The sequence below is a fragment of the Rickettsia akari str. Hartford genome, from assembly GCF_000018205.1.
Classification (GTDB): Bacteria; Pseudomonadota; Alphaproteobacteria; order Rickettsiales; family Rickettsiaceae; genus Rickettsia; species Rickettsia akari.
Genome location: NC_009881.1, coordinates 519,043 through 576,713 on the forward strand (window position 1 = coordinate 519,043; position 57,671 = coordinate 576,713).

Below are 57,671 nucleotides of genomic sequence, written 5' to 3' on the forward strand. Positions count from 1 at the left end.
CTTTAATTATTCATGTTAATTTATCGGTGTTGATTTGGTTATTGTCTATTACGGCTAGTGTTTGGTCTTTGTCATTACAACAATCCTCTATGTCATTTCTGCAGCCCCTTATGTCATTCCCGCGAAAGCGTGAATCTATTCTTTTTTTTCTAGATTCCAGCTTGCGCTGGAATGATATACTATGCAGGCTTGCCTTCTTAGCTACTTTTCTAATCGCTATTTCCTCAATAGCGGGGCATAATCCGGTGATGAATAATTATATACCGATGCTTGAAAATATTGTATTTATTTTAGGGTTAAGCATATTTGGCGTTACGCTGCTATTATATGCGATAAATATTTTATACTTCTTCGATTGGGCAAATTTAAATAGTCTAGTTAATTTTACAATATTATCGACTATTATAATGTTTATTTTAAGTTTCGTTTGCTTTGGATGGTCTTATAATGGTTTGCAAAACATTATCCAAATTATTCCTATCGAGATAGAATTTTATTATGAATTACTTTTTTGGAGCGGAGGTCATTTATTACAATTTATATATACTCAAATATTAATATTTATTTGGGTTATCTTATTTCAGAAGCTAATAGACAGAGAATTAAAATTCCAAAAATTTCACCTATTTTTACTTTATTTAAATTTTATTTCCAGCATTCTTGTACTTTTCGGTCATATATCTTATGACATTATCGACGGAGCATTTAAAGAATTCTATACAAATCATATGAAATATCTAGGCGGTATTGCTCCTGTTTTATGTTTGGTCGGTATGGGGGTTGAGTTCTTGTCATTCCGTGGTTTGACTGCGGAATCCAGTAAAAAAATAGATCCCGCGGTCAAGCCGCGGGACGACACGGTTATAATAAATAACAGAGTCATCAAAACCATCTTACTTTGCTCCATTACTTTATTTTTATTGGGCGGGCTTATTGCAATGAATATCACTGGTATAAATGTAGTAATCCCGTCTCATTACCACGGTTCTATAGTAGGGATTAGTATTGCTTGTATGGGGTATAGTTATTTTGGTATCAATGTTATTCCCAACCCTTATGTCATTCCCGCGAAAGCAGGAATGCAGACAAAAGTATTTGAAAGAATGGATTCCTGCTTTCGCGGGAATGACATAAGGGGTTATGGGATGACATGTGCCATCTACCTCCTAACATTCGGGCAGATTCTGCACATACTAGGTCTAGCACTCGCCGGCGGTTATGGAGTTATGCGGAAAGATCCAAATAATAGCGTAATGTTGATGTCAACTAAGCTATTAATGGGAATGATGGGCGGAGGAGGGCTTATTGCTATAGTAGGCGGCTTGATGTTTGTGTATATCTGTGTTAGAGTAATGTTTTTTAAAAGTATAAAACTAGAACATGAGTAAACCAACTAGAGAAGAAGCTACAGAGGCAGTAAGAACGTTACTAAAATTCATTGGTGAAGATCCAACTAGGGAAGGGCTACTTAAAACACCTGATAGAGTAATTAACAGCTATACGGAAATATTTTCCGGTTATGGAAAGGATGTAGAGGAAATATTAAATACAAAATTTTACGATACTTGTAATTTTCAGGACTTTATCTCACTAGAAGGCATAAAATTTACCTCTTTTTGCGAACATCATATGTTACCTTTTAACGGTACGGTACACATAGCTTATATTCCTGATAACTGTATTGTCGGCATAAGCAAGTTAGCACGAATAGTAAATATTTTTGCTAAAAGGCTGCAAATTCAAGAAAAAATGACGGTACAAATAGCAGAAAGCGTACAGGAGAATTTAAAGCCGCTTGGCGTTGCCGTTAAGATTGCTGCCTTGCATAGTTGTATGTCTATGCGTGGAGTGATGCAGGATCATAGCATAATGAATACCATGCATTATACGGGTATATTTGCCGAGCAGCAGAAATATCGCCATGAGTTTTTGAATCTTACCACGAAAAGATAAGTGTATTTCTATGTTATTATCACAATATTTTTTACCTGTTTTAAAAGAAGAACCAAGTGAAGCTCAAGTAACTTCGCATAAATTAATGCTTAGAAGCGGAATGATTAGGCAGCAGGCAGCAGGTATTTATACATGGCTTCCGCTTGGATTAAAGGTACTTAAGAATATCGAGAACATAGTAAGTTTAAATATGAATAAAGCAGGCGCTTTAGAAGTTCTCATGCCTTGCATTCAACCGGCACATTTATGGATGGAATCGGGACGTTTTAATAATTACGGTAAAGAAATGCTGAAATTCCAAGATCGTCACGATAATACTTTACTATTCGGTCCGACTAATGAAGATATGATTACGGATATTTTTCGTCATAATATTAAGTCATATAAGGATTTGCCTAAAAATCTTTATCATATCCAGTGGAAATTTCGTGATGAGATTAGACCACGTTTTGGCGTTATGAGAGGACGAGAGTTCCTTATGAAAGATGCTTATTCTTTTGATATCAACGAAGAAAATGCCGTTAAGACCTATAATCAAATGTATAAGGCTTATATTAATACTTTCAGGGATTTAGGCGTGTTTGCTATCCCTGTTATTGCCGATAACGGTCCAATCGGCGGCAAGTTAAGCCATGAATTTCATATAATTGCTGAGACCGGTGAAAGCACTATTTATTATGATAAAAGATTTAAGACATTAAAAGATAATCCTGACATCGATGTAGACGAAATTAAAAGCTGGTACGCAGCAGCTGAAGAAAAGCATGACATAAATAAATTACCTATATCTGAACAAGAAATAACCAGTAGTAAAGGGATAGAAGTTGGGCATATTTTTTATATTGGATCAAAATATTCAGTTAATATGAAAGCTCTTATTAATGACGAACATGGTAAACTAGCTCCTGTAGAAATGAGTTCATACGGCATAGGTATTTCAAGGCTAGTTGCAGCTATCATAGAAGCAAATTGCGATGAGAAAGGTATCATATGGCCTTTTAGCGTTGCTCCTTTTAAAGTTTCTCTAATTAATTTGAATATTCATGATAGTAAATGTGTAGAGCTTGCGGCAAAAGCTTATAAAGATCTATCAGATAAAAATATAGAAGTGTTATATGACGATACTGAAGCACGTCCAGGCAGTAAATTCGCAACGCATGACCTTATCGGCTCACCTCATCAAATTATAATTGGTCCTAAAAAAGCTGCAAATAATATCGTTGAATTAAAAGACCGTAAAAGCGGAAATATAGAGGATATTGAGGTAGAAAATCTTATCAATTATATCAAATAATATACCTATGATATTATCATAGGTATATTAAATATAATACGTAAAATATATGAATATATCTGCAACTGAGTTAAATAAAAATCCTGGAAAAATCATTGATCAAGCATTAAGAGAGCCGATAGTTATTAATAAGCAAGGTAGACCTACTGTTGTTTTAGTAGACTATGAATATTTTACTACGCTTGAAGATGATTATTGGGGGAAGGCAGTAACAAATATTACAAAACAGCCGGAATGGTTATCAGCAAAAGAATCAGCAAAATTTCTTAAAAGCTAATGAAAGAAATAATTTTAGAAAAAAGGGTAATAAAAATATTAGACCGTTATCCTGAAAGGCATCAGCGTAAAATTAAAAACACAATTCTCGCTTTAATGCTTTAATAAATAATAATCCAGTACCCAATGATAGTAAATTATTAGTATGCTACTATGATTTCTATAGATGCGACATTGGAGAATATAGAATAATTTATAGTTTTAATGAAACTACAATTTATGTGATATTAGTTGGAAAACGTAACGATTCTGAAATGTATAAGGTATTAAAAAACATTTTCTAACAACATATACTGTAATAGAAATGAGTGTATGACACAGTTGATTCACAGGAAATTAACATGAAAAATTTTATCAAATATTTGTTTTTTACCATTTTATATATAGTAGTAACAATAATAGTCGCTTATATAGTTTTGGCTCAAACTATTCCTAATGATGGGCAGTGTCATATGATGGATAGACCGCTTGTTATTCATTACATCTTAGCAGCAATTATTACCGCTTTACCGGCACTAATTTTAATATATAGTAGAAGTAAGAAAAAGAAGAAATAAATTATATGATCGGTAAATTAAGTGGTAAGATTGATGCCCAAGGTGATGATTACATTATAATTGACGTAAATGGGGTAGGATACTTAGTCTATGCTTCGGGTAAAACTTTAGGTAAACTTTCAGAAGGGGAATTTTATAAACTATTTATCGAAACCCATGTTAGAGAGGAACATATTCATCTTTACGGTTTTCTAACTATAGAAGAGAAGAATTTTTTTAATTTGCTGCAATCCGTGAACGGTATTGGTACGAGAATGGCTCTATCTATTTTATCAAATCTAACTCCTACGGATATTCAAATTGCTATAAATAATGAAGATAAAGATATATTTAAAGCAATATCTGGCGTCGGTGCTAAACTTGCTGAGCGTATAGTTCTAGAGCTGAAAGGTAAAGTAGCGAAAATATCAACTGGTGCGGCTATTATCAACGATAGCTTAAATATCAAAAATATTACATCGGTCGCAAGCAATGAAGTAATAAAAGCTCTAGTAAATCTAGGCTTTTCTAGATTTGAAGCTCAAAACTCCGTTCAAGGCATTGTTATCCAAAACCCTGAAATCTCTATTGATGAATTAATCAAAACAGCCCTGAAAAATCGCAATGCTGGCCTTTAAATCAAATGTTAATTTATTAATACTTGATTCAAAAGAAATATCATTAAAATTAATAGGTAGAATTATGTCAAAATTAAAAATATTTTTAGCAAGTATTAATAAATTAATTTGGAAGCTTTAATAGAAACTTTAAAATGAGATGATACTGTAAAAACGCTAAAGATTGAAAGTTCTGTATGAAATTCAGTATCATTACTATACACAACGGTATAACAGAAGAAAGTAAAGTAGAGTGATTGCAAGCGATACCAGAAATGAATCTAAACGCTTTAGGTTTAACAGGTCTTACTCTGAACAATAGCGATATGGATATTTTTTGTGCAGCAATCAAACATAGCAAAATTAAAAGTAACTGATGCAGATTGTATTCTAGAAAACGCAGATAAACATATCAATGAGCATTTTTTTAAGATGGTTGGAATTGCAAAAGAGGTATATGTTTGTGATTTATTTTTGTCTACTGATATAACCAGTTATATTACATCTTTTATTGGGGATTTATATAATATAAATCAGTTAAATTATATAGAATCTTAAAATAATTTATAGCATAAAACTATTTTTTAGCTATTATTAGTCATCATATTCGATTTAAAATAATGACTAATATATTATCACCTGAAAAAAGTGACAATGATCAAGAATTGCCTATAAGACCGTCATATTTACAGGAATTTGTCGGTCAACAGCAGATTAAAGAAAATCTTTCGGTATTTATTAAAGCTGCAAAATCTCGGAATCAGCATCTTGATCATACTTTATTTTACGGTCCACCAGGTCTTGGTAAGACTACGCTTGCCAAAATTATTTCCAACGAAATTGGAGGTAATTTCAAATCCACCTCCGGTCCTGCTATACTTAAGGCAGCTGATCTTGCTGCTATTCTTACCAATCTTGAAAAGAACGACGTATTATTTATTGATGAAATCCACCGCTTAAATACTGCGGTTGAAGAGATTTTATATCCTGCTATGGAAGATTTTGAGCTTGATATAATTATCGGTGAAGGACCTGCCGCAAGGTCAGTGAAAATAACCTTGCCGAAATTTACATTAATCGGGGCTACTACACGCCTTGGGCTGCTTAGTAATCCTTTGCGTGATAGGTTCGGTATTCCTATGCGGCTTAATTTTTATAATACTGAAGAATTGAAAAAAGTTCTAAATAGAGCGAGTAAGTTATTTGATATTGATTTGACTGATTCAGGTTCGGAAGAGATAGCAAAAAGAAGTAGAGGAACGCCAAGAATTGCATTAAGATTGCTGCGTCGTATAAGAGATTTTGCAGCAGTTGACGGTAAATCAAGAGTAGATAAAGAAATCTCTGATTTTGGGTTAAAGCGTTTGGAGGTTGATCTAATAGGACTTGATAGTAATGATTATCGTTATTTGAAATTCATAGCGGATCATTATAACGGTGGTCCTGTTGGAATTGAAACGATCGCAGCAGCCCTTTCTGAAGAGCGTGACGCACTTGAAGAAACCATAGAGCCTTATCTAATACAGATAGGTTTACTACAAAGAACTCCTAGAGGTAGGGTAATCACGATTGCCGCTTTTGAGCATTTGAAAATGCCGATACCTAATCAATCACATCATCAATTTAATATTTTTAATGAGAATGAATAATAATAATTTAAATGATACTTATACAGCTGCATATGTTATAAAAAGGCTGATAAAAGATCATATTAAACCTTATGCAAATAAAATATATTTTTCTATATTTTGTATGGTTATTGCAGCACTATGTACGGCAGTGATCGTACATGCGGTTAGACCTATTATTGATAAGATTTTTTTAACGCATGATAAGAAAATGCTTATAGTAATGCCTATAGTACTTACTATAACTTTTTTTATAAAAGGAATTTCAGAGTATTATCAGAATTATCTAATAAAATTTGTTGGGCAGAGGGTACTAAACGATTTGCAGATAAAAATGTATGAGCATTTGTTACTTGCTGATATTGCTTTTATTCAAAACCAATCTTCAGGACGTTTAATATCTCGTTTTACTAATGATATTTCTTTGATGCGTGGGGCTGTTTCTAATTTACTTGTTGGATGCGCTAAACATTTTCTAACTGTAGTATGTTTAATAATAACGATGTTTCATTTGGAACCACTATTATCTTGCGTAGTTTTTCTTGTTTTCCCTTTGGCTGTTTATCCGGTGCAAAGGATGAGCAGAAAGATAAGAAAAATATTTTCACAATCACAAGAGGAGCTGGGACATTATACTGCTAGGCTTGATGAAACATTTCAGTCAATTAAGATTATTAAATCTTTTGTAGGCGAAAAAATAGAAAGTAATAGAGCATCGTTGATTATTAATAATATTTTAGAGTGTTACAAAAAAACATCTAAGCTAGATGCGATGGTTTCACCGATTATGGAGGGTTTAAGCGGTCTTGCAGTCGGAGGGATGGTTTGGTACGGAGGTAATCTAGTTCTTGATGGTAAAACAACACCAGGTGCATTATTTGCTTTTTTAGCTGCTTTTGCTGCAGCTTATCGACCATTTAAAAGTTTGGTATCATTAAATATTAATTTGCAAGAAGGAATAGCAGCAGCTAAGATGGTATTTAATATTTTGGATACCGAACCTCTTATCAAAGATCATGAAGATGCTAAAGAAGTAGATTTATATAATCCACAAATTACTTTTGAAAAACTATCTTTAAGTTTTGAAAGTAAAATAGCTATAAAATATATAGATTTAAAGTTAGAACCTCATAAAATAATTGCATTTGTCGGGCGTTCTGGTAGCGGTAAGACGTCCCTTAGTAATTTATTAGTGCGTTTTTATGATCCACATGAAGGAAGAATTTTAGTTAATAATTATGATATTAAAGATATTAAGCTTACTTCACTTAGAGATCAGATTTCCTTAGTTACTCAAGATACTCATTTATTTGATACAAGCGTTGCCGAAAATATAGCATACGGTCAGGACAACGCTACAAGGGAAGAAATAATTGAAGCGGCAAAATATGCAGATGCTCATGAGTTTATTATGCATCTGCCGAACGGTTATGACACGCAGATAGGAATCCAGGGGACAACGCTTTCAGGCGGTCAGCGTCAGCGTTTATCTATTGCTAGAGCGTTCTTAAAAGACGCACCGATTTTAATTTGGGATGAAGCAACAAGTAGCTTAGATCAAGCTTCCGAACAGAAAATTCTAGAATCTTTAAAGAAATTACGCCAAGGAAAAACCACTTTAATCATTACGCATCGTTTAAGCAGTATTACCGACCTTGATAACATTATTGTCATGAAAAACGGTGAGATTTGTGAGCAAGGTACTCACACTCAATTACTTAAGAATAAGGATGAATATTATCGGTTGTATAATAAGGAGTTAAGGAAGAACAGTTGATTTATAAAAATAAATAGCTTATATTCCTTAATTCTTATTAGCTATTATTGTATGGTTTAAATCGTCATTGCAAGAAGAGTTACGTAGTAATTCGACGAAGCAATCCAGTAAAAAATTCTATAAATCAGCATTTTTTTAATTATTTTTCTGGATTGCCGCGTCGCTTCGCTCCGTGCAATGACGGTTCGGATATCCATGTAACAAGGTTGCGGCTAAAGGAGTGTGGCAATCTCAAGACTTTGGCACGAGAGTGCTTCGTCAAAATTTTCAATTTGTTTCTTGCAATGACGACTTAAATACCCACTCAACAATTCCAATGCAGGAATGACATAAACACAAGGAACACCATAATGATCATTACCAAGATTTTTAAAGACTATCGATTATTTGAAATATTTATCTTAGGAATAGTTAGCGGTATGCCGCTGGTTATAATTTTTTCTACTATTTCGGTATGGTTAAAAGAATCCGGAATAGATATCGCTGTTATTACTACTTTTGCGGTTGCAAGATTATCATATTCATTAAAAGTATTTTGGTCGCCGTTAGTCGATAATTTTAAAATACCTTTTTTAAGTAGGTTGGGGCATCGAAAAAGTTGGCTTATATTATGTAGCTCTTTAATTGCTTTAGTACTAATTGCTATTAGTAAGGAAAATCCTGAAGTTTCTTTAACTTCTTTATATTTTTTGACTATAGTATTAGGATTTTTATCCAGCACGTTCGATATTGCCGTTGATGCGTTGCGTATCGATAAGTTTGATCAGGAAACACAAAGCATCGCTAGTGCAACTGCTGTATTCGGTTATCGAATCGGTATGCTTATTACAGGAGCAGGTGCTTTGTATATTGCAGAAATAACCGGAAATAATTGGCAACTAACTTTCTTTGTTATAGCTATAATATTTGTCGTTGCAACGATATTTATAATAACCGTAAACGAAAAAGAACTAGTAAGAGAAACAATTAATATTACTTCTATTACTTCATGGATTTCTACAGTAATTAATCCTTTCAAGGATTTTTTCAAAAGAGAATTTGCAGTAACTATTTTACTTGCGGTAATATTTTTTAAATTAGGTGATGCCATGCTTGGAGCGGTTGCTTCACCGTTTTATATAGAGCTTGGTTATACAAAAGGCGAAATAGCAATAATAGCTAAACTTTACGGATTAATTGCGACATTAGTCGGCGGTTTTGCCGGTGGTATTGTAATGTATAGAGTGGGGAATTTTAAAGGTTTGATTATTACCGGTATTGCCCAAAGCTTAACGCATTGTGCATTTATTTGGCTTAATCATCAGCCTCCTTCTTTTGAAGCTTTATTAATTGCTATTACTATAGAGAATTTTGCTGCTGCTATGGGGGCTACCGCTTTAGTCGGATATATAGGTAATTTATGTAATAAAAAATATTCCGCAACACAATATGCTTTACTTAGTAGTGCAAGTAGTGTATGCAACAACACTGTCACTATTTATGCCGGAAAACTTGTAAATATGATGGGGTGGGACGGTTTTTTCATCTTTACTATAATTTTAGCCTTGCCTGCTTTGTTTATATTAATGTATCTTAATAAAAAGGTTAATGTGTAGTAAGTTTTATTTTTAACATCATTGCGAAGCAAGTTGCAATAGCAATATTGACGCAGCAATCTCAGGAGTTTGTTATTATTTCATGAGATTGCCACGTCGCTTCGCTCCTCGCGATGACGAAATCTATACTTATTGAGCAATGGTGAAAAATCCCAGTTGATTTAATTTGAATAATATTTTATTGACTTAAAATGTTTAGTAGATTTTTATTACCTTATATTTTTATTGTAACATTTTTTTTTGCTCCCATAAGCGAAGCGAAGAAAGCTGTAAAAAATACCCCTAAACCTCCTGTTCAAACGAGTTTGGTAATTGATGCAAAAAGCGGTAAAGTGCTGCAGGCTCATAATTCACAAATTCGGGTTTATCCTGCTTCTTTAACTAAGCTAATGACTCTGTACTTAATGTTTGAAGCAATTGAAGACGGTAAGTTATCTTTAGATCAAAAATTACTTGTCTCACAGAAAGCTTCAAAAATGCCGCCCTGTAAGCTTGGGTTAAAGGCAGGAGAGACTATAACCGTTAGAGAGGCAATTAACGGATTAATCATAAAATCTGCTAATGATGCTGCCGTAACTGTTGCTGAGGGGATGAAAGGTTCTGAGAAAGCTTTTGCTCATTTAATGAATATTAAAGCTAAACAGCTCGGTATGAAAAATACCTATTTTAAAAATGCTTCAGGCTGGCATGACCCATTGCAGCTGACTACCGCAAGAGATATGGCTAAACTTACTATGGCTTTGAAAAAAGATTATCCTAAATATTATCCACTCTTTTCTAAAACCAGTTTTGTATTTCGTGGCAACATAGTAAATGGACATAATAGGGTTACTAAAAATTATCAAGGTGCAGAAGGTATGAAAACAGGTTTTCATACACCAGCAGGTTATAATTTAGTAACTACTGCTTCTAGGAACGGTAAATCATTGATTGCCGTTGTTACAGGAGGCAAAAGTGCCGCATCTCGTGATCAAAAAATGATGTGGCTACTAGATCAGCATTTTAATATTAAGCCTATAGTCCATAAACCTTTAATCAAACTTGCATCTAATAATAAATCTACTACAAAAGCTAAATCAAAAATAATAAAGAAAAAGAATATACGTAGTTGATATGTATCATAATTGCCTGCGTGGATCAATTTCACCTCTGTCATCATGTGGCTTGACCACGGGATCCAGTTAAAATACTAAAATTACTGGTATTTGTTTATTATTTTTATGAACCCCCGTGGTTCAAGCGAACTAGATGACATAGTGGGTTCTACCGGTCCACGCAACAGTGCATTGCGAGACCACAAAGTAGTAGTGGCAACCTAATTATGTAATACAAAAATGCCTAGGATTACTTCGTCGAAACTTAAGTTTTACATCTCTCAATGACGTGAAAAAATCGAGTCATGAAACAACTACTAGACTCTCACAATGCCGATAATATTCACTCATCTGGATTTATGGCCAGCTTATATTTTAGATTTACAAGTTTTATATGACAATTAACACTACATTTAGCGTTTTTTGTAACTTTAGTAGATGAAGATTTTTTAGAGTGTTTAGCTAAAGTTTTACTTTGTGGTTTTTTTAGATTAATATTTTTTAGAAATTTCTCAGTTTCATTAGGTAAATATTCTACTTTTACTTTAGTTATACCTTGATTTTTAAATGCTAAAATTTCAGCCGCTTTTTGAGAAACATCTATTATACGATTTTTCTTAAAAGGACCTCTATCATTAACCATTAAAATTACTGATTTATTATTGGCTTTGTTGGTAACTTTAACTAAGCAAGGAAGCGGAAGAGTTTTATGTGCTGCAGTTAATAGATTTCTATTAAATCTATCACCGTTAGCCGTTTTTTTACCGTGAAAACCATCTTTACGTCCACCGTACCATGAAGCATAACCTATTTCGGTAAAAGATTTAGGACTGTGAGGTTTGTAAGTTTTTCCATTTATTTTATAATTTGTGCCAACTTTATAATGCCCTTTATAAGTTAGATTATGAGGATCATCCTTTGATAATTCTTTGTAAGAATATTTGCGGGAATAAGGTAATCTTTTTGATGTGTTACAACCGCTTAGACTAAAAGTCAATAAAAAAATTAATACAATAAGTTTATGGGTTCGTATCATCATCATGTTTATTAAAATAATCAATTATTTTAGCGTAACACACAACTTTTTCAACCCCTTTTATTTTTGATGCAATAGAAGCAAGCTTTTCTAGCTCTTCTTCTGATCTTGCAACTCCAAATAAATAAACAATATTATCTATAGTTAGAATAGTATAATTAGCAAATTTAATGTCTTTTCTGACCAAGTTTTTAGCTTTAATTTGTGCGGTTATCATACTATCTTTAGTATATTGGGCTAAGTCAAAATGATTACTATTTTTATTTACTTTCAACTCATTAATAACTTCTTGTACTCCTTTTTGATTCCAAGCAATTTCTACGGCTTTTAACGCATCATATTCGTTTTGAATATGTCCTGTTAATAATACTCTTCTTTGTGATACTTCGACCTTTATTTTAGCACCTAAATCTCTAAAATTATTTCTTACTAAATCAGCTTTAATACCGGCAGAAATCCTTGAATCATTTAATGTTTCAGACATTGGTTGATCTTTTGAGGCAACAATGCCGGTAGTGGTTGCTGCAGTAAAGATAGCAGGTAAACAAGCAGATAAACTAAAAGAAAGAGTTACAAAAATTAGAACTCGTAACACCATAATAATAGTACCATACGATTTTTAAAAAGATTGTATTTGTTTAAGCATTAACTGTTTGTTTATGTCATTCCATATAGTACCAGACCTTGTTGTATGGATACCGAGTTGTCATTGTAAGAGACTGAAAGGAGTGTGGCAATCCAGAAAACAAGTATAAAAATGCTAATTTGTAGCATTTTTATACTTGCGTGCTTCGTCAATTACTCCGTAATTTTCCAGTCTTGTTGCATTGACCGCAAGATTCACTCGATGTCATTCCAGTGTAGGCGGGAATCCAGTATTTTAAAGCCTTTTAAGCTTTATGTGCAGAAAATCTTAATCTTAAATATTTTTGTAAAGCTCGACTTATTGTGCTTTACACTAGATTCACGCATACGCGGGAATGCCATAAAGTAAAAATAGTAAGATATTATATCTTACTATCCGGTAATTTATTCTTTAATAAAAGAGGTAATTGCAGTACAATAAATATAAAAGTAATAGGTATTATACCGAATACTTTGAATTTTACCCATGTTTCATCTGAGAAATTACGCCAAACTATTTCATTAACTACAGCCATAAAAAAGAAAAAAGCCGCTGTTCTATAGCTTAGAGTTATCCAGCTTTCTTCTTTAAGACGTACTATACTTTCTAAAGCATATTTGATAAAAGGAGTTTTTCTTATACCACTCATGAGAAATATTATTCCAAAAATAACATATAATATAGTAGGTTTGATTTTTATATACATTGAATCGCCGCTAATTAAAGTAATGCTGCCCGAAACTAATAAAACAGTCGTAGAAATAATAGAAAGCTTGGATACTTTCTTATCGATAATATAACAAAGGGTAATACAAATAACAGACGTAATAAGCATATAAAGAGTAGCGTTTTGTATACCGCCTCCATAAAAAAAGCCTGCAAAAAACGCTATTACCGGACCAATTTCTGATAAAAGTTTTAACATATTTAATTTAATTGTTCTCTTTGATAAAATTAATTTGATTCATTTTTTTGTACTGATATTAAGTTATTTTTTGAATATCTTAATTTTATTTGTATAAAAATATTTATCAGTAATATAGTAGTAAAATAGGCAAGTACTTGTAGCCCGTTAGGTCTTGCAATATAACCGGTAACAATATGTACGATTTTACCTATCATACTTCTATCTGCTACTAACCATGAACTATCCCAAAGTTGATCGGATAAAAACATAACTAGACCGGAAGAGGTTAAAATACCTGCAGCACTTGCTGCAAATCCACCTGCTATTAGCATCAACAACACAGTAGAGATTTTAAAAATATATTTTTGATTAGCAATCTTAATTAAACCGAAATATATTACTAAACCAAGTAAGAAGCCACTTGTAGCACCTATTATCACTCCTTGCAAGTAAATACTGCTTGATATTGTTTCAACTGAAGATATGCTATATACTAAAATAATAATTTCTGCACCTTCTCGTAAGATAGTAGTAGCAACTAAAAAAACTAACATGAAATAACTGGCTTTACCTTCATGAATTTTTACTGATAAGTCATTTATATATTGCTTTACTTTTATACCGTAACCTTGCATCCATATTATTGTCCAGCTAATCAAAATTGTTATTAGTATCATAATGCCGGAATCAAATAGTTCGTCACCTATTCCGCCAAAAGATAAAGATAATTTACGGGCAAAAAATGCAAAAATTGAAGCAAATACTACCCCAAGCATTACTCCGGCAATAATATAAAGACGAGATTTTGCTATTTGTTTTGTTACGGCGAGTATTAAACCAAGTAATAAGGATATTTCTAAACATTCACGAAACACTACTAAAGCAATTTTAAACATATTTTTTATCTAATCATTAACAATTATAATACCCTGAGCCGTATCTTGATGAAAATCCCCAAAAATCTCATATTTTCCGGGTTTAAGCGGTGCAAGTATAATATTTATTGACTCATGCGGCATAACTATTTTTTCACGATGTAAATCATGACTTTCAAACTCTTCTACTGTATCATCTGCATTATGAACAATTAACCTTATCTTAGTATATTTTGGTACTTCAACTATATGCGGAACAAATTTATGATCTTTTATAGTTATCTTTACTTCTAATATATTATCATTTGTTTTATTATTAGAACTCTTATTTGTAGAGATATAAATAATTACTGCAAAAAATATCAAACCTACTAGTATAATAATATTTTTGTTTTTTTTAATAATTTCCATACTAATAAATTTTTACTTCATTAATTCCTAGCGCAATTAAAGTTTAAAGTAAGATTCTTATATACTAATTTAATTTGAGTTTTAAATTTGTAATAATTACAAAATTTATCATGCAATTTTTATTAATGCTACAAGATATACAATTATTATCATTATTACAAGGAGAGATAATAAAATATAATTTTTTTGTTTTTTATTATCCGATATTTTAGTTTGTTTCATATTTATTTAATTTTGTTTAAAATCATTAAGTTCAAGTAAAAGATATTCATTTATCGGTAATAATTCATGAGAAATAATTTTATTTATATTAGAACCTAAGGCTTTAAAAGTTTTTCCTTCTGCAATAACACTGCGTGTGCCAACCGTTACTTTACCTTGCAAGGCGTAAGAAAAAATTAAAGGATATGTAATATCGCCAATTTTCATCTCTATTTGTTGTCCTTTTGCTTTAGAATCATATAGTATTTTACCGTTTGATAAGCGAGTAATTTTAGCATTAAAGCGTACTTTTTCACCACATAATAAAGGAACACGATAAGCTATCTCATCATCATAAATTTTTACTTCATTATTTTTAACAAAATTTTTCGGTAATATGGATTTTAAAATTACATTAACTTTATAATTATAAGCATCATCGAAGATAATATTATTACTATTATTAACGGCATATTTGGCCGGAATAATAGCTTCTCGTGCTTCTCCTACCATCATACCAATTATTACATTATCTAAGCCAAGCATTACAGGAGCAGAGCCTAAAGTAAAAGTTTTAGTATCTTCAGATATTAAAGTATTGTTCATATCTGATATTTGATAAAATACGGTAACTACATGTCCGCAAGAAGCGGGACCGATATTACCGCTACCGAGCGTATTAATTTTGAATAGTGTTTTGACTAAATCCTTACGTACTTCAATAGTGTAATCATTAGGATTAATAGGTCCATTTAACGGTTGTAAAATATTTTCAAAAAATGCTTTCCCTTCTTCGGTTTTAAGAGCATTTATCACTATTTTTGAAACCGTACGTTCAAATAAATTACCGTTTAATGAAACAGGTGGTTCCTTATTGATACTAGCTTGGTTTTCATCGGTAGATGAATTATTTGAAGCCGTTTGCTCTATAGTTGTAGGATTATTGTTGTCGGGAGATATTTTTAACTTTACTATATTGTAAAGTATTAGGATGACAATGATTAAAGATAAAAATTTCTGCATATATACTCATTTAATTTGAAAAATTGGCTGTAGCTATTTCAGAAATCTCAATACAAGCGAATTTTACATGACTCGCCTTTGCTCACGTATCATATATACGCTCTGCTCCGAGGACTTTATACTCCTTGCTCTTTTCTAAATTAAACTTCGTCTCTCCACTATGTCATTGATCAGGAGTATATGTTTTAGTACAACAAAGTGTACTATAACAATCAATTACTTAATAATCAAATGAGAATAAAAATAATTTGATTAATCAAAATAATTGATTTAGATTTAGATGCAGAATTTTATAAATATAGTGGTGAAAAGTGAAAAAATTTATAGTTTGTTTGTTATGTTTATGGACATTAAACATATTTGCTGCTTCTAAAACTTACCCTAATAAGCTTAATCGTTGCAAAATTACTAGAAATATATTTAATGATTATGAACCGAAAGTTTTTGAGACTACTAATAATTTGTTACGTAAAACAGGAAGATTATCAAAATTTGACGGTGAAAGGATATTAATTAAAGGAAAAATATTAGATCAAAATTGTGTGCCTGTTGCAGATGCTAAAGTTTATTTATGGCAAGTAGGAAGTGGAGGTAAGTACCCTTATGAACCTTTAAAAACTAGAGTTGATAAAAGAAGATTTACAAGTAAAAGCAATTCAAGCTTTACCGGTTCCGGTATTGCTACTACTAATAATAAAGGAGAATATTATTTCATTAGTATGTTGCCTTATAAATCTTCTCGTGATTTGAGAAGTGCAAACATAAGAATAGAGCATCCCAGTCTTACTACTCTTGAAACACGCTTAGACTTATCTGATAAAAATATGTGTGATAATGAGTGCGGTGAAGTAAATCCGATATTGATTGAACCACAAGAAAATATGCCGTCTTATTGTTTTGATTTAGTATTACAAGGTACGACGCTTAAGAGGTATTAGAAAAGTAGTATGTAATTTCCTCGCTCTTGTGTAATTCATGTTCTCGCAGGAATTACACATAGGTTTTTGGGAATGACATCATGCGGTGCTTCTAAAGGCTTTTTTATACCACAACTACATAATGTCAGTGCTAATACGAATAAATAAAATGTCTTCATTACTATAAATTATTATATGACCTCAAGAAATTGTAATAAATATCTTATATATATTATAGTGTTTTTATTATCTATAATCATTTTTATTCCTAAAATTCATGCTAAGCTCTATGAGAAGCCTAAGGATAAATTAGAATTTTTAAAAGGTTCAAGCGTTCCTGATAATATAATTTTTTTTGATGAAGAAAAAAATCAATATTCTCTTGATCAGTTTGAAGGAAAGACTATATTGTTAGTGTTTTGGGCGACTTGGAGTGCTCATTGTGTCAAAGAAATGCCTGACCTTGATACGTTACAAAAAGATTTTAGGAAATTACCTTTTTCAGTAGTTCCGATTTCAGAAGATTATCAAGACATAAAAGTTATTAAAGAATATTTTAAAAGTTATCAAATAAGATATTTGCCGATTTATCATGATTATAGAAATGAATTATTTAAAGCCTTAGGTGTTGTTAGTTTACCGACTAGTATATTAATAGACCCAAACGGCAAAATCATAACGAGCTTTGTCGGCAATACAAATTGGTATGACGAAAAAGTTAGAGATACTATTTTATCTGCCATTCCCGGAAATTATCCTGAACCTAAAAATAGTTATAATGAGCAATCTCTGAATAAATCGGCTAAGCCTTTGCCGCCAATAAAAAAGGATATAATTAAAAACGAGCAGAATAATGAATGAAGTAAATAAATCAACTATGGCGAATGCAGAATTTGATAAGATAATAACCAAACGGCAGATAAGTAAATTAGATCAATTATTTGCTTCGGTTTTTGGTGATTCTAAAGAAGTGATTGCCGTGTTACGCCTTAGCGGTGTTATCGGTAAAGTAAGTACTATGCAATCTGGACTTACTTTAGAATCATTAAATGAACTAATAGAAAAAGCTTTTAAAATAAAGAAATTAAAAGCATTATGTTTAATTATTAATTCTCCTGGGGGTTCTCCGGTACAATCTGAACTTATTGCGAAACGTATTCGTGACCTTGCTAAAGAAAATAAAATAAAAATTTATAGTTTTATTGAAGATATGGCGGCTTCAGGCGGATATTTGCTTGCTTGCAGCGGTGACTGGATATATGCTTCTTATAGTTCGGTGATAGGTAGTATTGGAGTAGTGTCAAGCGGATTCGGTTTCCATGAAGCGATTAATAAACTTGGAATAGAGCGTAGAGTTTATACGGAAGGAAAAAATAAAGCAATTTTAGATCCTTTTAAACCTATTAATAAAGAGGATCTTAAAATTATCAAAGATTTGCAAAAGCATGTTTACGAGCATTTTGTAGAATATGTAAAAACAAGAAGAGTAGGGAAGTTAACACAGCAAGACGAGATTTTATTTAACGGTGAATTTTGGGCAGGACAAACTGCTCTTGATTACGGTTTAATTGACGGCATAGGTGATATGTATAGCATAATGAAAGAAAAATTCGGCGATAATATTAAGTTTCAATATCTGTGTGCTAAACAGCATTGGCTTAAAAAGAAACTTGGTATGTGCAGTAAGATATTAAGCGATAATCTTGCTAATTCTTTAATTGATGCGATAGAAAATAAAATTATTAACGATAAATTTGATATAAAATAAATATACTAAGATAGAACTTGAAAAATTGGCGACAATATCTTTGTAAGTCCTCGGATGCTCGCGTACTTTTGTACGCTCCGCTCCTCGGCGTGCAAACTCATTGCTCTTTTCCAAGTTGATCTTCGTATATCAACTCTTCACGTATGAGAAAGATTATGAATATAACGCAAGTTAAAATTAAGAAATTAGAAAATTTTTCAGGTAGTTTGCCGGAATATGCTACAGAGCATAGTGCTGGGATGGATTTAATAGCCGCAAATGAGCAACCTATAACAATAAAAGCAGGTGAAATACAGCTAATTCCAACCGGTATCGCTATAGCATTACCTTACTCATTTGAAGCACAGATAAGACCTCGTTCGGGTCTTGCAGTTAAACACGGTATTACGGTTGCTAATTCACCTGGTACTATTGATGCAGATTATAGAGGCGAAATAAAGGTGATTCTTATTAATCTTGGTACACAAGATTTCGTTATAGAAAAAGGGATGCGAATTGCTCAGATCATAATATCCAAGTACGAACGTATATTATGGGAAGAAAGTAGTATCCTTACGGAAACGATGCGTGGTAGCGGTGGTTTTGGTTCTACTGGTGTTTAAGGATTCTAAAAACGTTATTGCAAGTGGGTATTGCCCTAATCGTCATTGCGAGCGACCGTAGGGAGCGTGGCAATCTAGAGCAAGATTTAAAAAATTCTATAAATTAGAATTTTTAACTGGATTGCTTCGTCGAATTACTACGTAATTCTTCTCGCAATGGCTACTCCAGTATCCATGCAACAAATCACACAACTTATGAAAATCACAATAAAATTATTAACTTCTATATTTTTGTTAGCTTTGAACTGGATCCCGTGGTCAAGCTACGGGATGACAACTGGGGTAAATTCTGATTATGTAGATAATGTTAAGCAAGTTTTTACACATATCGATCAAAAAAATTGGTCACAAGCTGAAGATTTAGCTCTAGAGGTAAATAATAAAGTTTTAACAAAAATTGTACTTTCTCAGAAATATTTAGATAATAAATATTCAGATAATAGTTTTGAACATGTAATAAGATTTTTACGCAATAACCCGGATTGGCCTCAAAACAAGCGGCTTGAAGAAAGAGCGGAAGAATATCTAAATAATAATACAAATAAAAAAGTCATTTTTGATTGGTTTAGTAAACATCCTCCTGTTACAGGCAAAGGTTATAAATTTTATGCGGCAGCTGCAAGTAGTTTAATCAAAGATCAGAAGATATTGCTACCTATTATTAAAGAGGCTTGGGTGTATGCCAATTTCACTCCTGAAGAAGAAAGTGTATATTACAATAAGTGGCATAAATATTTAACTGCAAATGATCATTTAGAGCGGATAGAAGAGCATTTATGGCAACATGATATTAGGTCTGCCGAGCAATCCCTAAAATATGTAGATCAAGGTTATCGTGATTCTTTTAAAGCACAAATTGCGATTATAGGTAAATTACCAAATGCTGAAAAGCTTTTTAAAAATGTTCCTGAAAAATACTATACTTCCGGTTTGTTATATCGTTATTTAGATTCTAGAAAGACGCAAAAACCGACAAGTGGAGATATTTCTTTATTTAAGAAAGCTAAAAATAACCGTAAACATTTTGCAAAATGGTGTCGCATTCAGTCCTATTATGCTCGTGAATTCATCGATTACAAAGATTTTTCAAATAGTTATAGAATTGCAACGATGCCCTTTGCGACTTGTCCTGAAACTATAAGAGAGCAGGAATGGCTTGCGGGTTGGCTTTCTTTAAGCTTTTTAAAAAAGCCTGATCAAGCATTAGTACATTTTAATAAGTTTATTAAAGTTGTTAAAACCCCGATTAGTTTAGCACGTGGATTTTATTGGCTCGGTCGTACTTATGAAGCAAAAGGCTATAAGCAAACGGCTAGAAAATTTTACGAGCAGGCAGCCAAATATTCTTTTACCTTTTACGGACAGGTAGCACATGTTGAATTAAATAGAACAAAATTAGTTTTACCTCCTATTCCTGTAATAACTTCTGAAGCAAGGAAAAATATCGAGAATAAAGAGATTATCAAAGCAATAAGGTTACTGGTTAAATATAATAAGCATAATTTAGCCATGATATATTCCAAAGCAGCTATTAAAAACACTAAAAATCCTGCAGAAATTCAAATAATTGCGAATATTATTAAAGCAAATAATAATACTAACCATATGGTTGAGGTGGCAAAAATTGCTGCCCAAAATCATGCTTTTATTCCAGATTGTGCTTTTCCAACGCCTTATAATCTAGGAGGTTTGCCTATCCCACCTCATTTAACTTATGGAATAATTAGACAAGAATCGGTCTTTGACCATAGGGCCGTGAGTTATGCAAATGCCATGGGGCTGATGCAGCTTATTAAGGGGGCTGCTTGTGATACCGCAAAATCTATAAATATGAAATGTAATATAGCAGATTTAACTAGGAATCCTGTATATAATATCAAGCTTGGTTCGCATTATTTCAAAAAATTATTAGATGATCATAAAGGTTCGTATATTCTGTCTATCGCCTCTTATAATGCAGGGAGTCATAATGTAGTAAAATGGATCGATAGATTCGGTGATCCAAGGGATATTAAAGATATAAGAAAGGTTGTTGACTGGATAGAACTTATACCTTATCGAGAAACAAGAGATTACGTTCAAAGAGTACTTGAAAATATTCAGATTTATAGGGTAATCTTAAATAAGAATAATAACTTGTACTTTAAGCGTGACTTGCATGCTTGCGATATAACAAAAATTAATTTTTATTAGTGTTTTGTTTTGAAATAATATATTATAGATACAAATATGATCTGGAAACTAATTAACAGTATGCATTAAGGAGGAGAATATGAAAAAGTTCGAGCAACACTTTAAGAAACAGCGTAATGATAACGATATTCAAGTAAAGAAATATAAAAAAGATCTTGATGTAATAGGCATTAGATATGACCATAAATTTGCGCATGTTGAAGTTCCAAATTATGCCAACGGCGGTTTTGAATGTTTTAAATGGGATTGGATGACAAGCACTACTGGTAGTCATCAAGAAATAGTACAAATATTTAAGAAAATAGTAAGAATTTTAAAAGAAGCTAAAAATAACACAGCCCAGTATGAAAACTTAGTATCTAACTTGGATGCTAGTACCAAAAATGCACTTGATGTTAATATTAAGAAGCATAATATTACTGTACCGACACCAGACACTGATAAGGTAATATCCGAAATATTATCAGGAATGCAAGCATGGCTAGATACAAAAAGTCATATTCCTCTAGAACTTAAGCAAAAATTCTTAGCGTTAGGTTCTAATAATTTAGAAGAGTTTATAGAAAGTGCTTTTAATAAATTTAACAATAAATGGATAGTTAAAGAATTTATTGATAATGCTTTTGTACCACCTAGAGAGGAAAGTAACAAATATCTAGCTGGTAGTGGTTGTGATTCAGTTGAGCAGCTATGGGTTAAAATTGGACATCTTAGAATAAGCGATGATTCGAATAAAGCTACAACCTCTCAGGCTTCATTAGATAGAATAAGCGATGATTCGAATAAAGCTACAACCTCTCAGGCTTCATCAGATAGAATAAGCGATGATTCGAATAAGGCTACAACCTCTCAGGCTTCATCAGAGAGTATAAATTCTATTGAGTTTAAAGGTAATACGCCAGATGAAGATTCAGATGATGATATAGAGGTTATATCACCGTTACTAGCATCTAAAGTAACGCTTAATAATGGTAAAAAAATTGATGTTAAGAAAATTATAGACGCAATATATAACCCACTAGATTTAGATTTTTATTTAAGGCAGTTAACTTCTGAAATCAATCAGTTTGTGAAAAAAGCAGTAGCATTAAAGTTAGCTTACGATTTTTATTATGATTATAAAGAGTTAAATGAAGTACGCTCTATATCGGAAGCATTAGGTATTAAGGAGGAGTTTAATACTTACAGCAATTTTAGCCTTGAGGAGCTAAAAGATGAAGAACTTAATATTACTGGTGGCGATTATTCGTATTTAGAATAATTTCTTTCCTATGTCATGTCGTTTATCCACGGCATGACATAGTAGGTTTACCTGTGCATATAACAATATCTATCAATGATATTCATGATTCTTAAAAATTTATCTTTACTAATAATATTATTCTTTTCAATATCAGCTTTTTCTGCTGCGACTAACCTAAAAAATATCCATATTACTGTTGTTGCTCCGGCAACAGGTGCTGATAATAAGACTTTATCGGATTTAAAAAATATTAATGGATTAAATTTACAAATTCATTCTAAGTGTTTTTCTAAAGGTAAGCTACCCTTTCTTGCAAGTAGCGATGAAGTAAGATTTAATTGCCTGCGGGATGCCTTATTTGATGAGTCTGATAATATAGTATGGAGTTTACGAGGTGGTTATGGCTCTGCTAGAATAATTCCAGGTTTACTAAAGCTACCAAAACCAAATAGAGAGAAATTCTTTATAGGATATAGTGATATAACGGCTTTACATCTTTTTCTATCACAAGAATGGGGATGGAAAACTATTCATGGTAGTAATATAGCTGACTTATTAAAAACTGATAAAGATCATAGTAATTTTATCAAGCTTGCTGAAATATTAAAAGGTCATGTAAAGCAGGTTAATATAGAGAACTTAGTACCTCTTAACAATATAGCAAAATCAAGTGATCTTGTTAACGGTAAACTAACAGGCGGTAACTTAACTATGGTACAAACTAGTATAGGAACGAGTTGGCAAATAAAGACCAAAGGCAAAATTCTTTTCTTAGAAGATGTGAATGTAGCTCCTTTTAGATTAGATCGTGAGCTTTTACACTTAAAGCAAGCAGGGTTACTTGAGGATGTTAAAGCTATAATATTTGGTTCATTTGGTAAAGATCTTGACGCCACAATGTTAGTGCTTCGTAATTTTGCGGATCATTTAAATATTCCGGTATTTAAAACAAATAGATTCGGTCATGAAAAAATTAATGATCCGATTATTTATAATACGGATAGTAAGATTGTCATGGGGAAGAATAAAGGATTTAAGTTAGTTATGGGATTGTAAGACTCATTGTGAGCAGTACCTAATCCGTCATTGCGAGTGACCGTAGGGAGCGTGGCAATCTGAGGACTTTGGTACGAGATTGCAATGACGGCTGTTATAATTAACTCTGCCTAATCAAATGTAAATAATCATTATATTTTGATAAATTCAAATCATAAGAAAAAGACTTATTTGTAACGTAATATTCAAGTAGTCTTATTAATCCTGCTTTATGTTTATTTAAAGTCTCGATGCTTAAAGCTATTTCCATTGTTTGCACATAAGGTTCGGTACTTGTTATTTTCACGTAGGCGATACTGATTTCTGGATTCCCATTGTTGGGTCTTGTTGCATTGCTCACTTCCACCTCCATCATTTCACGACTCGATCTCGGGATCCAGTCTTTTTTAATTTTTTTGTGTACCCCGTGGTCAAGCCACGGGGTGACATCGAAGGTGATAAATCCGTTTTCTAGTAACATCAAACTTTCGATAATAAGTTGCGGAGATAGTCCAAGCTCTATTGATTTCTTAGTCGGAATAGTACCAGTTTTATAATCCATTATAGTTATATTGTTGGATTTACTTATTTCAATGCGGTCAGCTATACCGATTATTTTTATATCTTGACCTGCAATATTTAGTCGTAATTCCCCGTTAGTTTCAAAATAGATTTCTTTGCAGTTTTTTCGGCGTTCTATATCAAATAAAATAAAAGCTTTACTGAAAGCCGTGAGTTTTATTTGCCAAGTTTTTTTTGTGTAAGTTGGTAAGATAGTGCCGTATAAAATATGATTACCGATATTTATTAAAGCAGCTTGTTTATCAAGCAAATTTAAATTAACATATTGTTTATCGTAATTTTTAGAATATTCCTCTAAAACTTTATGAATAAAATTACCGAAATCCGATATTTTAGGTTCTTCCCATATATTATCTTTTGGACGTAGTCCAAGGATTTTCTTAGCATAAAAACCGTATGGGTTTCTTATTAATGTTTCTATGTCGGTTACTGATAAGACGCTTGGGAAAGAAGTGCTTTGTGCTGTGGGTCTATTGTCATACCGTGGCTTGATCACTGTATCTATTATTTTGTGGCTCCCGCGATCAAGTCGCGGGATGACATAATAGGGTATAGGGATAACATTCTGTAACATCAAAAATAAATTACTAGGCACTGACAACTTCCCATCATATTTTTTAGCGTTTAGTATAATTACTTGTTTATTTTGTAGAAACAAATTGAAATAATCTGAATATAGAGTAGGGGTGATTTCATTGTAATCTATATTTAGTATCTGCAAGGCTTTATTACTAAGCCATGGGTGAGCTTTAGCGGTAGGTGTCCAGTTTTCATTATTAAAATGCGGTAATATAATGAAGTCAAATGCACATAATGCTAAATCTTCAGGCGCTCCTATGGTAATACTAGTAGAGTCAGTATTTTTATAATATTTGATATTAGAGAGTAAAAAAGAAAAAATTTTAGGAAAATCCTTTTTATCCGTTGAATTTATATATTTGCTATATGCAGTTAAATTTGTTAAAAACTCAGCTAATTCTGCTCCTCCTTCTTTTTCCCAAATAGTAGGCAAAAGTTTTTCAGCTATTTCTTTAGTTAAGGTCAGAATATCTAGTATATTATGTGGGTTATCGCTAAATAAAATATCTATTAAGTTACGACAATATTCTTTTGTATCCTCATTATCAAATTGTAATTGCAATAAATATTGAGGTGAGGATATAAAACGGTTTTTATTAGATAGCATTAACTCTAACTTCTGCACAGCGTCATTCACAAAGCTTGATATTGTACGCTCCGCAGACTTACTCTTAAATTCATTTTGTCTGAAATTTTCTGAATTTAGCTGTGTAGGATTACTGATTAAAGGATTTTTAAGTAATAAAAATAGGAGTTTTAAATCAAAATTATTACATAATATTTTAATAATGGAAGTTAGTAATTCACCTATATTAGTAAGCCTTAAGTCATTACCTAGTAGATCTTCGTATCTGTCTAAAAAATTGCAATATACTCTTTTAAGTTTATTGTTATTTGTAATGATTGCTATTCGTTTATCTTTATTACGGCTACATATATAGGCTATTTGTTGAGCCTCTTCATAAATGTCATTAGGTTCATAATAAGATATACAATCGCTAATCCGCTTGGAGGCTGGATTATAGTGAATTATGTAATTCTTTAATTCTTCTTCAAATTTTTTAAAAAAAACATTAGGCTTGAACGTTCCGGCTAGTATTATTTGCTTATTCCTATTCTTTATCCTTATTATTTCTGCGTGTAATAGCTTCAATTTATAAGATGCTTTAGTTTGTTTTTGAGTAAACGATATTTCTTCTTGCCATCTTAAAAAGCAATATTCTAGAAATTTATAAATCTTTTGCCAATAGTTAGAATTGTTATAGATTTCAATTAATTTTATATCGATATTATTAATTATAAGATCATTAAACAATTTTCTTAGAATTTTTGCAGCTTTTAATGATTCATGTTTATTACATTGTAAGTCTTTATATTCTGTAATTATTTTTGATATAATAAGAAGTTCTTCTATTTTAGATACATAATCCGAATCGGTTTGTTTTGACATAAGAGAATTAAAAGGAATAATGCTAGGTAATTTGATGTTATATTGATCGGCCAAAATTTTTGTTAACTCTAGGCATGAGCAATTATTAGGCAATATTATTTGAACTTCTGTACCTTTCGCTAATTTATCAATGATATACTCAGCAAAACTTTTCAAAAAAGAATAATCAGCAGTCATAAATAATGTTTTTTACGATAATATAGCAGATCCAAGGTCCGAAACAAATCTTATTTAAAACGATAATATAGTACAATAAACAATATTTGATTATTAGTTTCTTATTGAGTATCTTAAAATACATTAATTTCAATTTTATAAATAAGGTATCATATGCAAATTTTTATTATACTATTATAGTCTCTATAACATCACGAGCTTATGCTAATAATTTAAACTCACATATAGCTTATTGTGATCACATACAAGTAGGACAACAAGAAGATTTGGTAATACAAAAATTGGTTAAACTATTTGCAGCTGAAATGAATTGTATTATTAGCAGCTATTTACAACAATGGATGTGCAAGATGAGTAAAATATTCAATTGCTTGACAAGAACAATGTGGACATGTATTTATTGTCAGTATCAACTGGGAGATAATGGTAGAGGTTCTACTTTCGTATTTGAATGCTCTAAAAATTCCGTATGTTGTTGGCCACTTTGATATGAATATAATAAAGTGTTTGTAATATGTTCATCTAATTATGTTGAAAACTAATATTTACTTACTAGCTTTTACGAATTCTTTAAATAATTCTAAATCTACTCCATTATCGTTAAGATATTCAGGATGCCATTGAACGCCGATAACAAATTTATGTTTCGTTGATTCAATGGCTTCAATTATACTGTCTTCTGCTTTTGCAGATACGATAAGATCATTACCAAGTTGTTTAGCAGCCTGGTGATGAGTCGAATTAACCATAGTTTGTAGGTTATTATTAGCTATTTTAGCAAGTTTAGTATTTGCTTCTATACTAATTGCATGTGAAACTATATTTTTAGGTGAAGGTTGTGTATGGTTAATTATAGTGTCAATATAATCAGGAATATGTTTAATAAGCGTACCATTAAAAATAACGTTTAATAACTGCATACCTCGGCATATGCCCAAAACCGGAATATCTCTAGCTAATGCTTTCTTTAAAACTAATATCTCAAAATTATCACGTTCTTCATTAGAAATTACTGCATCTTCGGTGTATTCCGGCTCATAAAATTTAGGATGTATGTCTTCATCACCGCCTGGCATTACAACACCGTCAACAAATTCCATAAGCTGATTTATTGTATCAGTTTGATAAGGTAATAATAGCGGTACACCACCGGCTGCAATAATTGCATCGGTATAGTTTCTTCGCAATGCATACCATGGAAAAGCAGCGTAAGTATATTTTTCACAATTTTGTACTAAATCAGGTGTAACACCTATTATCGGTTTCTTTTTCATTTTGGTATCGTTTTATTATTTTTCTTTCATCTATGTAATTAAATTGTAATTGCGAGAAGTCGTAGACTTCGTGGCAATCTCGTGAAATAATAACAAACTCTTGAGATCGCCGCTTCTTGTTGCTAACGCAATTTCTCACAATGACGATTTGGCATCCACTAAAGCCACTATTACCCCTCAATATGCGGTGGTGTTTCAAAAGTATGGAACGGCGGTGGTGAGGTAAGCGTCCACTCAAGCGTATTAGCACCGTCACCCCACGGATTGGCCGGACAATTTTTGCCATATTTTAGCGTATAGAAAACGATAAATACAAAATAAAGAGCCGCCACCATAGAGATACCTGCTCCTATCGATGAAACCATATTCCAGCCGCCGAAAGCTTCAGGGTAATCCGGTATTCTTCTTGGCATGCCCGCAAGACCTAAGAAATGCTGCGGGAAGAAAGTTAAATTAACCCCAATAAATGTAATCCAAAAATGGATTTTGCCTAAAATTTCTGGATATTGTTTACCGGATATTTTTCCAAACCAATAATAAAAGCCTGCAAATGCCGTAAATAAAGCACCGAGTGACATCGTATAATGGAAATGTGCAACAACATAATATGTATCGTGCAGAACTCGATCAAGTGCCGAATTTGATAGGATTATACCAGTTACGCCGCCAATCGTGAATAATATAATAAATCCTATCGAAAATAACATAGGAGTTGGGAATGTAATAGAACCGCCCCACATAGTCGCTATCCAGCTAAATATTTTAACGCCTGTCGGAACTGCTATAATCATCGTTCCGGCAGTGAAATATATAAGTGTATTATAAGAAAGCCCAACAGTAAACATATGGTGAGCCCATACGATAAATCCGACGAAACCGATTATTACCATAGCTCCGACCATACCTTGATAACCAAATATAGGTTTGCGTGAAAAAGTTGAAATAACATGACTTACTATACCAAAGCCTGGAAGTATTACGATATATACTTCAGGATGACCGAAAAACCAAAATAGATGCTGAAATAATACAGGATCACCGCCGCCATCAGGCTTAAAGAAAGTGGTACCAAAGTTACGATCAGTAAGGAGCATAGTGACAGCCCCGCCAAGCACCGGCATAGCTAAGATTATCAGAAATGCAGTTACTAAGATAGACCAAACAAATAAAGGCATCTTGAAAAGACCCATCCCTGGAGCTCTCATATTAAAGATAGTAACAATTAAGTTAATTGATCCGAGGATTGACGATAGACCTGTTAAATGTAAGCTGAAAATAGCCATATCAACTGCTGCCCCCGGGTGACCGCTCAAATTACTTAAAGGAGGGTAGAGCGTCCAGCCCGTTCCCGGTCCGCCGTCAACAAAAGCCGAACCAATAAGTAAGAAAAAAGCAGGAATTAGTAGCCAAAAACTGATATTGTTAAGGCGTGGAAATGCCATATCGGGAGCCCCTATTAATAGAGGTACGAAATAGTTACCAAAACCACCAAACAACGCCGGCATAATCATAAAGAATACCATAATAACCGCATGTGCTGTGATAAGCACGTTATATAGCTGGAAATCATGATTTAAGAAAGTGCCGCCGGGCATTGCAAGCTCTAACCTAAATAGAAGAGAAAATAACCCTCCGACAATTCCGGCAAAAACGGCAAATATGATATACATAATGCTGATATCTTTGTGATTGGTAGAAAAAAGCCATCGCCTCCAACCGTTCGGGATGTGCTGGTCATCGTGATAAATTTCGGTAGTAGTTATATCCATAATTATTATTTTGCCTGTTTTCATTTTTCACTTTGTTTGTTCTGGTATGCAATTATGTCATTGTTTTTTGGTTCTAAAAAAGTGCTATATGTCATTCATGCAAAAGTAGGAATCCAGGCCTTTCTGTGTCATGCCAAACAAGCTTGCCGTATCTCTCTCTTAATCAGTAGATACTAAAATAAATTCAAGATGACTATAAATTGTTCTGGATTCCAGTTTTCACGGGAATAAAAAATATTGTATTATTTTCCTTAAAAATTAGGAATGTGATACTTAATCTTTTTCCTTTTAAGGTTATTTAAGTGTAATTTTAGTATTTTCTCGAGTTTAATTTGATCTTTTGGTTTATTTTTAGTTATTACATAATTTACAAATGTTGATACTATTAAATGAACATAAGAATATTTTTTAAAAATGTAATTGCGTTCATACGTAATTTCGGTATTACAATTGCTATATCCTGCAAAAGTGATTCAGCATATAGATATTCACATTTTGTTCCCATTCCCATAGAATAACTTACATATTTTTTGATAAAATGTCACACGTTCTTAAACTCTATTTTTCTGAACCTAAAGATTATATAGGTAAGTCCTGTAAAAGCTGCTATATTTATTTCCTCATTTTCATTTTTTCTAAGAAAATATAAACAAACTTCTAAAGCTTCCTGATAATTTAAGGAGTTTTGACAGAAGCTTAAAATAAACGTTTTTTTCTTCTTCATTTATTTAAAGAAGAGATTAAACCTTTATCAGTAAACTTTTTTAATTTTTTACCAGTAAAAAAATCAACTCCATTTTCAACATATGCTAAATAAATTTTTCTTGTTAGTATTGGTACAACTCTCAATATCACAGAATAAATCAAGAGTTGCTACATAAATGCGTTTATTACTACTTTTCAAGTTTTCAAATAATAATGGTAATATTAAATCCTCTTGAATATTATAAAATCTACGTACTAATTTAGCAAGACAATCTATTGCATCATCATGATCTTCATAACGCCCTACATACTATAAGATAAAAAAAGTTTTTCCCACTCAGGCTAATCAGCTATATCATGATGATTTATTCTTTTTCACTTATTATCATATAATTAGTTAGCCGCCAATTTTGGCTTCTCGCTATTCATGCTCTTCTTGTTCTTGCTTGCAATCCAACTGTCGAAATCCTCTTTACTTACTACTTCTATAGCAATCGGCATGAAGCCGTGATTGATGCCGCATAGTTCAGAGCATTGTCCGTAATATACGCCTTTTTTCGCTACTCGTGTCCAGGTTTCATTTATTCTGCCTGGGACTGCGTCTATTTTAAAACCAAGTGACGGAACAGCAAAACTATGTATTACATCACCTGCGGTAATGAGAAATCTTACGGTAGCATTTTCAGGGATAATAATTCGATTATCAACATCCAATAATCGTTTCTGGTCAGGTTTTAGATTCTCATCAGAGATCATTACGCTATCAAATTCTAAATTATCATGATCAGGATATATATAATGCCAATACCATTGATAACCTACTACTTTAATAGTTAAATCTGTCTCGGGTATTTTTTCAGCATGACGCAATATTCTAAAAGACGGTACTGCAATAATAACTAAAATTATAATAGGTATTACAGTCCAAATTATTTCTATTAAAATATTATGTGAAAATTTTGCCGGTACAGGGTTATTTTTTGCATTAAATCTGATACATACAAAGCCAAGTAATCCAGCAACAAATAAAACAATAGCTGTTGAGATATAAAGCAGAAAATTATGAAAATGATGTAATTCCTCCATAATCGGACTTGCTGGAGGCTGGAACGTTACTTGCCAAGGTAACGGCTCGGAGGCAAAGCAATTACTACTAACAATCACAAAACAAATTAAAACAATCGAGATCTTCCCAAAATTCGTTTCTAGAGGTAATTTAGACGTCAAGTCTAGACTCGTATCCTTACATATGTCTATGGTGGCAAGCACTTCCGGGCCTCCTTTAAATGCCTCTATATAAGCTGGTTTGGAAAGATGTCTAGTAATATTTTTCATAGCACATATATAAGTTATTCCTATATATAATATATATGTATATACAGTTTTATTAAAGTAAAAATCGATAAATTTTTGTAAAAGCTACACATTTTTAATAATCTTTGAGCTAGAAAGTGTACCTATATTAGGATGTTGCAGTAAGTCAATAACTTCTATTACTTTCGTATTTATTCATTTTCCTTGAATTTGTTTATTTATTAATTGAAGGATCGTGCTTTGTTACAGCGATTACAGAAGGACAAATATTTTGTACTAATCAGGCATAATCATTAAAGTCTTTTAGTTTATGTAATATAAGTACTTTATCAACAAATGTGAAAGAACTTAAAAATTTTGCTCGTTGTAATTGATTATGTATAGGTTGACGTTTTTTATATTTAATAATTGTTTCGTCAGGCTCTAAAGCAACTATTAAGTATTTAGCTTGTTTCTTAGCTTTGCGTAGAAATTATATATGACCGTAATGTAATAAATCAAAACAACCGCCTACTAGAACTATTCCACTATTTATATTGCAGTTTTTATTTAAAGAAATATTCTCATAACATCCTATTTTGGCGGTTTGACAGTATTATGGTTAGATGAACAGGATATAAGATTTATAAAAATTAATAAAAATAAGAAAAGTTTAGGCATAATCTTTCTAATATAATTTAATAAAGATTAACTTATATAAAAAATTTAATTTTAACAATGCAAAACTAACAAAGCAGAGATAAAACAAAATTTTACAATTATCTATTGTAATTTGTTTGTATATAATTCATATTATTAGTAATGAAAAATTGATTCAAATAATCTTCAGAGCAATTTTAATGAATGATACCGCACAATCTTATGATTTTAATGGCGTATTGCCATCATCTTTTATTAGTGCACATCTTAGGAAAGTTCTCATCTCTTCGTCCTTATTATTATTTATAGGATTAGTTTTTTTCGTCTCTTTTGCCGTTAATAATTATGTTAACAACACTTTATCCATCACTTTAGTACAACCTGATAGTGATGAAGAAGAAACAATTTCATTTAAAGAAGTAGTAGTAAAAAAAGGCGATACTATAAAGTCAATTTTAATAGAACAACATATCCCTAAAAATGAAATAGAAAAAATTGTCAGTTTAATAAAAGAGAGAAAATTATCCTCTGCTCTTAAAATAGGTCAGCAAATTACTTTTGAGTATGAAACAAAAATTACTGAAAACGAGCATGAAGATCTAACATCAGAGGTAAAATTCTTAAATAAAATCATTATAATTGTGGATAAGCTCAAGACTATTCAATTAATAAGAGAAAACGATAATTTCAAAGTTGAAGAAATTATAGTACCTTTAACTAAAAAAATTGCTAAATCATCGGTAAATATTGAATCAAATTTTATGTCAGCTCTTAAAAAACTGGGTTTATCAAATAATAGCATAATAGAGCTGATTAATGCTTATGCTTATCAAATCGATTTTCAACGTCAAATAAAAAGTGGTGATACCGCAACCGTAATAATGGAACAATACGTAACGGAAGACGGTAAATTTTCTCACCACGGTAAAATCCTGTATGTTTCATTAAATCTTTCAGGAAAAGAATATAATATATATCGTTATTCCCATGATAATAATGCAAATAATCATGCATTTTTTTCAGAAGATGGTAAAAGCGTAAAAAGAAGCTTACTTAAAACTCCGTTAAAAATTATAAAAGTTTCTTCACATTACGGTAATAGAAAACATCCGATACTCGGTTATACTAAAATGCATAAGGGAGTTGACTTTGCAGCTCCAACCGGTACGCCTATATATTCCGCAGGAAACGGAGTTATAACGGAGATGGGTTGGAAGTCGGGTTATGGAAAATTTATTCAGGTAAAACATAGCGGTACGTTATCTACTGCTTATGCTCATGCTTCAAATTTTGCAAAAAATTTAAAAGTGGGAAGCGTAGTAAAACAGGGGCAGGTTATAGCATATGTTGGGAGTACCGGTAGAGCTAGCGGATCACATTTGCATTATGAAGTTAAAATTGACGGCAAACATGTTAATCCTATGTCGGTTAAAACAACACCTGGTGTAGAGTTAAACGGAAGAAATTTAGAGAAATTCAAACAATTTAAGAAAGAAATAAAAGCTTTAAATGTTAAGCTTGATAAGGAGTTGTAAACTGATAAAGCAGCATAGGTTTCATTATAGGATAGCCGTCATTGCAAGCGACTGAAGGTGTTGTTGTGTGGATAGTCTTATGTTATTTCGGCGTGGAATTGTTGCGTGGATCGGTTTTTTGTTGTCATCCCCGCGACTTGATAGCGGGATCCAGTTAAAAATACTAAAATTATTAGTATTTTTATTGTTTTTTTGGATACAGTGGCCAAGCAACGGTATGACACCGAATGGATTTTTTGGTCCACGTAACAATGCCTACTCGCAATGACGATTTGCGTAACCAGTCCCATGCATTTAATTTTTCATAAACATCTATGTGCCTACTCATAAAAAAACTATATCTAACATTTGCTCGTAGTACTAGTATAATAATCACCTTAGTAATTATTGATCAGTTAAGTAAATGGTGGTTTATTGATAATTTGAGATGGACACCAGGCTTAATGCTCAAGGTTACTTCTTTCTTAAATATGGTTTATACTTGGAATTACGGTATTAGTTTTGGTCTAATGCGTGAATATTATCAGTATAGTAATGCTATTTTTTTAATAACGAACACGCTTATTGTCTGTTATTTATATTATTTGATGATACGTTCAAACACAATAGGGAGTTTTGCCGGTTATAGTTTTGTCATTGGTGGGGCTGTTGGTAATCTAATTGATAGGTGTTTTAGAGGGGCAGTCTTTGACTTCATTCATTTCCATTATCATAATTATAGCTTCCCCGTATTTAATTTAGCTGATTGCTTTATTACAATAGGAGTAATTATCTTAATAGAAGATTATGATAATACTAAAAAAGTTATTGAAGAAAAGATTAAAGGGAATTATGATAATGCTCAAATTGAAGCTATGGCTGAAAAAATTCGTAACACCGATCAGGGCGGTAACGATAAAGTATAATTTAAATTAAAGGTGTTTAAGTGAAAAAGATTTTTTTATTATTGACTGTTTTATTAATTACTTCTGCTTGTAGTAAAAAGTTAAAAGAAACCTTAGGTATATCAACAGCTGGACCTAATGAGTATCAAGTACAGCGTGCTAAAACACTGGAAGTGCCTCCTCATTATTATTTACCAGACCCTGGGAATAGTAAAACAACTTATGGTAATGTAAAAGGACAAGGGGAATTTAATGAAGGTGAAAAGGCTTTAATGCAGGATATGGATTAAGAATTGTATTATCCCGTAGCCCCATCCACGGGATGACAATTTTGCGCTCACCATATCAATTACAAATTTATGCATTCTAATACAAAACAAAAAATAGGTGTTTTTGGGCTTGGTAAAACCGGTATGTCGGTTTATGAAGAGCTGCATGGTAAATGTGACATAATTATTTATGACGATTTAAAAGCAAATAGAGATATATTTGAAAAATTATATAGTAAAAGTGCTATTGTTGCTTTATCTGATTTAAGATGGCAAAATTTAGATAAAATTATCTTAAGCCCTGGAGTTCCTTTAACACATAAGATAGTAGGTATTGCAAAAAATTTTAATATTCCAGTCATTTCTGATATAGATTTATTATTTGAAAAATCAAAAAATTTAAACTTTATCGCCATAACTGGTACAAACGGTAAAAGTACTACTACTGCTTTAATAAGCCATATCTTAAATAGTAGCGGTTTAGACTATCAGGTTGCCGGTAATATTGGAGTTCCTGCTTTGCAAGCTAAAGCAAGTAAGGACGGATATGTACTTGAATTATCTTCTTTTCAGCTAGATCTAGTAAAAATCTTTACAGCTAAAATAGCAGTGCTTCTTAACATAACTCCAGATCATTTAGACAGACATCAGCATATGAACGGCTATATTGCAGCAAAATCCAAGATTTTTGATCGAATGGATAAAGATAGTTATGCAGTAATTAATATTGATAATGATTATTGTCGTGAAATTTTTATCACATTACAGCAGGAGCAACGTATAAAACTAGTTCCTTTTTCGGTTACTAAAATTCTTGAAAACTGCATTTCGGTAGTTGATAATAAAATTAACGATAATTTTTTTGATGATATAAGGTTTGAATGTCAGTATAATTCAGAAAGCTTCAGACAAAATGAATTTCAAGGCGAGCCTGCGGAGCGTATAAAAGTATGTGAGCACAGGCTGGACCTACAAAATTCGCTTGTATCAAATTTTCTGAATGATGCTGTACCTTTTAATAACAATTTGCAAGGAACTCATAATGATGAGAATATCGCTGCAAGTTATGCAGTAGCTAAAATAATAGGAGTAGAACCTAAAAAAATACTTGAGTCTATAAGTGGTTTTCAGAGTTTACCGCATAGAATGCAATATATCTGTAGTATAAATAATATAAATTTTTACAATGATAGTAAAGCGACAAATGCTATATCTGCCGTACAATCAATTAAAGCACTTGATAATATTTACTGGCTTGCTGGAGGAATCCCTAAAGATGGCGGTATTGAATGCATAAAGCCTTATTTCAGTAAAATTAAGAAAGCTTATTTTTATGGTCAAGCTAAAGAAATATTTGCAAATACTACTAAGAATATAGTAGATTTTGTAATATGTGATAATCTTGAGCAGGCTTTTGATCTTGCTTATAAGGATGCAGTAGGTGATAATGCGGAGTTGAAAAATATCTTGTTAGCACCTAGTTGTAGCTCATATGATCAGTTTAAAAATTTTGCAGAGCGTGGCGAGTTGTTTATAAAGTTGTGTAGTATACTATCACCCGTGGCTTGACTGATAGTACCGGACGGTTGTTAAAAAATTTTCGATGTCATAGCCGCGAAAGCTGGGAGCCAGACTAAAAAATCTTTAATTTTAAAGACTTTTTATTAGATAGTTTTTGCAAATAAAGCTTCTTGAAGCTTTATTTAACTGGATTCCCGCCTCCATGGGAATGACATAAAACGAAAAAGGTCCGGTACTATAGGCGTGATCATGGTATGACCTCGAGCATATTTTCCGATCCATGCAATAACATAAATATAGTCATGAATAACGAAATATCCAATAATTTTATAAAATTATGGTGGCGGAGTACCGATAGGCAAATAATAATTTCTTTAATTATCTTATTTGCTTTTAGTCTAATGCTTGTTACTACCTCAGGTTCGGCAGTAGCAAGTAGAATAGGGCTTGAAGAAAGTTATTTTGCATCTAGACAAATATTTTATTTAGCTGCTGCTTCAGGTCTTATATTATTATTTTCATGTCTTAATAAAAAATGGTTAAGGCGTTTTGCAATAATTGGGTTTATTGCTAGTATAGTTTTATTAATAGCAGTTAAATTTTTTGGCTATGAAGTAAAAGGAGCAGTGCGATGGATTAATATTTTAGGTCTATCTATTCAACCTTCGGAATTTATCAAACCGTTTTTTGCAGTTGTGACGGGCTGGATATTGTCGCTGAAATTTAATGATGATTTTCCAAGTTTTACAATTTGTATAATATTTTATTCTATTGTTGCTATTCTCTTAATTATTCAGCCGGATTTTGGAATGCTTGTAATGATTACGGCGGTTTTCGGTATTCAGCTATTTATTGCGGGTATGCCGATATTTTGGATTGTGCTAGCCGGTTTTTTAGGCATGATAGGAGTCACTATTGCTTATTTTTGGTTACCTCATGTAACGCAAAGAATTAATTCATTTTTAGATCCTGATAGTAGTGAGAATTATCAAGTTAGTAAATCTCTTAAGGCTTTTGAGCATGGCGGTTTATATGGACGCGGTCCAGGAGAGGGAGCAGTAAAGCAGGTACTACCTGACTCACATACAGATTTTATTTTTGCTGTAGCAGGTGAGGAGTTTGGAGCTATTATTTGCCTGGTTGTTATAGGTATATTTGCTTTTATAGTATTAAGAAGTCTTATTAAATTATTAAACGAAACAGATAAATTTGTACAATTCGCTGCTAGCGGTATAATTGCACAATTAGGGCTTCAGGCGATAATTAATATGGGCGTAACTTTACATTTATTACCTACTAAAGGTATGACATTGCCGTTTATTAGTTACGGTGGTTCTTCAACGCTTGCAATAGCTATCGCTACCGGTATGCTTCTTGGCTTTACAAGACACCGTACTCCTTTAAATTCGTACAAAATTCGTAATGTTGAAATATGAAAAAAATAATTTTAGCAGCAGGTGGTACGGGCGGGCATTTTTTCCCGGCTGTTGCTCTTGGAGAAGAATTAGTGAAACGTGGATATGAAGTTCATTTTATTACTGATTTAAGATGCCAAAAATATATAAATCAGAATCTGGGGTTAATTTTTCATATCTTAGATTTAAAACGCTCAAGTAATATTTTTTTATTTTTACCAAACTTATCAATTGCGATCTTAAAAGCTATTAAATTATTATACAATATCAGGTCTTCAGCTATTATAGGATTTGGCAGTTATCCTGTTATATCTTCGATGTTTGCGGCAGTTTTTTTAAGAGTACCGATTATAATTCATGAACAAAATTCTTACCTCGGGAAAGTTAATAAATTTTTTGCAAGCTTTGCTAAAAGGATAGCTATTTCTTATGAAGAGGTAAAAAATTTACCGGAATTTGCAAAAAGTAAAATAGTAGTTACCGGTGGGATAGTTAGGGAGAATATTAGGGAGTTGGATTCTATAGTGTACTCAGCGTCACACCGTGGCTTGATCACGGGGTCCAAAAAAATAAAAAAAAGACTGGATTCCGTGGTAACGCCACAGAATGACAAGCTTTTTACTATATTCATCTTTGGCGGTAGTCAAGGAGCTACGTTATTTTCAGAGCTGATACCTGCAAGTATCCAAATTTTGATGCAAAAACAACCAAATCTTAAATTAAATATAATCCAGCAAGCCGCATTAGATGATCAAGTAAAAATAAAAGATATATACTCGAAATTAAACATTAATTATGAATGTGCCGAATTTTTTGATAATATGGCATTGCAATATAAAGAAGCCGATGTAGTGATTTCAAGAGCAGGAGCATCTACTATAGAAGAATTGACATATATAGGGTTGCCGGCAATCTTTATTCCACTGCCTAGTGCTGCGGATAATCATCAATATTACAATGCAAAATTATTGGAAGATAAAAAAGCAGGATGGTGTTTAGAGCAGAGTGATATTTCTGCAGGAAAATTAGCAGATAAAATACTCGATTTGATAAGTAATCCTAAGATATTAGAAGAGGCTTCAAAAAATTTATTAAAAAGAAGAAAAGAAGGGCATGTGTTGTTAAGTGATTTAATAGAAGGAGTGATTTATCACCCCGTGGCTTGACACCTGGGTCCAGAAACAAATAAAAAATGCTGGATCCTGTGGTTAAGCAACGGGATAACAGTAAGGTACGCAACAATACCAAAAATACCTCAGAATAACAATAATTTAATTAAGTGCACAGCAGTTTGGTTCTTTGTCCTTGCAAAATTGGCTATTATGTGGCATTAATCATAATAAAAGTTTTGGAATAATATAAATATATGTTAAAGAAAATTATAATATTATTTTTAGGAATGTTTTTACTTTCAGCTTGTACGGATAATTTTAGAAGCTATTTTCAAAGATCCGCAAATAATAGATTGGTTGATAGTAAAGGTGCTAGAGGCGGCAAAAGAAAACCAGTATATAATAATAAATATATTACTTTAGCTAAAAAGAATATTATAGAAGATAATCTTGATTATGATAACGACGATGATGATGACTATGATAGCGATAGTCCTTTAAGAGGAGAGAGAATCGATCCTGTAAAGAGAAATCGTGAAATGTATCTTAAGATGATTAAAAGGGATATAGCAAGGCAGAAAGCAGAATCCGGCTTCACTGAATCCGATGATGATATGACTTTAAGTAGAGCAAATAAAAAGGTTAGAAAAGACGATAGCGATAAAGAAAAAAAGATACAAGAGGAATTAAATCAGATAAAAGCAATGCTGAGAGAAACTAAGCGTGATATATCAAAATATACTTGTCCAAATGCTACAGTAAACCAAAATTATGCACCGCCCGTTACAAATTATGAACCTATAAATTATCCACCAGTAAAAAATAGTAAGCCGTATAATAACAATTCTAAGGTAAAGCATAAATTTATCCGTGAAGATGATGAGGACGCTAGTAATGCTTGTTCGATATAATATATGTCATATATTTATCACTATCAATAGGTTTATTATTTTTTAATAAAAATTAATATTTTAACATAGAAATATGTTAAATTTATTAATAGGTATATTATAAAAAGTAAACTCTCAGTAAGTACTTCTAGTCTTACCTTTATAAAAGGTCTTCAAAATCCTATTGTTGCTGAAATAAAAGAATCAACAAAAATTACTTTTTTAAAGATCAATAGCTTAAAAAAGCTTACGTGATGGCTTCAGATGATGTTCTATTCAAGCAACAATGGAATAGATATTATATGCTTTAAAATCTGTAGAATCTGCAAAGCAACATTTGACGGACAAGATACAAGAATGTTTTAATAAATTAAATGACTACGGCATTTGTGTTGCTTGCTCATTTGTTCAGTATAAAAGAAGCGGTAATGACATATTAGAATTTGTATCACCTTATTTATTAAAAAACGTATCTGATATGGAATATATTAAGACATATATTACTGAAGCATATATAAAAGAGAGTAGTAAAAATGATGCTATGGAATGAACAATCTTGATAATGCTGTCACCCCATGGCTTGTCCATGGGATCTAGTTAAAATACTAATATTATTAGTATTTTTAGTTATTTTTCTAGATATCTTGGTCAAGCCACGGTATGATACCGAACGAGTTGCTCGAGCTAACAACATTAGACTTATGGCATAACTTGTTTCTAAAGGTAATTTGTACGTCAATACTATCCATTCATCCTTATGTACTATAGTGTACGCTGCAGTTCTGTGCTTCGTGTTTCCTTCAAATTCCTCTTTATTAACTACGTTATACAAGAAGTCTAATGTTAATCTTTCCAATTTAATTCCGGATAGGTTCTAATTTCAGCTTTATAATTGCTGTTTTTTAGCCATTTCTTAGCTGCTTCCAAATACAAGAAGATTTATCGGCTTAATATAAAGAGTAGTAGTTGTGATGTGAGTAACCCACCGACTACGGCAAAGTCCTAGAGAGCTTCTCTCAGCACCAGTAGCTCCGACTCCAAGGGAGCTCCAATTAATGCGGCTATGGTAGTCATCATAATCGGTCTGAATCTTATTATACATGCTTCATCAATCGCTTCATGCAAAGATTTATTGCCGGTACGTTCAAGGTCCAAAGCAAAATCGATAATCATGATAGTGTTTTTCTTAACGATACCGATTAGCATTATAAGCCTGACAAATCCGTCAATATCAAGTTCGCTATTAAATATTAGTAGAGTGAGTAATGCTCCAAATATAGCGGTAGATAGCTCTGAAAGTATGGTTATAGGATTCACAAAACTCTTATATAACATGCCGGATAATATAAATAACTATAACGGCAAGTCCACAAGCAATAGCCCAGATCGGAAAAAGACGATTGAAATGCCTGAGCAGTTCCTTGAAAGCTTCCGGTAATCGTATCCGGAATTTGTAAGTCTCTTATTGCCTGATTAACTTTTGGAACGGCATTACTAATTGAATACCCGTCTTGTAGTTTAAATGATACTGTAACCGAAGGCAATTGCCCGAAATGTGAAATACTAAGCAGATCAACAATATTAACAATTTTAGTAATGGTAGTTAGCGGTACTAAATTGCCGTTTGTAGAGTTAATATTGACTAAAGATAACATCTGCACTAAAGTTTGTGGCTGTGCTATTTGTAAGTCCGAAGTTACGTCAATAAAACTTGGCATCCGTACAAGCTTGTCTTCTAATTTCGGTGTAAAGTTAAATAGCTCATCTTGATCGAGTCCTTGCATAGTATATTAATGTTGGCTTTTTGTTTCTTGTCCGCCAATTGTAATAGTTGAATATATACTCTTAAACCTACTAGATGATATAGTGTTGAGCGTAACTGGTCTATAACTGCATCAGCTCCTATTCTTTGATTTCTTGGTTTTAAGCTAATAAAAATCGTACCTTGCTTAACGGCAGAGTTTATACCCGAAACACCTGCGGCCGAAAAGAATGAATCTATGTTATGGTTTTTAAGTAATACATTGCTTACTTGATGCTGTTATTTTACCATCGCATAAAAGGAAATAGTTTGGGAGGCTTCAGTAAAAACTAAGATTTGTCTTGTATCGGAATCAGGCATAAAGCCTGTACGGATTTTCCCGAATAAATAAGCCATTGCGATGATGACTAAGAGAAATATCATCATAGTAGTGTTTGAATGCTCTACTACCGTTTTTATACTGCTACCATATTTTTGTTTGACATATTCAAAGGCACGTTCGGTTAGTGATAGACCGTCATTACTCTTCTCATTGTCATACCGCGGCTTGACCGCGGTATCCATATTAAAAGTTTTTTATATTTTCTTGGATCCAGCGATCAAGTCGCAGGATGACAGACGTAGTCTTTTCCTCGCAATGACGATCATTCAAAAACACATTACATCACATTGGAGTTACGGTTATCGCAATAACTCCCGAAAGTAAAATAGCGGTAGTAATAACAACCGCAAGTTCGTGTAGTAATTTCCCTAAAATTCCGCTCATAAATAATATCGGTATGAATACCGCCATTAGTGATAGAGTCATTGAGACGATAGTAAATCCTATTTCTTTAGTACTATTAATACATGCTGCTATTTTATTCTCACATTTTTCCATCTTTTATAGAGTCAACTATTTCAATAGTGTTAGTATCGTGCTGTTTCTGAATAGCAAGTATTACTACAGGTTTATCTCTCCAAGCGGATATTTGATTGTGAGCTACGTTATCGATGGTTTTACCGATCTTTTTAAGAAAAAGCGGATTACCGTTTTTATAAGTTAATATTAAATCATTATATTCTTTAGCATTTTGTAGTTGCCCGTGGCTCTAATGCTCGAGTAGATATCTTTACCGTATAAAGCTCCAGTCGGTAAATTAACGTCAGCAGAGCTGATAATATTCGATACTTGGTTAAGCCATAGATTATTTGCTTCCATCTTAACCGGATCAATTTGTACACGCACTGCAGATTGTTGTGAGCCGTACACTTGTACATGTGCAACACACGGTAACATTGATAAATGTTCAGGTATAATTGTTTCAGCGTAATAGTCCACAGTATATAAAGGGAGAGTATCAGAGGTTAAAGATAAATAAAATATGGGTATATCAGCATGATTTACTTTACGATATGAGGGTGGAGTAGGTAAGTTGTGCGGTAGCTGCTTGTACGTCTTGTGCCGCTGCATCTATATCACGCTCTAAATTAAACTGCAAAGTAATTTGAGTAGTGCAGTTACTGTTAACCGAACTCATCGAATCAATATCGGATATCCTAGAGAACTACTTTTCAAACGGTAATGCAACTGAAAATACCATAGTGGTTTGATCAGATCCAGACAAGCTTACCGAAACCTGAATAGTCGGAAAATCGATGTAAGGTAAAACGCTTACCGGTAATAGCCTATAGTTGAATGCTCAAAACAGCAAAATAGTCGCCATGAATAAGGCAGCAAGAACCGGACGCTTAATAAATATTTCTGAAATACTCAATTATTCCTCACACCTGTCATTCTGTGGTTTGTCGACTGAATCCAGTAATTACAAATTGTATACATATTAAGTTTTTAAAATTAAAATTTCTCTTTATCTTGGATTCCCACCTACACTGGAATGACATAGGAAGTAAGAATAAACTACTCCTCCCTAACACTCACCTCTGGTCCGTTAGATAATCATAGCTGCCCGTTGGTGATTAGCGTTGCACCATCATCTATATCGCTTTTAATAACAATAAAATCATCATTAGAAAAAACTATATCTATATTCTTGACCACGGCCTTATTGTCTTTATTGACCACAAATACATAAGGTCATTGATCATTAGTTTGCATCGCCTTAGACGGAACTATTAGAGCATCTTTTTCTGTGTAGATGCAATGATACACGTACGAATTGCCAAGGCCACAATATTAGGTATAATTTCTTTGACTTTTATAGTGCTGCTATTTGGATGAATTGCATTGTCTACCAAGACTATCCAACCATCTTTAATTTCTTGATCGTTTACGGTTCTAACCGTCAAAGCCAAGTCATAAGATTTTTGAGATTTATTAATATGGTCTAGATATTCTTAAGGTACGAAGAAACTGACATAAATAGGTGAGATGATATTTATAGTGACAAGACTTTATGGTGACACTAAATCACCTATATCAACATTACTCTCACTAAGTTTACCGTCAAAAGGAGCTACTATTTTTGAATACTTGATTTGTAAATTCGTATCTGCAATAATTGCCTGATCACGTTCAACAGCAGCCCCAAGCATATCCATATTAGTTAGCATCTGTAAATATTGCTCTTCCGAAACGGCTTTTTCTTCAGATAAAGCACGATATCTTGCTTCTTCTTTTATAGCATTTTTTAGGTTATAAGTATCACTTAGTAAATTTGCTTGTGCTTGATGTAATTGATTTTGCAACGGACGAGAATCGATTTTATATAATAAATCACCCTCTTTTACTTCTTGTCCATCATCAAAATTTACACTTAATATTTGTCATGTAACTTGAGGTCTAATATCGGCACTTTGGTAAGTTTCAGCCGCTCCTGCAAGCTCTATCACATAAGGTACATCTTTTCTGATAACTTTTGTTATTTCAACCGGAGTTGCTATAGTGATTTGTTTACTACTTTTATGATGATTTTTTATTACCCAAACCACTAATATTACTATTAGCACTAATAATGTTATCAATATCAAATTCCGCATTATTGTTTTAAGGTGTTTGTGTTCTTTTTGCTCATTTATGCAACAAGGCTTGCAGTCGCTCGCAATGACGTGGATCGTACTACCACTCTCCTACACGAGCATGGAAAATATTAACCATAGAACTTAGCTGTGAAAGCTTTATAGCCACCTAGTCAATTTCGTTTTGTTTAGCGGTAAGCACTGTTCAGTAATCTTATATTACTTCGTTTATAACGCTGATCAGCACGCTTAAATATAGATGTTAAAGATGCTTCATTTTGTGGCCCAAAAATTATTACTTGATGTTTGTTCAAACGATAAAGCATCCATAACTTACACCCAGTCTCAGATAAGTGAGTAAATAGAGTATTAAGTTTATTGCTACCGAGTCCTAATAAACCTGTTAAAGAAATTTGCATAAAATAAGTAGCTTTTATTGCTTTTAAGTTTGCATCTGCTGCTAGTAAATTCTGCTCTGCTGCTTTAATATCCAGTCTTTGCCCTAAAAGTTCTGACGGTAATATTTTAGGTAATACCGGTAGAGCAGGGAAATAATCTAGGTTTATCACGATAAATTAAGCCGTTTACTATATTGTCAGGAGTTCTACCTACTTAAAATTTTTAAAGCTGTTTCCTGCTCGTGCATTTGTTGTTTTAAAGGTTGCAATGACAAATTAGTAAGTGCAAGCTCGGAAGCAGCTTCACTAACCGATATTAGATCAACTACGCTAAGATTATATAATTTCTGATTTAATTTATAAATTTCTGTTTGAGTCTCAATTAGTTTTTCAGTTAGATATATTTATTTGTCTAATGCTAAAAGATTAAAGTAATTTATAGTGACGTTACTTATAACTGATAAACGTATTGCTGCTTTGCTATATGATAACACAACATATATAATAAGTTATTTTTGGATACCGAGTACTTTTTTTGATCCACGCAGGAATGAGAAAAAAACTCTTGAGCAGGTTCATTAAAATAAATTAATATTACTTATGCATCTTTAAGCTATGATGTCAATATAGACTATTATTGTTTCAACTAACTATTGTTGTAACTGCGTAATAATGTTGCTAACTTTTTAGAAACAACTTTAATGTCATAATTTTGTTTAAGAGTAAGGTAGGCATTTTTAGAAAATTCTTTTGCTTTTAATGGGTTATCTATTAGATAGACAATTTTTTCTGCTAAATCTTCAGCAGATCCGGCTTTACAAATAAGACCGTCTTGCATATGCTTTAAGAGTTCTGCAGGCCCTTCAGTATCTGTACTAACGAGAGGCACGCTTGCCTCTATTGCTTCAAGCACTATAATTCCAAACGGTTCATGAAGAGACGGTAAACAAAAAATATCTATTTGTTTAAAAAATTTATCTTTATCGTTAACCCATCCCGTAAATGATATTTTACCTTGTAAATTAAGTTTACGTGCTAAAGCAATTAAATTATCTTTTTCCTCACCGTTTCCACCTATAACAGCTTGAATATCATATTTTTTTTCTTTTAAAATTTTTATAGCATTAATAAAAACATCAACACCTTTTTTAGCTACAAATCTTGCTAGTACACCAATTACGATAGGTTTTCTATATGTTTTATTTGGAGTAAAGTCTTTATAAATATTTATCATATTCGGTAGGATGCATATCCTAGATTTGGCAAAGTTATTTTTTAGTAAAAATTCTTCCATATGATGTGTCAATGCAATAACAAAATCACATTTACGTAGTCCTTTTAAACTATAATTATGAGCGATACCGATTAATTTTATATTTTGTGATTTAATAAATTTACTAAAATTTATTGCTCTATTGCCATGTGCTATAATTATATCGGGCTTAATTTTGTAGATTATATATTTAAGAATAAGTACCGATAACGGATCAATAGGTACTAAGTTAGGTAGTTTAAAACTTGTCTTACGTAGAAAAGAATTTATTTTTGCTTTGTAAGAAGTGATATTTGTAATCTCAATTTTTTGCATTTCAAGAGCTGCATTATAATCTAAAAATGCTTGTTGAATTCCGCCAAGATCACGGCTTAGCATAATATTGAGTACTTTCATTGCTACTTTAATTTTTCGATTTCTTCTGCTGTTAAATCGGTAAATTACATAATTTCATCTAAAGGTCTATTTTTTGCTAACATTTTTTAACCATAGTAACTTTTTCCCTAGCGTTCCCTTTAGCTAGAGTATCCTTATAATTTTTTATTCTTCTACGGTTAAATTATCCATTTCGGTTTTTACCATTTTTTCATAGGTATTTAACTCTTCTTCAGACCAGCTAGCTTGATCTAGATCATAAAAAGCTTTTTTAATTATTGGGGCTTCACCTATCAAATGCTCCATTTCTTCTAGAGAGCTTTCATGTGCATACTGAAAGAAATACGCCCATTTTGCTTGAAGATTCTCTAATTGATCGCATTCTTTATTAAATTTTTCTAGTTCTAAAAAGATAAAATAAAAATCTTGTAGGTCATTTTCATAAGTTTTATTATCAAGTAATCCATGATTTGATTTCCAATCTTTTTTATCAGGAAATAAAATAAAATCGGCAATAGCTAAGAATATTACCCCTCGAAGTTTTGCATATACTGCCATTTTCTTATGATTTTCATCCTCTTTGAGTATTTGCCTTGAGTAAGCTTTTGCTGCATAAAGCTGAGCTCTTTTTTAAAGCCCGGATGTTTACTTATTTGCATCTCTACAATGAATTGAGTACCGTGTGTATCTTTGCACAATACATCTACTATAGATTGTCTATAAGCAGTGATGTCTAGGTCCTAGGTAGTTTTTAAAAACGTAACTGCGGTAATTACTTCCGCTCCCGTATAACCTAAAATGTCATTTAGGAAATGAATAAGTATATCATTGTTTTTTTCACGTACCGAAAATTTTGTAAAATGCATAGTTATTTTTAGGGTCTAAGAAACGTGAAATTAGCATAATAGTCTATATTTTTATGTATAATAACTTCATTATAGCAAATTTGCTATAATTTGCTATAATAGAATTTCCTAATATGTAAAACATTATGATTAGTAAAATTAATTTTGTAAAAATGCACGGTCTTGGTAATGATTTTGTTATTGTTAACAAACGAGATTTATTAAGTTCATATGATTTATCGCAGCTAGCCAAAAATATGGCTGATCGTCATACAGGTATCGGTTGCGATCAGTTTATTATTTATGAAGAGCATAATGATTTTTATGAGATGATTATCTATAACATAGATGGCTCTAGTGCTAAATTATGCGGTAATGCTACAAGATGTTTAGCTAAGTTAATTTATCTTGATACTGGAAAAAAAGACATTACCGTAATGGTATGCAATAAAAAATTGCTATGTAATGTGGAGGATGAAAATAATATTAGCGTTAATGTAGGAAGTGTTAGTTTTAATGAAGCTTGGATGCCAAGCCGTGATAAAATTTGGGAACTCGCAGAGCGTTATATGATTGATTTAAAGGAAACTATTTGTGTTGATATAGGTAATCCGCATTTGGTTATTTTTAGTAAGTTAGAGCCTCAAGATCAAAAAATTGTCGGTGAAAAATTGCAGGCTAAGGAATTATTCGCGGATGGGGTAAACGTTAATTTTGCTGAAGTAAAAGATAATAAAATATACTTATCCGTTTGGGAGCGCGGTGTAGGGTTCACACTTGCTTGCGGAAGCGGAGCTTGCGGTAGTTTTGCTGCTGGTTTAAAGCTCGGTTTTATCCATGCACCAAGTATGGTGGTATTTAAGCATGGCATCCTTACTATGAAAGAAGAAAACGGTAATATAATAATGCAAGGGTCTGCTAAATTAGTTGCTCAAGGGGAGTATTATTATGAGCAATAATTTAAGGCAAGAAGTAATAACATTTGGCTGTAGACTTAATATTTACGAAAGTGAGATAATACGAAAAAACTTGGCATTATCTGGTATCGATAATGTGGCAATATTCAATACTTGTGCAGTAACTAAAGCAGCTGAGAAACAAGCAAGACAAGCTATCCGCAAGGCTAAAAAGAATAATCCCAATTTAAAAATTATCGTTACAGGTTGTAGTGCTCAAACAAGTCCGCAAATGTACGGTAATATGCCGGAAGTTGACAAAGTTATAGGTAATGAAGAGAAGTTATTACATAATTACTACCAAATTACCGATGAAAAAATAGCAGTTAACGATATAATGTCGGTGAAAGAGACGGTAGGTCATTTAGTAAGTAGCTTTGACGGTAAATCTCGTGCTTTTATTCAGGTACAAAACGGTTGTGATCATTTTTGTACTTTCTGTATTATCCCTTACGGTAGAGGTAAAAGTAGATCAGTACCAATAGGCGCTATAGCAGAGCAGGTAAAGTATTTAGTACTAAACGGTTTTAAAGAAGTAGTTTTTACCGGTGTTGACGTTACCGCTTACGGTTCAGATTTACCCGGAAGCCCAACATTTGCACAAATGATTAAACGAGTTTTAAATTTAGTGCCTGAACTAAAAAGGCTTCGTTTATCTTCAATAGATGTTGCAGAAATAGATGATGAACTTTTTGAGCTTATAGCTTATAGTGAGAGGATAATGCCGCATTTTCATATTAGCTTGCAAGCAGGCGATGAGATGATATTAAAACGTATGAAAAGACGGCATACTAGGGCAAAGGTAATAGAGTTTTGCCGGAAGCTGCGGGCAATAAGACCGGAAGTATCTTTTGGTGCGGATATTATAGCTGGTTTCCCGACTGAAACTCCTGAAATGTTTGACAATACAAGAAAATTAATTTCAGAAGCGGCATTACAATATTTACATGTTTTTCCTTATTCGGAAAGAGAAGGAACGCCTGCAGCACGTATGCCGCAAGTACCGAAAACTATAAGGAAAGAAAGAGCTGAAATTCTAAGACAAGAGGGGCAGAATCAGCTATCTGAGTTCTTTAAGAAGCATATAGGTCAGAAAGTAGAGTTATTGGTAGAGAATAATAATATCGCCCATACCGAAAATTTTATTCCGGTAAAGCTAGACACACCTTTAGAAATAGGGCAGATATTTAAAGCGAAGTTGATAGGTATAGAAGAGGGATATATGAAGTGTGTGTTGGTTTAATATGTCACCACGTGGTTTTGACCACGATATCCAGACAATTTTCAAAAAAACTGGACCCCGTGGTCAAGCCATTGGGTGACAAAACAAAATAAAAAAAATCATGGAAAATATAGAAACAATATTAAGGCTTGCTGAAGAAAAAATCTTATTAGTACAAAACTTAAAAGCACTACAAGAATATAAAGTAGAATTTTTAGGTAAAAACGGTATAGTGACCGGTGAGCTTAAAAAACTAGGTAGTTTAAATGAACAGGAACGTAAAGAATTTGGTTTAAAAATCAATAAATTAAAAGATAAAATACAGAATATAATAAGAGCAACAGAAGAAATTTTAGAGGAGCAGGAACTAAAGTTAAAACTTGCTGCAGATAAAATTGATTTAACAATCCCTGCAAGGAGATATAAACAAGGTTCTATTCATCCAATAACACAATGTAGTGAGGAGTTAATACAAGTATTTTCGCAGTTTGGTTTTACTATAGAAAACGGACCAAATATCGAGAATGATTTCCATAATTTTACTGCTCTCAATTTTGAAGATGACCATCCCGCAAGGCAAATGCATGATACTTTTTATTTGAAAGGTCAAGAAAATAATAAACCGCTGTTATTACGTACTCATACCTCAACAGTGCAGATTAGAGCGATGAAAAGCGGCAAACCGCCTTTTAGGTTTATAGCACCTGGTAGGACTTATAGATCAGATTCGGATATGACGCATACGCCGATGTTTCACCAAATAGAAGGACTTGTTATTGATAAAAATATCAATATGGGGCATTTGAAATATGTTATCACAGAATTTATAAAAAACTTTTTTGAAAATTCTAATATTGAATTACGTTTTAGACCTAGCTTCTTCCCATTTACCGAACCTTCTGCCGAAGTTGATATTCGGATGAATAAACACGATAAATGGCTTGAGGTCCTCGGTTGCGGGATGGTTCATCCAAACGTGCTTAAAAATGTCGGTATCGATAGCAGCGAGTATCAAGGTGTTGCTTTTGGGCTGGGGGTAGAGCGTTTTGCAATGCTAAAATATAATATCAAAGATTTAAGACAATTTTTTGAAGGAGATATGCGTTGGCTTAAACATTATAATTTTGGGAGCTTTGATATACCGAGTTTAGCAGGAGGGCTGACGAAATGAAATTTACGTTATCATGGTTAAAGCAATTGTTAGAGACATCGGCTTCAGTTACTGAAATTGCCGAAGCCCTAACAGCTATTGGTCTTGAAGTAGAAGAGGTGATAGATAAAGCGGCAGAGCTACAAAAATTTGAAGTAGCATATATAGCAAGTACTAAACCTCACCCGTCAGCCGATAAGTTAAAGCTTTGTGATGTTAAGACTAAAAGCGGTATGTTACAAATAGTTTGTGGTGCGAGTAATGCAAGAGCAGGTATGAAAGTAGTACTTGCAAATATCGGAATAGAAATACCAAATGGTAAGTTTAAGATTAAGGAATCTATTATTAGAGGTGAAAAAAGCTGCGGTATGCTTTGCTCTGAAGAGGAATTACTGCTAGCTTCAGAATCTGAAGGGATTATAGAGCTCTCTGAAGATGCTGTAGTTGGAGAGAATTTTACTAAGTATTACGGTTTAGATGATCCTATATTTGTTATTAACGTTACTCCTAATCGTGGTGATGCACTTGGAGTTTACGGTATCGCAAGAGATTTATCGGCAAAAGGACTCGGAATACTTAAAGAACTAGAAATTCCGGAAATAAAGAGTACATTTACTTCTAAAATGAAGCTTAAAGTGCAAGACAAAGAAGCATGCCCTTTATTTACTTTTAGAGAAATAAGAAATTTAAAAAATAAACCAAGTCCTGATTGGTTACGGAAGTTATTAAAAAATGTCGGGGTACAAACTATTTCAAGCTTAGTGGATGTAACAAATTATATTTCTTATAGTTTTGGGCAACCGATGCATGTTTACGATGCGGATAAGATACGTGGGGGGATTGTGGTTGAGAGATATTCCTCTATGTCATTTCCGCGTAGGCGGGAGGCTAATAATGCTTATGGTAAAAGCGATGCTCTAGATAGTGATAAGGTTATTATGGCTTCCCGCCTACGCGGAAATGACATAGATGGCGGTGGGGATGACAACAATGACGCAATTACTTTCCACGCCCTAAACGGAAAAGAATATTTACTTACCGAAAATGATTTAGCTATAAAAGATGAAAGCGGTATTCAAGGTCTTGCCGGTGTCATTGGCGGGGCTAAGAGTAGTTGTACTGATAGTACTACTAATATAATACTGGAAGCTGCATGTTTTAATGCTAAAATGGTTGCAGCTAGCGGGCGAAGATTGCAAATTGATACTGATGCTAGATATCGTAATGAGCGTAATATCGATAGAAATTTTACGGAAAAAGCTTTAGACATAGCGACTAATCTTATTTTGTCAATATGCGGAAATGGTGAAGTATCGGAAGTAGTGAAATGCGGTGAGAAAGAGCCGCAAAAAAAATCTTTAGATTTTTCAGCATATTATTTAGAAAAAATTACTGGAATTAAATTAAATATCAAAGAGATAGAAGCTATATTAAATAAACTAGGATTTGTTACGGATGTTAAAGGTGAGATTATAAAGGTAATAGCTCCTTCTTGGCGTCACGATATAACTATTTTAGAAGATATAGCTGAAGAAATCGCTCGTATTTACGGCTATGATAAAATAGAAAGCATAAAATTACCTGAATTAGACCAAGATAATAATAAACTAAGAGAGCATAAAAGAATATCCAGTTTTAAAAGGATATTAGCAAGCAAAGGCTATGATGAGGTAGTAACTAATTCTTTTATGAGTAGTGAGGATGCAAAGTTGTTTGCTGAATTAAAAGAAGAGTTGTTTTTGCTTAATCCTATTAGCATAAGAGACAATTATATGCGTCCTACTATACTACCGAATTTGTTAAGTATAGCAAGTAAAAATCTAGCACGCTCTGTAAAAGATATGGCTTTTTTTGAAGTTGGACCGAGTTTTATAGATTTAAATACAGAAGCAACTTATTTGACGGCAATTATAAGCGGTTCATATAGTAATAAAAATCCTCATTCGCTTGGACGAGGCTATGATGTTTTTGATCTTAAAGGTGATTTAGAGCTGGTAGTAGATTATGCAGGACTATCTATAGATAAATGTATAGCAACAAATGGTACAGCATTGCCACAATATTATCATCCAACTAGAGCAGTAAATATAGGGCTTGGTAAAAATTTATTAGGTCATTTTGGACAGATACACCCTAAAATCTTGAAATATTACGATATTAATCAGGAAATATTTGCATTCGAGCTAAATATTACGAATTTGCCGTTGATAAAAGCTAAATTCGGTAAAAGAGACGAATTTGCAGTATCAGATTTCCAAGCTAGTTTTAGAGATTATGCATTTATTGTTGATCAAGATCATAGGGTTGGTGAAATAATATCATATATAAATAATTTTAATAAAAAGCTTGTCAAATCAGTTATATTATTTGATATTTATAGCGGTGATAAATTACCTGAAGGTAAAAATCTATAGCCATTAAAATAGAGCTACAAGCAGATGATCGTACGTTGTCTGATACTGATTTAAATTCGTTCAGTAAAGATGTAGTTGCTGCCATCTCGAAAAAATTTCAAGGAACATTAAGAGAATAACAATATGTTAAAATTAATAGTTGAAACAAAAACGTTAGTTCAGTCCCTAGGGTTTGCAAGTTCCGTTGTTGAAAAACGTAATGTAATACCTGAATATGCAAACATTAAATTATCGGCAAAAGACGGCAATCTAGAGCTTAGTTCTACTAATATGGACTTGTACTTAAGTCAAAAAATAGCAGTACAGGTAGTAAGTGAAGGTGAACTTACCGTTTCTACGAAAACTCTAAATGATATAGTCCGCAAACTTCCGGATTCTGAGCTTATATTAACAGATCTCGGTACAACGGGACTTGAAATCAAAGGAAAAAATTGTAAATTTAATTTATTTACTTTGCCTGTTAGTTCTTTTCCTACAATGGATAGTATTAATCCTGAAGCAAGTTTTAAAATTTCCTGCACGGATTTTGCTAAAATAATCGAATCGACAAAATTTTCGATTTCTTTAGATGAAACTCGTTATAATTTAAACGGTGTTTATTTACACATAAAAGACAAAGAGTTTTGTTCGGCAAGTACCGATGGGCATAGGCTTTCAATTTCATGGGTAACATTAGAAAAACAAATAAAGAATTTTGGAGTTATATTGCCGCAAAAAAGTGCAGAAGAAATTTTAAAAATAGTTAAAGATCCTAAAAATATAAATGAAGATATAGAAATGTTATTAAGTAGCAATAAGATTAAATTTATATGTAACGAAAATACTATTATGCTATCAAAGCTTATAGACGGTACTTTCCCTGATTATAGTGCTTTTATTCCAGAAAGCAGCAGCTCAAAATTAGTAATTAATCGAAAAATATTTGCAGATAGTATAGAAAGAATAGCGATAATAACCGTTGAAAAATTTAGAGCAGTAAAATTATCATTATCTCGTGAAACCTTAGAGATTAGTGCTGTCGGTGAAGCAAGAGGTAACGCAAAAGAGGTTATTAATTCTTCACAAGATAAGGAAAGTTTTTATGAATATAATAGTGATGAGTCTTTAGTTATAGGCTTTAATCCACAATATTTAGAAGATGTCTTAAAAGCAGTGAAATCGGATTTAGTAGAACTATATTTTTCAGATGTTTCAGCACCAGTACTTATTAAATTTCCTGAGAATCCTAAAGATATTTTTGTCGTCATGCCTGTTAAGGTGTAGAGTAGCTATATGTTATTCATGCAAGGCATTATTACGTGGATCAAAAAGCACACTCGATGTCATCCCATGGCTTGACCACGGGATCCAACAAAACACTTAAAGTATTAATAATTTTAGTATTGTTAGCTGGATACCGCGATCAAGTCGTGGTATGACAATTAAGGATTCCCGCTTACGCGGGCACGACATAGATGGGTATATGAATTACATACAATTAGTTCAAATAATTTTTGACTAATAGCCAAAGCTTCTCTATTATTTCCCTCAGGCACCCTAATTAAATATTGGTTATGAAAAAAATTATCGGATTATTTTTTGTAATTATACTTAGTGCAATAAGTACTAGTATCTTAGCGGATGATTATCCAAAAACAGAACGAGAGCAGAAATGGGACGAAGTAGGTTCTATAGCAGGTGAAGAAGGGCTAGTTTTTAGACCTAGTAGGGTAAAAAACGAATCTACTAAAGCTGTAGGAGGTTCAGTTAATAAATATCTTTGGCAAGCAGCATTAGAGGCTATAAGTTTTGCTCCTCTTGCATCAGCTGACTCAAACGGCGGCGTGATTATTACGGAATGGTATAGCCCACGTTCTAATCCTAATTTTCGATTTAAAATCAATATATTTATTAAAGACAATGTAATAAGCCCTGATTCAATTGAAGTGAAAGTATTTGAAGAAATGCTTAAAAGTAAACAATGGGTACTTAATGAAAATACCTCAAATCTTGCTATCACACTTGAAGATAAAATTTTAAGAAAAGCTAGAGATATATATATTAATAGTGCTAGGTGATTATATTACCTGTATGTCACCCCGTGGCTTGACCACAGTATCTTAGGCCACAGTCTGTGACACAAAACCACGTGGTCAAGCCGCGCGGGGTGACAAATAAATTAAAAAGAAGATATGAATCAAATAGAACAAAAATGGCAGCAAATTTGGCATGACGAGAAAGCTTTTGAGGTATCAAACGAGAGTAGCAAGCCAAAATATTACGTACTTGCAATGCTGCCTTATCCTTCCGGTAAAATCCATTTAGGTCACGTACGCAACTATTCTATAGGTGATGTGATTGCAAGGTTTATGACTATGCAAGGTTTTAACGTGCTTCATCCGATGGGCTGGGATGCTTTTGGGCTACCTGCCGAAAATGCCGCAATAAAAAATAATTCTCATCCGAAAGATTGGACTTATTCCAATATCGAGAATATGAAAAAGCAGCTAAAATCTATGGGCTTTTCTTATGCTTGGTCTAGAGAGATAAATAGTTGTGATCCGCAGTATTATAAACATGAGCAGAAATTCTTTTTAGAGCTTTATGAGAGAAATCTTGCTTATCAAAAAGAATCACTTGTTAATTGGGATCCGGTTGATAATACCGTGCTTGCGAATGAGCAAGTTGTAGACGGGCGTGGTTGGCGTTCAGGTGCAGTAGTTGAGAAACGTTATTTAAAGCAATGGTTCTTAAAAATCACTGATTATGCTGAAGAATTATTAAACGAAATTCAGAATTTAAAAGAGTGGCCTGAAGCAGTCCGCTCTATGCAAGAGAAATGGATTGGTAAATCGATAGGTGCTAATTTTCATTTCAAAATTAAGGATAATGAAGATACTACTATAGAAGTATTTTCAACAAAACCTGAAACCATTTTTGGTGCTGGCTTTATAGGAATTGCCTTTAATCATCCGATAATAGAACGATTAGTTTCTAAAACACCTGAAATATCGAATTTTATAGCTAAATGTGCAAATATAACCTGTTCTGTTGAGCTTGATAAAGCTGAAAAGGAAGGTGTATTTACAGGTCTTTATGTTACTCATCCTTTCGATTCAAATATAGTTTTACCGGTTATTATTACTAATTTCGTGTTAATGGATTACGGTACCGGTGCTGTTTTCGGTTGCCCTGCTCATGATGAACGTGATCATGAATTAGCTGTTAAAATGAATTTAACTATTAAGAAGGTAATTGAAACGGATATTGATGTACAAAAGACCCCTTATACGGAAGATGGAATTTTGGTTAACTCAAATTTTCTAAACGGCTTAACTAGTAATGAAGCAAAACAAAAAGTAATCGAGGAGTTTGAAAAATTAGAGATAGGTAAATGCACCATAAATTATCGTCTAAAAGATTGGGGGATTTCAAGGCAGCGTTTTTGGGGTTGTCCGATTCCTATGATTCATTGTGAAGCTTGCGGCATAGTTCCAGTACCTTACAAAGACTTACCAGTTACGTTACCTGATGATGTTAGTTTTGACGGTCACGGTAATCCTCTTGCTCATCATCCTAGTTGGAAACATGTTAATTGTCCGAAATGCAATAAGCCGGCTATTCGTGAAACCGATACTTTTGATACATTTTTTGAATCATCTTGGTATTTTACGAGATATTGCAATAGCAATGCTACAGAGATGACCGATAAAAAAGCTTGTGATTATTGGCTTCCTGTCGATAAATATATAGGCGGTATCGAGCACGCCGTTATGCATTTATTATATGCAAGGTTTTTTACAAAAGTAATGAACGAACAGCATTACGTAAGCGTTCGAGAACCTTTTAAAGGGTTATTTACTCAAGGTATGGTGTTGCATGCTACTTATAAAGATGAACATAATAATTGGTTATATCCTGAAGAAGTAGTTAAAAAGGGTAATGAATTTTTTCGTAAGGAAAGCAATGATAGAGTAGTGCAGGGACGCATTGAGAAGATGAGTAAGTCTAAAAAGAATCTCATCGATCTTGAGACAATGCAAAAGCAATATGGGGCAGATGCTATTAGGCTTTTTGTACTGTCCGATAGTCCACCTGAGAAAGATCTAGAATGGTTTGTAAGCGGTATTGAAGGCTGCTCACGTTTTATTAATAAGCTTGAGCAAATGTTTGAGGCAATAAAATTTTTATATAACGAAGCTAATAAAGAGGAATTTGAAGGAAACACCGAACGCAGCACCGCAGCGTACACTTTAGTACGTGAAGATGCGAGTACCGGATCGATGTACAAATTACCTTTAGAAGCAAGTTATATTAACAAAGAGTTGAATAGGTTAGTTCATTTTACTATAAAGCACGTCGCAGAAGATATAAAGCATTTTGCCCTAAACAGAGCGATAGCACGTATGCGTGAGCTTGCTAATGCTATATCCTCTGAAATATCCAAAGATAAAATTGATGTAAACACTGTAAGGCATGGCTTTAATATTTTAGTACAGCTACTCAATCCTTTTATCCCACATATTACAGAAGAAATTTGGCAGAAGCTTGGTAATAAAGAGCGGTTATATAAATCAGATTTTCCTGCATTTGATGAGTCAATGCTAGAGTTAGATAC

51 protein-coding genes and 7 pseudogenes (2 of these 58 only partly in view) are annotated in these 57,671 nt (G+C 32.7%); 34 read left to right on the plus strand and 24 right to left on the minus strand.

Annotation, left to right across the window (positions count from 1 at the left end; translation table 11 throughout):
- From A1C_RS09655 to A1C_RS02625, 12 genes are all read left to right on the plus strand, one after another.
- On the plus strand, positions 1-1,388 hold the 3' portion of the coding sequence (locus A1C_RS09655) for a cbb3-type cytochrome c oxidase subunit I (RefSeq protein WP_012149496.1). It extends 163 nt beyond the left edge of the window; 1,388 of the gene's 1,551 nt are visible here — the last part of the coding sequence; the start codon falls outside the window, past its left edge; it ends in the stop codon at positions 1,386-1,388.
- Positions 1,381-1,953 (plus strand): GTP cyclohydrolase I FolE, encoded by a 573-nt coding sequence (gene folE, locus A1C_RS02575; RefSeq protein ID WP_012149497.1) that lies wholly within the window; start codon positions 1,381-1,383, stop codon positions 1,951-1,953. Before A1C_RS09655 ends, folE begins: the two co-directional genes overlap by 8 nt.
- 10 nt (positions 1,954-1,963) lie before the next feature.
- Positions 1,964-3,247, plus strand: coding sequence for a proline--tRNA ligase (gene proS / locus A1C_RS02580; protein WP_012149498.1), 1,284 nt, complete (start codon positions 1,964-1,966; stop codon positions 3,245-3,247).
- A 49-nt stretch (positions 3,248-3,296) separates the two neighbouring features.
- Positions 3,297-3,524: a type II toxin-antitoxin system Phd/YefM family antitoxin gene (locus A1C_RS02585; protein WP_012149499.1), complete on the plus strand. Its 228-nt coding sequence runs from the start codon at positions 3,297-3,299 to the stop codon at positions 3,522-3,524.
- Positions 3,525-3,627: 103 nt separating this feature from the next.
- Entirely contained in the window at positions 3,628-3,807 is a 180-nt protein-coding gene (locus A1C_RS08530) for a type II toxin-antitoxin system RelE family toxin (protein ID WP_232279128.1), read from the plus strand.
- Between the two features lie 57 nt (positions 3,808-3,864).
- The gene (locus A1C_RS02595; RefSeq protein WP_012149501.1) at positions 3,865-4,080 is read left to right on the plus strand and encodes a hypothetical protein; all 216 of its coding nucleotides are present in this window, start codon (positions 3,865-3,867) and stop codon (positions 4,078-4,080) included.
- Positions 4,081-4,085: 5 nt separating this feature from the next.
- The gene (gene ruvA / locus A1C_RS02600) at positions 4,086-4,697 is read left to right on the plus strand and encodes a Holliday junction branch migration protein RuvA (RefSeq protein ID WP_012149502.1); all 612 of its coding nucleotides are present in this window, start codon (positions 4,086-4,088) and stop codon (positions 4,695-4,697) included.
- A gap of 318 nt (positions 4,698-5,015) precedes the next feature.
- Positions 5,016-5,234, plus strand: a complete 219-nt coding sequence (locus A1C_RS02605) for a hypothetical protein (RefSeq protein ID WP_012149504.1) — start codon at positions 5,016-5,018, stop codon at positions 5,232-5,234.
- A gap of 62 nt (positions 5,235-5,296) precedes the next feature.
- Complete coding sequence (gene ruvB, locus A1C_RS02610; RefSeq protein ID WP_012149505.1) at positions 5,297-6,325, plus strand: Holliday junction branch migration DNA helicase RuvB; 1,029 nt, start codon at positions 5,297-5,299, stop codon at positions 6,323-6,325.
- A complete protein-coding gene (locus A1C_RS02615) occupies positions 6,318-8,081 on the plus strand; it encodes an ABC transporter ATP-binding protein (protein WP_012149506.1) in 1,764 nt (587 codons plus the stop codon). Before ruvB ends, A1C_RS02615 begins: the two co-directional genes overlap by 8 nt.
- 350 nt (positions 8,082-8,431) lie before the next feature.
- The gene (locus A1C_RS02620) at positions 8,432-9,676 is read left to right on the plus strand and encodes an AmpG family muropeptide MFS transporter (protein WP_012149507.1); all 1,245 of its coding nucleotides are present in this window, start codon (positions 8,432-8,434) and stop codon (positions 9,674-9,676) included.
- Between the two features lie 191 nt (positions 9,677-9,867).
- Entirely contained in the window at positions 9,868-10,788 is a 921-nt protein-coding gene (locus tag A1C_RS02625; RefSeq protein ID WP_012149508.1) for a D-alanyl-D-alanine carboxypeptidase family protein, read from the plus strand.
- Between the two features lie 325 nt (positions 10,789-11,113).
- Here the strand turns inward: A1C_RS02625 and A1C_RS02630 are convergent, their stop codons facing one another.
- From A1C_RS02630 to A1C_RS02655, 6 genes are all read right to left on the minus strand, one after another.
- A complete protein-coding gene (locus A1C_RS02630; protein ID WP_232279073.1) occupies positions 11,114-11,767 on the minus strand; it encodes a septal ring lytic transglycosylase RlpA family protein in 654 nt (217 codons plus the stop codon).
- A gap of 22 nt (positions 11,768-11,789) precedes the next feature.
- The gene (locus A1C_RS02635; RefSeq protein ID WP_232279074.1) at positions 11,790-12,290 is read right to left on the minus strand and encodes a BON domain-containing protein; all 501 of its coding nucleotides are present in this window, start codon (positions 12,288-12,290) and stop codon (positions 11,790-11,792) included.
- Positions 12,291-12,813: 523 nt separating this feature from the next.
- On the minus strand, positions 12,814-13,356 hold the full coding sequence (locus tag A1C_RS02640; RefSeq protein WP_012149511.1) for a septation protein A: 543 nt from the start codon (positions 13,354-13,356) through the stop codon (positions 12,814-12,816).
- A 29-nt stretch (positions 13,357-13,385) separates the two neighbouring features.
- A complete protein-coding gene (locus A1C_RS02645; RefSeq protein WP_012149512.1) occupies positions 13,386-14,234 on the minus strand; it encodes an FTR1 family protein in 849 nt (282 codons plus the stop codon).
- A gap of 9 nt (positions 14,235-14,243) precedes the next feature.
- On the minus strand, positions 14,244-14,624 hold the full coding sequence (locus A1C_RS02650; protein ID WP_012149513.1) for a cupredoxin domain-containing protein: 381 nt from the start codon (positions 14,622-14,624) through the stop codon (positions 14,244-14,246).
- 228 nt (positions 14,625-14,852) lie between these two features.
- Positions 14,853-15,848: an FKBP-type peptidyl-prolyl cis-trans isomerase gene (locus tag A1C_RS02655; protein ID WP_012149515.1), complete on the minus strand. Its 996-nt coding sequence runs from the start codon at positions 15,846-15,848 to the stop codon at positions 14,853-14,855.
- Positions 15,849-16,159: 311 nt separating this feature from the next.
- Between A1C_RS02655 and A1C_RS02660 the strand changes: the two genes are divergently transcribed.
- From A1C_RS02660 to A1C_RS02690, 7 genes are all read left to right on the plus strand, one after another.
- Positions 16,160-16,786: a dioxygenase family protein gene (locus A1C_RS02660; protein ID WP_012149516.1), complete on the plus strand. Its 627-nt coding sequence runs from the start codon at positions 16,160-16,162 to the stop codon at positions 16,784-16,786.
- Positions 16,787-16,960: 174 nt separating this feature from the next.
- Complete coding sequence (locus A1C_RS02665; protein ID WP_012149517.1) at positions 16,961-17,626, plus strand: TlpA disulfide reductase family protein; 666 nt, start codon at positions 16,961-16,963, stop codon at positions 17,624-17,626.
- Positions 17,619-18,533 carry a S49 family peptidase gene (locus A1C_RS02670; RefSeq protein WP_012149518.1) on the plus strand — a complete coding sequence of 305 codons (915 nt, stop codon included), beginning with the start codon at positions 17,619-17,621 and terminating at the stop codon, positions 18,531-18,533. The genes A1C_RS02665 and A1C_RS02670 overlap by 8 nt, the downstream gene beginning before the upstream one ends.
- 155 nt (positions 18,534-18,688) lie before the next feature.
- Positions 18,689-19,135 carry a dUTP diphosphatase gene (gene dut / locus A1C_RS02675; protein ID WP_012149519.1) on the plus strand — a complete coding sequence of 149 codons (447 nt, stop codon included), beginning with the start codon at positions 18,689-18,691 and terminating at the stop codon, positions 19,133-19,135.
- A 195-nt stretch (positions 19,136-19,330) separates the two neighbouring features.
- Positions 19,331-21,328, plus strand: coding sequence for a lytic transglycosylase domain-containing protein (locus A1C_RS02680; RefSeq protein ID WP_012149520.1), 1,998 nt, complete (start codon positions 19,331-19,333; stop codon positions 21,326-21,328).
- Positions 21,329-21,407: 79 nt separating this feature from the next.
- Entirely contained in the window at positions 21,408-22,589 is a 1,182-nt protein-coding gene (locus A1C_RS09435) for a hypothetical protein (protein ID WP_012149521.1), read from the plus strand.
- Positions 22,590-22,673: 84 nt separating this feature from the next.
- On the plus strand, positions 22,674-23,627 hold the full coding sequence (locus tag A1C_RS02690; protein ID WP_012149522.1) for an LD-carboxypeptidase: 954 nt from the start codon (positions 22,674-22,676) through the stop codon (positions 23,625-23,627).
- 100 nt (positions 23,628-23,727) lie between these two features.
- On the opposite strand, the gene A1C_RS02695 is transcribed toward A1C_RS02690, so the two are convergent.
- The 5 genes and pseudogenes from A1C_RS02695 to A1C_RS09225 form a co-directional block, all read right to left on the minus strand.
- On the minus strand, positions 23,728-26,394 hold the full coding sequence (locus A1C_RS02695) for a PD-(D/E)XK nuclease family protein (RefSeq protein WP_012149523.1): 2,667 nt from the start codon (positions 26,392-26,394) through the stop codon (positions 23,728-23,730).
- A 545-nt stretch (positions 26,395-26,939) separates the two neighbouring features.
- Positions 26,940-27,668, minus strand: a complete 729-nt coding sequence (locus A1C_RS02705) for a gamma-glutamyl-gamma-aminobutyrate hydrolase family protein (protein WP_012149525.1) — start codon at positions 27,666-27,668, stop codon at positions 26,940-26,942.
- Positions 27,669-27,838: 170 nt separating this feature from the next.
- Positions 27,839-29,437 carry a cytochrome c oxidase subunit I gene (ctaD, locus tag A1C_RS02710; RefSeq protein WP_041816833.1) on the minus strand — a complete coding sequence of 533 codons (1,599 nt, stop codon included), beginning with the start codon at positions 29,435-29,437 and terminating at the stop codon, positions 27,839-27,841.
- Between the two features lie 1,098 nt (positions 29,438-30,535).
- Positions 30,536-31,477 carry a cytochrome c oxidase subunit II gene (gene coxB, locus A1C_RS02725; protein ID WP_012149529.1) on the minus strand — a complete coding sequence of 314 codons (942 nt, stop codon included), beginning with the start codon at positions 31,475-31,477 and terminating at the stop codon, positions 30,536-30,538.
- 174 nt (positions 31,478-31,651) lie between these two features.
- Positions 31,652-32,074 (minus strand): annotated as a pseudogene (locus A1C_RS09225) (adenylyltransferase/cytidyltransferase family protein).
- A 221-nt stretch (positions 32,075-32,295) separates the two neighbouring features.
- Here A1C_RS09225 and A1C_RS02730 point away from each other — a divergent pair.
- The 8 genes from A1C_RS02730 to A1C_RS02765 all read left to right on the plus strand — a co-directional run bounded on the left by A1C_RS02730 (position 32,296) and on the right by A1C_RS02765 (position 40,271).
- Positions 32,296-33,630, plus strand: coding sequence for a M23 family metallopeptidase (locus tag A1C_RS02730; RefSeq protein ID WP_012149530.1), 1,335 nt, complete (start codon positions 32,296-32,298; stop codon positions 33,628-33,630).
- A gap of 314 nt (positions 33,631-33,944) precedes the next feature.
- Entirely contained in the window at positions 33,945-34,535 is a 591-nt protein-coding gene (gene lspA / locus A1C_RS02735; RefSeq protein ID WP_012149531.1) for a signal peptidase II, read from the plus strand.
- A 20-nt stretch (positions 34,536-34,555) separates the two neighbouring features.
- Entirely contained in the window at positions 34,556-34,804 is a 249-nt protein-coding gene (locus tag A1C_RS02740) for a DUF3035 domain-containing protein (RefSeq protein ID WP_012149532.1), read from the plus strand.
- A gap of 69 nt (positions 34,805-34,873) precedes the next feature.
- Positions 34,874-36,352, plus strand: coding sequence for a UDP-N-acetylmuramoyl-L-alanine--D-glutamate ligase (gene murD, locus A1C_RS02745; protein ID WP_012149533.1), 1,479 nt, complete (start codon positions 34,874-34,876; stop codon positions 36,350-36,352).
- A 254-nt stretch (positions 36,353-36,606) separates the two neighbouring features.
- Positions 36,607-37,740, plus strand: a complete 1,134-nt coding sequence (gene ftsW, locus A1C_RS02750) for a putative lipid II flippase FtsW (RefSeq protein ID WP_012149534.1) — start codon at positions 36,607-36,609, stop codon at positions 37,738-37,740.
- On the plus strand, positions 37,737-38,885 hold the full coding sequence (gene murG / locus A1C_RS02755) for an undecaprenyldiphospho-muramoylpentapeptide beta-N-acetylglucosaminyltransferase (protein WP_012149535.1): 1,149 nt from the start codon (positions 37,737-37,739) through the stop codon (positions 38,883-38,885). The genes ftsW and murG overlap by 4 nt, the downstream gene beginning before the upstream one ends.
- A gap of 200 nt (positions 38,886-39,085) precedes the next feature.
- The gene (locus tag A1C_RS02760) at positions 39,086-39,742 is read left to right on the plus strand and encodes a hypothetical protein (RefSeq protein WP_012149536.1); all 657 of its coding nucleotides are present in this window, start codon (positions 39,086-39,088) and stop codon (positions 39,740-39,742) included.
- A 316-nt stretch (positions 39,743-40,058) separates the two neighbouring features.
- Positions 40,059-40,271: a hypothetical protein gene (locus tag A1C_RS02765; protein WP_012149537.1), complete on the plus strand. Its 213-nt coding sequence runs from the start codon at positions 40,059-40,061 to the stop codon at positions 40,269-40,271.
- Positions 40,272-40,289: 18 nt separating this feature from the next.
- On the opposite strand, the gene A1C_RS09450 is transcribed toward A1C_RS02765, so the two are convergent.
- The 13 genes and pseudogenes from A1C_RS09450 to A1C_RS08560 all read right to left on the minus strand — a co-directional run bounded on the left by A1C_RS09450 (position 40,290) and on the right by A1C_RS08560 (position 47,353).
- A complete protein-coding gene (locus A1C_RS09450; protein ID WP_041816765.1) occupies positions 40,290-40,577 on the minus strand; it encodes a palindromic element RPE1 domain-containing protein in 288 nt (95 codons plus the stop codon).
- A gap of 146 nt (positions 40,578-40,723) precedes the next feature.
- Positions 40,724-41,391, minus strand: a pseudogene (locus A1C_RS09235) (efflux RND transporter permease subunit); the annotation flags it as partial.
- Between the two features lie 371 nt (positions 41,392-41,762).
- Positions 41,763-41,999 (minus strand): annotated as a pseudogene (locus A1C_RS08085) (efflux RND transporter permease subunit); the annotation flags it as partial.
- Positions 42,000-42,150: 151 nt separating this feature from the next.
- Positions 42,151-42,363: pseudogene (locus tag A1C_RS07680) on the minus strand (efflux RND transporter permease subunit); the annotation flags it as partial.
- Positions 42,350-42,861: pseudogene (locus tag A1C_RS09455) on the minus strand (efflux RND transporter permease subunit); the annotation flags it as partial. The pseudogenes A1C_RS07680 and A1C_RS09455, both read right to left, overlap by 14 nt.
- Positions 42,862-42,871: 10 nt before the next feature.
- Positions 42,872-43,003: an acriflavin resistance protein gene (locus tag A1C_RS07690; protein WP_157211893.1), complete on the minus strand. Its 132-nt coding sequence runs from the start codon at positions 43,001-43,003 to the stop codon at positions 42,872-42,874.
- Between the two features lie 419 nt (positions 43,004-43,422).
- The gene (locus A1C_RS09090; protein ID WP_269479055.1) at positions 43,423-43,548 is read right to left on the minus strand and encodes a hypothetical protein; all 126 of its coding nucleotides are present in this window, start codon (positions 43,546-43,548) and stop codon (positions 43,423-43,425) included.
- A gap of 329 nt (positions 43,549-43,877) precedes the next feature.
- Complete coding sequence (locus tag A1C_RS08550; RefSeq protein WP_012149540.1) at positions 43,878-44,171, minus strand: efflux RND transporter periplasmic adaptor subunit; 294 nt, start codon at positions 44,169-44,171, stop codon at positions 43,878-43,880.
- A gap of 78 nt (positions 44,172-44,249) precedes the next feature.
- Positions 44,250-44,432: an RND transporter gene (locus tag A1C_RS02795; RefSeq protein ID WP_232279075.1), complete on the minus strand. Its 183-nt coding sequence runs from the start codon at positions 44,430-44,432 to the stop codon at positions 44,250-44,252.
- Between the two features lie 197 nt (positions 44,433-44,629).
- Entirely contained in the window at positions 44,630-45,010 is a 381-nt protein-coding gene (locus tag A1C_RS09095) for a TolC family protein (protein ID WP_012149542.1), read from the minus strand.
- 475 nt (positions 45,011-45,485) lie between these two features.
- Complete coding sequence (locus A1C_RS02805; protein ID WP_012149543.1) at positions 45,486-46,508, minus strand: glycosyltransferase family 4 protein; 1,023 nt, start codon at positions 46,506-46,508, stop codon at positions 45,486-45,488.
- Positions 46,509-46,652: 144 nt separating this feature from the next.
- A pseudogene (locus tag A1C_RS02810) lies at positions 46,653-47,185 on the minus strand (PD-(D/E)XK nuclease family transposase).
- 42 nt (positions 47,186-47,227) lie between these two features.
- Positions 47,228-47,353: an Rpn family recombination-promoting nuclease/putative transposase gene (locus tag A1C_RS08560; protein WP_232279076.1), complete on the minus strand. Its 126-nt coding sequence runs from the start codon at positions 47,351-47,353 to the stop codon at positions 47,228-47,230.
- A 125-nt stretch (positions 47,354-47,478) separates the two neighbouring features.
- Here A1C_RS08560 and dapF point away from each other — a divergent pair, with 125 nt between their 5' ends.
- The 7 genes and pseudogenes from dapF to leuS all read left to right on the plus strand — a co-directional run.
- The gene (dapF, locus tag A1C_RS02815) at positions 47,479-48,291 is read left to right on the plus strand and encodes a diaminopimelate epimerase (protein ID WP_012149545.1); all 813 of its coding nucleotides are present in this window, start codon (positions 47,479-47,481) and stop codon (positions 48,289-48,291) included.
- Positions 48,281-49,531 (plus strand): tRNA (N(6)-L-threonylcarbamoyladenosine(37)-C(2))-methylthiotransferase MtaB, encoded by a 1,251-nt coding sequence (gene mtaB / locus A1C_RS02820; RefSeq protein WP_012149546.1) that lies wholly within the window; start codon positions 48,281-48,283, stop codon positions 49,529-49,531. Before dapF ends, mtaB begins: the two co-directional genes overlap by 11 nt.
- A 100-nt stretch (positions 49,532-49,631) precedes the next feature.
- A complete protein-coding gene (gene pheS / locus A1C_RS02825) occupies positions 49,632-50,681 on the plus strand; it encodes a phenylalanine--tRNA ligase subunit alpha (RefSeq protein WP_012149547.1) in 1,050 nt (349 codons plus the stop codon).
- Positions 50,678-53,193: pseudogene (pheT, locus tag A1C_RS02830) on the plus strand (phenylalanine--tRNA ligase subunit beta). The gene pheS and the pseudogene pheT overlap by 4 nt, the downstream one beginning before the upstream one ends.
- Positions 53,194-53,197: 4 nt before the next feature.
- Positions 53,198-54,337 carry a DNA polymerase III subunit beta gene (gene dnaN, locus A1C_RS02835; protein ID WP_012149549.1) on the plus strand — a complete coding sequence of 380 codons (1,140 nt, stop codon included), beginning with the start codon at positions 53,198-53,200 and terminating at the stop codon, positions 54,335-54,337.
- Between the two features lie 290 nt (positions 54,338-54,627).
- On the plus strand, positions 54,628-55,131 hold the full coding sequence (locus tag A1C_RS02840) for a DUF3576 domain-containing protein (RefSeq protein ID WP_012149550.1): 504 nt from the start codon (positions 54,628-54,630) through the stop codon (positions 55,129-55,131).
- Positions 55,132-55,245: 114 nt separating this feature from the next.
- On the plus strand, positions 55,246-57,671 hold the 5' portion of the coding sequence (gene leuS, locus A1C_RS02845; RefSeq protein ID WP_012149551.1) for a leucine--tRNA ligase. 187 nt of this gene lie beyond the right edge of the window; the window shows 2,426 of its 2,613 coding nt (coding positions 1-2,426); it begins with the start codon at positions 55,246-55,248; the stop codon falls past the right edge of the window.

Coding starts and splice junctions, on each gene's coding strand:
- pheS (WP_012149547.1), top strand. CDS start 49,632: ATGGAAAATATAGAAACAATATTAAGGCTTGCTGAAGAAAAAATCTTA.
- murD (WP_012149533.1), top strand. CDS start 34,874: ATGCATTCTAATACAAAACAAAAAATAGGTGTTTTTGGGCTTGGTAAA.
- A1C_RS02595 (WP_012149501.1), top strand. CDS start 3,865: ATGAAAAATTTTATCAAATATTTGTTTTTTACCATTTTATATATAGTA.
- A1C_RS02655 (WP_012149515.1), bottom strand. CDS start 15,848: ATGCAGAAATTTTTATCTTTAATCATTGTCATCCTAATACTTTACAAT.
- A1C_RS02650 (WP_012149513.1), bottom strand. CDS start 14,624: ATGGAAATTATTAAAAAAAACAAAAATATTATTATACTAGTAGGTTTG.
- A1C_RS02695 (WP_012149523.1), bottom strand. CDS start 26,394: ATGACTGCTGATTATTCTTTTTTGAAAAGTTTTGCTGAGTATATCATT.
- lspA (WP_012149531.1), top strand. CDS start 33,945: ATGTGCCTACTCATAAAAAAACTATATCTAACATTTGCTCGTAGTACT.
- A1C_RS02705 (WP_012149525.1), bottom strand. CDS start 27,668: ATGAAAAAGAAACCGATAATAGGTGTTACACCTGATTTAGTACAAAAT.
- A1C_RS02665 (WP_012149517.1), top strand. CDS start 16,961: ATGACCTCAAGAAATTGTAATAAATATCTTATATATATTATAGTGTTT.
- ctaD (WP_041816833.1), bottom strand. CDS start 29,437: ATGGATATAACTACTACCGAAATTTATCACGATGACCAGCACATCCCG.
- A1C_RS02640 (WP_012149511.1), bottom strand. CDS start 13,356: ATGTTAAAACTTTTATCAGAAATTGGTCCGGTAATAGCGTTTTTTGCA.
- A1C_RS02680 (WP_012149520.1), top strand. CDS start 19,331: ATGAAAATCACAATAAAATTATTAACTTCTATATTTTTGTTAGCTTTG.
- dnaN (WP_012149549.1), top strand. CDS start 53,198: ATGTTAAAATTAATAGTTGAAACAAAAACGTTAGTTCAGTCCCTAGGG.
- A1C_RS02840 (WP_012149550.1), top strand. CDS start 54,628: ATGAAAAAAATTATCGGATTATTTTTTGTAATTATACTTAGTGCAATA.
- A1C_RS02615 (WP_012149506.1), top strand. CDS start 6,318: ATGAATAATAATAATTTAAATGATACTTATACAGCTGCATATGTTATA.
- A1C_RS09435 (WP_012149521.1), top strand. CDS start 21,408: ATGAAAAAGTTCGAGCAACACTTTAAGAAACAGCGTAATGATAACGAT.
- A1C_RS02670 (WP_012149518.1), top strand. CDS start 17,619: ATGAATGAAGTAAATAAATCAACTATGGCGAATGCAGAATTTGATAAG.
- A1C_RS02760 (WP_012149536.1), top strand. CDS start 39,086: ATGTTAAAGAAAATTATAATATTATTTTTAGGAATGTTTTTACTTTCA.
- ftsW (WP_012149534.1), top strand. CDS start 36,607: ATGAATAACGAAATATCCAATAATTTTATAAAATTATGGTGGCGGAGT.
- A1C_RS08560 (WP_232279076.1), bottom strand. CDS start 47,353: ATGCATTTTACAAAATTTTCGGTACGTGAAAAAAACAATGATATACTT.
- A1C_RS02585 (WP_012149499.1), top strand. CDS start 3,297: ATGAATATATCTGCAACTGAGTTAAATAAAAATCCTGGAAAAATCATT.
- A1C_RS07690 (WP_157211893.1), bottom strand. CDS start 43,003: ATGAGTTCGGTTAACAGTAACTGCACTACTCAAATTACTTTGCAGTTT.
- A1C_RS02635 (WP_232279074.1), bottom strand. CDS start 12,290: ATGTCTGAAACATTAAATGATTCAAGGATTTCTGCCGGTATTAAAGCT.
- coxB (WP_012149529.1), bottom strand. CDS start 31,477: ATGAAAAATATTACTAGACATCTTTCCAAACCAGCTTATATAGAGGCA.
- mtaB (WP_012149546.1), top strand. CDS start 48,281: ATGAGCAATAATTTAAGGCAAGAAGTAATAACATTTGGCTGTAGACTT.
- ruvA (WP_012149502.1), top strand. CDS start 4,086: ATGATCGGTAAATTAAGTGGTAAGATTGATGCCCAAGGTGATGATTAC.
- folE (WP_012149497.1), top strand. CDS start 1,381: ATGAGTAAACCAACTAGAGAAGAAGCTACAGAGGCAGTAAGAACGTTA.
- A1C_RS02805 (WP_012149543.1), bottom strand. CDS start 46,508: ATGAAAGTACTCAATATTATGCTAAGCCGTGATCTTGGCGGAATTCAA.
- ruvB (WP_012149505.1), top strand. CDS start 5,297: ATGACTAATATATTATCACCTGAAAAAAGTGACAATGATCAAGAATTG.
- A1C_RS02645 (WP_012149512.1), bottom strand. CDS start 14,234: ATGTTTAAAATTGCTTTAGTAGTGTTTCGTGAATGTTTAGAAATATCC.
- A1C_RS02620 (WP_012149507.1), top strand. CDS start 8,432: ATGATCATTACCAAGATTTTTAAAGACTATCGATTATTTGAAATATTT.
- A1C_RS02730 (WP_012149530.1), top strand. CDS start 32,296: ATGAATGATACCGCACAATCTTATGATTTTAATGGCGTATTGCCATCA.
- A1C_RS02625 (WP_012149508.1), top strand. CDS start 9,868: ATGTTTAGTAGATTTTTATTACCTTATATTTTTATTGTAACATTTTTT.
- dut (WP_012149519.1), top strand. CDS start 18,689: ATGAATATAACGCAAGTTAAAATTAAGAAATTAGAAAATTTTTCAGGT.
- murG (WP_012149535.1), top strand. CDS start 37,737: ATGAAAAAAATAATTTTAGCAGCAGGTGGTACGGGCGGGCATTTTTTC.
- dapF (WP_012149545.1), top strand. CDS start 47,479: ATGATTAGTAAAATTAATTTTGTAAAAATGCACGGTCTTGGTAATGAT.
- A1C_RS02690 (WP_012149522.1), top strand. CDS start 22,674: ATGATTCTTAAAAATTTATCTTTACTAATAATATTATTCTTTTCAATA.
- proS (WP_012149498.1), top strand. CDS start 1,964: ATGTTATTATCACAATATTTTTTACCTGTTTTAAAAGAAGAACCAAGT.